A 57,671-nucleotide genomic window follows, 5' to 3' on the forward strand; every position below is an offset into this window, starting at 1 on the left:
TATAAAAGCTCCAACTCTCTTATAAAAGCTCCAACTCTCTTATAAAAGCTCCAACTCTCTTATAAAAGCTCTCAAAAAGTCAAACTCACTATCTAATCCCTTTATTCAGCTCGTCAGCCAATCGCTTTTGGAAAAAATAGATGCATAACCAGATGATCATATATATCGCGATGTAGATTGTGTACATAAGGAGCATGTTTTCAAGGGAATGAAACCAGCCTAAGGAGTATCCGAATATTCCATAGCCTGTTACAAAACCAAAGAATTGGATGCTTGTTTTCGTAAACACCGACAATCGCTCGCTTTCAAATACAAGGGAAACGATTCCGCAAAAGGCACCGTAGGCCATGCTGCCAATGACTTGGGTTCTCAATAACCCCATATCCATTTGGGTCCAGCCGTTAAAACCTGCAATTAAAATGAAGATGAGCAGGGAAAGATTTGCAATCCCAAATCCGATCAATATATTTCTGATTGCTTTAAAAACCAACATAATCATTCACTCCTTCAATAAAGCTTTTTTTAGTTCTTTGGCATATTTTCGGGAAACGATTTCTTTTTCACCATTTTTGAAGACGACGACCAAGCTCCCTCCGAAAGTAGCTTCAAAATATTCCATCCAGGATATGTTTGCCACGCAGTACTTAGAAATTCTCATGAAATTATGTCTAAACCGTTCTGCGAATTGCTTCAAAGTATCTTTATAACGGTATTTCTCCTTATCTCTAAACGCAAAGCATTTATTGTCTTCTGAAAAAACATGAGAAATTTCCTGGGGGTTCACTAGATACACCCGCTCCTCCCGTTGTAAGGGTATGACACCGTTCGCACCCTCTTCAGTTATGATGGACAAAATTTTTTCCACTTTTGTATTCATTTCTTTGATTGAGATTATAATTTCATCTTCTTTGATGTTGGGATCGATATTCACATTAACTTTCACTGCATCAACTCCTTTCACCATGAGTATAATTTCCTGTGATCTTGTTGAAAAGGAGATTTATGGCAAGTGGTCGAAATAGTATTGTAAGATGACAAAAAGGCATATAGAAAGGGGAAAAGGTTTTGAAAGAAAAGATATACATAACTCGTAAGCTTCCCGCTAGTGTCGTAAAGAAACTGGAGGGTGAATTTTATATTGAAATGTGGGGGCAAGAAGAGGAAGCAATTCCAAGGGAAGTGTTGCTTGAGAAAGTAAAGGATGCACAAGCAGTGCTTTGCATGTTGACCGAAACGATAGATGAAGAGGTGCTGGATGCTGCTCCTAATTTAAAAGTGATTAGCAACATGGCAGTTGGCTACAACAATATTGATGTGGAAGCTGCAACCAAGAGACAAATCATTGTTACGAATACGCCGGGGGTTTTAACGGAAACAACAGCAGATTTGACATTTGCCTTGATGATGGCGACAGCAAGGAGGCTAGTTGAAGCTTCCGATTATCTTCGCACAGGAAAATGGGGAACATGGTCACCCATGCAATTGACAGGAATGGATATTCATGGCGCGACATTGGGAATCATCGGTTTTGGCAGAATCGGGCAGGCGGTGGCCAAACGGGCGGCAGGATTCGGAATGAATATTCTATATTACAATCGGTCGCAGAAGCCTGAGGTCGAAAAGGAAACGGGGGCGAGATTCGCAGCGCTAAACGATGTTTTAAGGGAATCGGATTTTATAAGTATTCTGCTGCCATATAGTGAGGAGGTTCACCATCTGATTTCAGACAAAGAACTGCGCCTCATGAAAAAGACAGCTATTCTAATCAATACAGCGCGTGGAGGAATTGTGGATGAAGAAGCACTGTATGATGCACTGAAACATGAAATGATATGGGCTGCAGGACTGGATGTATTTGAGAAAGAACCTATTAATCCACGACACCCGTTGTTGACGCTACCGAATGTAGTAACCTTGCCGCATATCGGGAGTGCCAGTATAGCAACAAGAATGAAGATGGCTGAATTGGCCGTAGATAATGTATATAATGTACTTGTTAGTGCTGGTAGGGTAAAAAGGGTGAACTAGCTGATAAAAAATGTCATCGGCTGTTATTACAGCTAGTGAGCGTGATATAATACGTCAAGAAAGTAAAGTTGGAGGGAACAAAATGAAATACTTTGCTGTTTTTTTACCAATGAAAGATGAAGAAAAAAGCCAACAGCACCGCCCGGCTCACTTGGAATTTTTGGCAAGGATGAAAAAAGAAAAGAAAGTGGCTATGTTTGGCCGCTTCACGGATGGAGCAGGCGGCCTTGTCATTTATCAGGGAGAAAACCTTGAACAAGTTGAATCATGGGTTAAAGAAGATCCTTATGTAGTAAACGATGCAAGAACTTATGAAATCCATGAGTGGGACATGGTGTCCGACTCATAATACAAAAGATAAGCCGAAATTTCACATTGAAATTTCGGCTTTTTAAGGACTGCTTATCAGCCAAAAGGACATAAAGTCAGATAACGCGCATCCTCGTATGGATAAAGCGAATGCCCTGTCGCGGCTGGAGTACTGCAACAGGAAATCGGCTTCTCTGTCGTCTATGCATTTTGGCATAATGTGTTTATCTCTATATGGCCGCTTGTGTTTTTGTTATTTATCTGGCGTTAGGAAATACGCGTTGTACGGTCTGGGTGAATTCATCAAAGAAACCGCCGACTGGACGACCGTTGCGAATATCATTGCCATATCCTCTCATCCGATCGTAAAAGTCCGGGTTCTCTGAAATGTAAACATTGTCAAAGTTATGGTTAGTGTCCCGAACTTTATCTGCAATCTTCTTCTGTACATCTTTGGTCATCTCTTTATTTCCCTGGCCGCTGAGCTTCACTGCAACGTATGCGTTTCGATTAGTTACAAGGACACTTGCATCATCAACCTCTTTCAGGCCGACCACTTTATCCGCAACGTCATCTGCAAGGTCAATGTTACGGTCATCATTGTTGTTGACTGTATCATTGTTGTTGACTGTATCATTGTTGTTGACATTTGTTCCAAGCCCGTCCGTTCTGTTATCGTTGACCGTGCGGCCATCGTTCATGTTATTAGCCCCATCACGGTTATCCGTAGGGTTATAACGGACTCCAAGAGGACGATTATCATCGTTTGTAAAGCGGTCATTATTATTTGCAGTGCCGCAGCCTGCCAATACCACAGATATCAAACCTGTGTAAATAAGCGGTTTGATAAATTTCATTTAGGTAACCTCCTTTTTTTCTTAAATCTTTTTTAATGTTCCAAACGGATCAATTATTATTCGTTTTTTGTTATAATAAATGGATGACAGTTATTACCTTTAATGAAAGAAAGAGTGATTGAATATGCACTGGTGGAAAAAATTTCTTTCAAATTTTTTTTCAGATAAATCAATTGATGAACAAACTGAATGGCATATAGAAAATAACCATAAAAATGAACAGCATGAAATGCAGGAAATGAAAACCCGGATGATTTACCAATATCCCAAAGGAGAGTTTCGTTTTCCATTGATTAAGGATCAGCCTGGTAGTTCAATCCCGGATAAACAGAAGCAACCGATTAAAACGCAGCAAAAAGACGAAAGAAGAAACCATGAAAGAAGAAACCATGAAAAAAGACAAAACAGGCAAGCAGACAGGAGAGATACGGAACAAAGAAGAAGGAAGATTGAGCCAAAAAACAGTCAGCCGTTTGAGCCGACGCACATCCCTTCCCCGGTTTATGGATTTAATCGGCCGATAGAAAGAAAAGTAAATCCAAAATCACATATTCCTGAATTTGAATTAAACGACATCCAATCTAAATTAAGGTTTAAAAAGGTAAAACAGGAAACGGCAAATACTGAGAAGGTTATTGGAAAAGCTGTTTTGGAAGACCAGCCTGTAAAGTCGGAGACAGACAGAACAGTATTTGATTTGGATGAAAAAAATGAACCTGAATCACAAAATAGTGAGTTAGAAATAAAAACATGGAGACAACACCACGAGATAGAGCAAACGAGTGAGGAATCTGAAGGAAAAATACCAGAGATATTACAGACTGGTTCTCACGAAAAAGATGAAACTCCTGATGAGGACAACTTGATTGATCAAACACAGACGGAATTGGCTATAAAAGAATCGGAAGAACAGGTAGAGTCGGCAAAACCAGCTTCGACTGAGGAAATCCGTGAGAAGGAAGAGCAGCTCTCTTCCGAATTAAGAGAAGAACCAGAGGAACCGGCTTTTACCAAAGAATCCGAAAAACCGGAAGAACAGCTGGAAACGGCAAAACCAGCTTCGACTGAGGAAATCCGTGAGAAGGAAGACCAGCCCTCCTCCGAATTAAGAGAAGAACCAGAGGAACCGGCTTTTACCAAAGAATCCGAAAAACTGGAAGAACAGGTAGAGTCGGCAAAACCAGCTTCGACTGAGGAAATCCGTGAGAAGGAAGACCAGCCCTTCTACGAATTAAGAGAAGAACCAGAGGAACCGGCTTTTACCAAAGAATCCGAAAAACCGGAAGAACAGCTGGAAACGGCAAAACCAGCTTCGACTGAGGAAATCCGTGAGAAGGAAGACCAGCCCTCCTCCGAATTAAGAGAAGAACCAGAGGAACCGGCTTTTACCAAAGAATCCGAAAAACTGGAAGAACAGGTAGAGTCGGCAAAACCAGCTTCGACTGAGGAAATCCGTGAGAAGGAAGACCAGCCCTTCTACGAATTAAGAGAAGAACCAGAGGAACCGGCTTTTACCAAAGAATCCGAAAAACCGGAAGAACAGCTGGAAACGGCAAAACCAGCTTCGACTGAGGAAATCCGTGAGAAGGAAGACCAGCCCTCCTCCGAATTAAGAGAAGAACCAGAGGAACCGGCTTTTACCAAAGAATCCGAAAAACTGGAAGAACAGCTGGAAACGGCAAAACCAGCTTCGACTGAGGAAATCCGTGAGAATGAAGAGCAGCTCTCTTCCGAATTAAGAGAAGAACCAGAGGAACCGGCTTTTACCGAAGAATTCGATAAACCGGAAGAACAGGCGGAACCGGCAAAACTGGCTTCGACTGAGGAAATCCGTGAGAAGGAAGAGCAGCTCTCTTCCGAATTAAGAGAAGAACCAGAGGAACCGGCTTTTACCGAAGAATTCGATAAACCGGAAGAACAGGCGGAACCGGCAAAACTGGCTTCGACTGAGGAAATCCGTGAGAAGGAAGAGCAGCTCTCTTCCGAATTAAGAGAAGAACCAGAGGAACCAGCTTTTAACGAAGAATCCGAAAAACTGGAAGAACAGGCGGAACCGGCTTTTACCGAAGAATTCGATAAACCGGAAGAACAGGCGGAAACGGCAAAACCGGCTTCGACCGAGGAAATCCGTGAGAATGAAGAGCAGCTCTCCTCCGAATTAAGAGAAGAACCAGAGGAACCGGCTTTTACCGAAGAATTCGATAAACCGGAAGAACAGGCGGAAACGGCAAAACCGGCTTCGACCGAGGAAATCCGTGAGAATGAAGAGCAGCTCTCCTCCGAATTAAGAGAAGAACCAGAGGAACCGGCTTTTGCCGAAGAATCCGAAAAACCGGAAGAACAGCCGGAAAAGGCAAAACCGGTTTCAGCAGAGGAAGTTCGTGTGACGGAGGAACGGTCCTCATCCGAAGAACTAGAGGAAAAACTTGGAGAACCGGAAAAAGAGAGAATGGCTTTAAAACAATCTAATCTTAACATTGAGCCAGCCTTAATTGATGAAGCGTTAATGAATGCTGAGGGTAAAAAGATTGATGAGACAGTGGTGCGTGACGCTGATTCGTCTATCCCTGAGCTTGAGGCTTTTGAAGAGGCGGCGGCTGCAGCTGCAGTAGAAATGAGCTTGGATCAAGAAGCTGAAGTAGCGGAGCCATCAATGGAAGAACCTGCTAAGGAAAGCTCTGGTAGTAAGCCGAGGTCACACTTGCCATTTAATGTACTGATGCTTACGCAAGACAAGACAAATTGGAAAAAGCAAAATGATAAGGAAAAAATTAAGAGTGAAGCTGTTTCGGCTCCAGTTAAAGAAGTGCAAGAAGTCGAAACATCCGTCACGGAAACTGTGCATTATACATTTCCAGACCTGTCGCTTCTTAAGCCACCCGTTTTTAAAGAGGAAAACACAGAATGGTTAAATGAACAAGCGAGCCTTCTTGATGAAACAATGGAAAACTTTAATGTGAAAGCAAGGGTTGTCAGAGCAAGCCAGGGTCCTTCTGTCACAAGGTTTGAAGTGCAGCCGGATAAAGGTGTCAAAGTCAATAAAATCACCAATCTGAGCAACGATATCAAACTGAGTATGGCAGCGCGCGACATTCGAATGGAAGCTCCAATCCCTGGGACTCGTTCAATTGGAATCGAGCTGCCAAATAAGGAAAGTCGCCCGGTTCAAATAAGTGAAATTATTGGTGAATCAGCCTTTCAAAGTGCAGACTCTCCTTTGACTGCCGCCCTTGGGCTCGACATCTCAGGAGAGCCGGTTGTGACGGATTTGCGGAAAATGCCTCATGGTTTGATTGCAGGGGCTACCGGATCGGGTAAAAGTGTCTGCATCAACTCTATTCTTGTCAGCTTGCTCTATAAAGCAAGACCTGATGAGCTGAAGTTAATGCTCATTGACCCGAAAATGGTTGAACTTGCTCCGTACAATCATATTCCACACCTAGTCAGTCCGGTCATAACGGATGTAAAAGCGGCGACTGCCGCTTTAAAATGGGCAGTGGATGAAATGGAGCGGCGTTACGAACTTTTTGTTCATGCTGGTGTCCGTGATATTGGACGTTTCAATGAGTTAGCTGAAACAAAAGGGCAGAAAAGCGAACACCTACCCTATATCGTGATCATTATTGATGAACTTGCTGACTTGATGATGGTGGCACCTGCTGAAGTAGAGGAGTCCATTTGTAGGATTGCCCAAAAAGCAAGAGCATGCGGTATCCATTTACTCATTGCGACACAACGGCCTTCCGTTGATGTGATTACCGGGCTGATCAAAGCGAACGTACCGACACGAATCGCTTTTGCGGTTTCTTCTCAAGTGGACTCGAGGACAGTTATTGATGTAAGTGGTGCTGAAAAATTGCTCGGACGCGGGGATATGCTGTTTTTAAATAACGGGTCAGTCAAGCCTGTAAGGCTCCAAGGAACGTTCGTGTCAGATGAGGAAATTGATCGGGTCATCGATCATGTACGTGATCAAGGAAAGCCGAATTACATCTTCCAACAGGATGAGCTTTTGAAAAAGGCTGAAATCCAGGAAAACGAAGATGAACTTTTATTGGATGCATGCCAATTTGTAGTAAAACAAGGAAATGCTTCCACATCCTTATTACAGAGACAATTTAGAATTGGATATAACCGTGCTGCTAGATTGATGGAGATGATGGAAGACCAGGGAGTCATTTCCGGGGCAAAGGGAAGCAAACCCCGGGACGTGCTCATTAAAGAGGCGGAGCTTGATTTATTGAAAGATTCCCTAGTACATTAGATGATAAAATGTTATTCTATTTGTTAATGGGGAACAAAGGCTTCCCCTTTTTTATTGGAGATTAATGTAGCACAAGGAGTATCCGACATGAAGGAAATTGAACTGAAGCTTCAGGGCAAAATAAAGAGGTTAACTAATAAAACATTTAAATTCGATGAGCGTGTAAAAGACGGCTGGTTTTCAGCTGTATATTTTTTGAAAACAAGAGAAATCGCAAAGCGTTATAAAGAAGATAACATCGTGACCATGCAATTTTTTCAAAGGAAAGATGCTGTTCTATGCGGTACAGATGAGGCGATCGCCCTTTTGAAAAATTTTGCAAAAGATCCGGAAACACTGGAAATCTATTCCCTGAAAGATGGGGATAAAATTACCTCGTTTGAAACAGTTCTCACCGTTACAGGACCTTATCAGAACTTCGGATACCTTGAGGGAATCATTGATGGAATCCTCTCAAGGCGTACATCCGTAGCGACAAATGTCTATAATGTTTCGAAAGCGGCAGCGTTATCTGGAGAACAGAAGCCGGTGATTTTTATGGGAGACCGTGATGATCACTTTACACAACAGGCTGGTGACGGATATGCAGCATATATTGGAGGTTCTACAGCACAAGCAACACCTGCAATGAACGAATGGTGGGGAAAGAAAGGCATAGGCACGATGCCTCATGCGATGATTCAACTGTTCAATGGTGATATTGTGGAAGCGACTAAAGCCTACCATACGACTTTTCCAGAAGATGAACTGGTATCTCTGGTCGATTATAATAATGACGTGATCACCGATTCTTTGAAGCTGGCTCGCGAATTCGGTTCAGAATTGAAAGGGGTCCGGGTGGATACATCAAGAACTATGATTGATAAGTACTTTCTTAGAAATCAACATTTGCTCGGCACCTTTGATCCCCGCGGAGTAAACGCAAACCTCATTTTTGCCTTGAGGGAAGCTTTGGATCACGAAGATTTCCAACATGTCAAAATTGTTGTTTCAGGCGGATTTAATGTGGAAAGAATTACTGAATTTGAAAAAATGGGTGTCCCGGTAGATATGTATGGGATTGGAAGTAGCTTGCTGAAAATCAATATCGGTTTCACCGGGGATTGTGTACTATTGAACGGGGAACATTCTGCCAAAGCGGGGAGAAGATATCGTCCTAACCCGCGTCTTGAAAAGGTGGATTGAAGAATTGTTTTTTGTAAAAGGAAGAATGAATAGTAACTGTTTCAGTTCAATGATATAATGGCATAATAATAAAACTATCTGTAATGCTTACATATGGGCACAGCCGGCAGTTCATAATAAGAGGACTAAGGCTTATTGGCGTTTGAGCAAAATTCAATTTTTTTCATATAATACATACAGATAGACGATCGCTGGAGGTTCTGTTATGACTGTATACCATTTCGTCGGTATCAAAGGCACCGGAATGAGCGCTCTCGCGCAAATTCTTCATAATTCGGGGTATAAGGTGCAGGGGTCCGACGTGGAAAAATATTTCTTCACCCAAGAAGCGCTTGATGATTTGAAAATAAAAATTTTACCATTTAATCGTGAAAATATAAAACCTGGAATGACTATAATTGCCGGTAATGCTTTTTCGGATGCTCACGAAGAAATCGAAGAAGCATTAAAGCAGGGAATTGAAGTCATCCGCTACCACACATTTTTAGGGGAACACATGAAAAAATTTACAAGCATCGGAGTTACGGGGTCGCATGGAAAAACGTCGACAACCGGACTGCTTGCCCATGTTATGAAAGGGGCTAAGCCCACTTCATTCCTAATTGGTGATGGTACTGGAAAAGGTGAAAAGGATGCAGCTTATTTTGTATTTGAAGCATGCGAATACCGCAGACACTTTTTATCATATCACCCGGACTACGCTATTATGACAAATATTGACTTTGATCATCCTGACTACTTTGCCAATGTGGATGATGTGTTCCAAGCATTTCAGGAGATGGCACTCCAGGTCAATAAGGCGATCATCGCTTTTGGTGATGATGAACAGTTGCAAAAAATCCAGGCGGGCGTTCCAGTCCTTTTCTACGGATTTGGTGAAGGGAATGATTTCCAGGCCCGTAATATTGAAAAGTCAACATCTGGAACGAAATTTGATGTCTTTGTACGTAATCATTTTTACGCCTCTTTTGAAATTCCGACCTACGGAGATCATAATATTTTAAATGCGCTCTCCGTTATCGCCCTATGTCACTATGAAGAATTAGACACAAAGGTCCTGCAGCAGCAATTATTGACATTTAATGGTGTGAAGCGCCGGTTTACTGAGAAACGGCTAGGCAATCAAATCCTTATCGACGACTATGCTCATCATCCTGTTGAAATCAAAGCGACAATTAATGCAGCAAGGCAGAAATATCCAGATCGTCCAATTGTCGCTGTGTTCCAGCCCCATACTTTTACAAGGACTCGGACGTTTTTACAAGAATTTGGTGAAAGTTTAGGCGAGGCGAATAAAGTATACTTATGTGACATTTTTGGTTCGGCCCGTGAAAATCATGGGGAACTGACGATTGAGGATCTAAAAGACAAAATCGAGGGAGCCGAAATCCTGAAGGAAGAAGACACATCCCCTCTTTTGATGACCGACGATTCCGTCCTGATTTTCATGGGAGCGGGAGATATACAGAAATTTCAAATCGCTTACGAAAACCTGTTGCAGCAACAACTGAAAAAAGCGCAATAATAAACAGGAATTTGTCATTGGCGAAGAGAAAAAGAAGGTGTGTTTCCTGCATCTTCTTTTTTAAATCGAAAAAATGAAGATTTTGTGTTTTTTTAGGAAAAATAAAGGGAAAATAGAGTAGAGGAAAGAAGATGTTTACTGGCTGTTTAATTTATAATAAACAGGGTAGAGTTGTTGTATACAGGAGGTGTGGAACTGATGAAAATTATTCTTTACTTAAGTGTTGCTTTAATAGCAATTGCATTCCTGATTCTCGTAATCAGCTTGACAAAAACATTAAAAGCAGTGAAAGGGACATTGGAAAGTGTATCTGAAACGTTGGTTGGTCTTGAAGGTCAACTAAAAGGGGTTACAAGTGAAACAACGGAACTTCTACATAAAACCAATGCTCTTGCGGAAGATATCCAGAAAAAAGCAGAGAAGGTTGAAACAGTGGTTGATGGCATACAGGGTGTCGGACATGCCGTCCAAGGTGTAGGAAATACAGTTTCAGATTTAAATACTTCTTTACAAAAGGTAACAAGATCCGTGTCATCCGCCGTTGTCAATAATGAAGATAAAATCGTTCAAATTGTTCAATGGGGTACTGCTTTGAAAGAGCTGAAAGACAAATGGTCAGATAAGAAGAAAGCGAAGGACAAAAAGAAGGGCAGCCAATCAGAGGTTGTTATTCATACTCAACAGTTGGAAGGCGGAAGAGGTTAAGGCGAGTTTAATCTATTAAGGAGGATGAAAAAAGTATGAGCAATCAAGATAATGGTACTGGTAATTTTCTGACGGGAATATTAGTGGGAAGCATTGTAGGAGCCGCTACGGCTTTATTGGTCACTCCGAAATCCGGCAGGGAGCTGCGTAGTGATTTATGCGATCAGATCGATGTTCTTAGAGAGAAATCCGGTGAATGGAAAGAAACAGTCATGGACAAAGGTTCAGATTTTACATCCACCGCAATGGAAAAAACAAGCCAAATTCGCCAATCGGCAATGGAGAAGGGCAGCAGCTTGGCCGAAACAGTCAAAGATAAAGCTGATCAATTTCGCAATACGACTAAAACAGCAATTGATGAAGTAGCCGAGAATGTAAACAAAAGTGCAGATGATGTACAAGATACTATACAGAAGACGGTTGACTTGACTGCAGACCATACCAAATAGCTGATAAAGCCCAGTCAGAAACTTTGCAAGCAGATGAGGAAGCACCTCAAAAAGCGGAGTAAATGGCGGATCAAGTGAATAATCCAATGAATCCATAAAAAATGGGCGGCTAACTTCTAGGCCGCCCGTTTTTTATGAAATTTTCTTGACGAGAAGGACAATAGGTTTGCAAGAAAGTGGTACTCTGGCGTATGATTATGAGAGAATGGAAAATTATAATTAATATAGTGAAACTAAAATGACCATATGGGCGTAGTTGTATACAGGAGAGTGATGAGGATGAATATTACGATATATGATGTGGCGCGCGAAGCGAATGTATCTATGGCCACTGTATCGAGAGTGGTAAACGGTAATCCAAACGTAAAACCTGCCACTCGAAAAAAAGTGCTTGAAGTGATTGAAAGGCTGGAATATCGGCCAAATGCGGTTGCACGGGGTCTTGCCAGCAAAAAAACAACAACTGTAGGGGTAATCATACCTGATATTGCGAATATTTTCTATGCGGAGCTTGCCCGTGGGATCGAAGATATTGCTACGATGTATAAATACAATATCATCTTGAGCAACTCTGACCAAAATGTGAACAAAGAGCTTCACCTCTTGAACACGATGCTCGGCAAACAGGTAGACGGCCTCATCGTCATGAGCCAAAATATTACTGATGATTTTGTACAGGAACTGAAGCGTTCTCCTGTACCGATTGTTTTGGCAGGCTCAATGGAAGCTTCCGCTACCATTCCATCTGTCAATATCGATTATCGTCAGGCAACATTTGATGCGACGAATTATTTTATTGAAAATGGCCATAAAAAAATCGCTTTTGCGATGGGGCCGATGCGTGATTTAATCAACCACGGAGAAAAACTTGTCGGTTATAAGCAGGCACTGGAAGAAGCCGGCATAGAATTCCGGGAAGATTACGTCATTGAAGGTGAATATACGTACGAATCAGGTCTTGAAGGCTGGAAAAAATTAAAAGAACTTGATGATCGGCCGACAGCCATCGTATCAGGCGATGATGAAATGGCGCTTGGTGTTATGCATGGTGCTCAGGATGATGGATTATCAGTTCCGAATGACATTGAAGTCATCACATCAGACAACACGAAGCTGGCGCTTATGGTACGTCCTCAATTGAGTTCAATTGTTCAGCCGCTTTATGACATTGGAGCGGTTTCAATGAGGCTGTTAACTAAATATATGAACAAAGAAAAGGTTCAGGAGAACGTTGTCGTTCTTCCACATCGGATTGAGCTCAGAGGCTCAACCAAATAATTAAATTAGTCCGGACAGGCTCTTCAGCTGTCCGGATTTTTGATGATTAGCTTCGAAGAGCAAAAAAATAATACCTGCCGACGATTGATCTTTCAACGACGGAGAGATAAGAAGAGAAGAACTAGCGTTTATGGTTATGATATATCGCTTGTTCTTTTTTTATTTTTTAAAATTTAAAAAAACACTTGATTCTAACGTTACGTTAAGATGTAAAGTAAGAGTAGTAAATGGAACGGGGGTAATCAGATTGAAAAAGTATTATTCCATTGGTGAGTTTTCTAAGCTAACTGGAGCTACGCAAAGGGCGCTTAGATATTATGATGAAAAAAATTTATTAAAACCAAGTAGAGTTTCCGAAACTGGTAGACGGTATTATGAAGATAAAGATATGATACCTCTTCAACAGATTATTTCGTTAAAATATTTAGGGTTTACTCTTGAGGACATTGAACCTTTATTAAAGGATGAAAAAGGAAATTTGCAGGATTCATTAAAGTTCCAAAAAAAGCTTATGATTCAAAAACAAGAGCATCTGAACCAAGTCATCAAAGCATTGGATCATGCGATTGAAATTACCGAAGAAGGTGAAATGAGTTCGCCGGTTTTACATTATCTCATCCATAGTATTTTGAATGAAAGGGAACAATTTGATTGGCTGAGAGATTATTTACCAAATCAAATAGTCGATCATGTAATGGAAGTGTACGAAGAAAATGGGCTTGAAATCAACAAACGATCTACAATGGCCATTCAAAAGATCAAAAATTTAATTCATACTTGCGAGCTAGATGACCCAGAGCTGCAAGCGAATATCCACGAACTGGTTACTATTGTCTTTGATTTACTCGGAAAAGATTTTGATTACGAGAAACTTGAGTCAATTCCCGTCGAGGATTATTTACCCTTCTTCACATCACCATTTACCGAACAAGAAGAACGATACCTTCAAAAGGCCATGGAGATATATTTGGAGCAAAGGATGAATTAAATGGAGACAACGCATAAAAAATCAGGATCTAGCTTTATTCAACTCATAAAAATTGGTAAACCGGCGATTGGGGTACTTGGCTTTGCCATTCTATTAAGTCTTCTTGAAACGGGCGCCAGTTTAATTGTACCGTTATTCACCAAAAACTTAGTGGATCAGGTCGCTAAGTCTGGGATAGAAATGAGTTTAATTCTTCTCTTATTGGGTGCATTTATTATCCAAACGATTTCCGGGGGAGTTTCTTTTTATTTAATGTCCTATATCGGTGAACAGTTTGTTTCTAATATAAGAAAAAGACTTTGGGACCATATACTTGAACTGCCAATTCCGTATTTTGATAAACACCAATCAGGCGAAACAATGAGCCGTGTTACCCAGGATACGAACACAGTCAAAATGCTCATTACCAACCACCTTGTCTCATCAGTGTCAGGAATTGTCTCTATTATTGGGGCCTTAATCATTTTAATTATGATTGATTGGAAAATGACTTTGATCATGCTTTGCTCCATTCCTATATCTATGATTGTATTGTTTCCTTTAGGAAGGAAGGTTTACTCAATCTCGAAACAAACCCAGGATGAACTGGCTTCATTCAATGCACATCTTGGGCGTGTCCTTAGTGATATCAGATTAGTGAAATCTTATAATGGACAATTGCTGGAAAGAAAAAAAGGCTATAAAGGTATTCAGGAGTTATTCCGTTTTGGTTTAAAGGAAGCGAAAATTCAAGCGATTGTTTCCCCCTTCATGACGACCATCTTAATGGTTGTGCTGGTTATTTTGATTGGATATGGGGGAGCACGTGTGGCATCAGGAGATCTGACTGCGGGCTCTCTTGTTGCTATCATCATCTACATGTTTCAGATTGTTATTCCTTTTAGCCAGCTTGCCACGTTTTTTACAAACTATCAAAAAGCTATGGGAGCAACAGAGCGAATCCAAGACCTTTTAAATTTGTCTATTGAAAGAGACCATAATCAAGGGAAAACAAATCACGAAGAAACGATTATATTTGATCGTATAAGCTTCGGATATGAAAGTGGAAAAACAATATTGAAGGATCTGAGCTTTCAGATTGAGCCCGGGCAAACAGTTGCTTTCGTGGGGCCGAGCGGCTCAGGGAAAACAACGATCTTTTCCTTGATTGAGCGGTTCTATGAACCTCAACATGGAAGTATTAATATTGGGAATATGGATATACAAAAACTTCAGCTAACAAACTGGCGTGAGAAAATCGGTTATGTGTCACAAGAAAGTCCGATTATGTCGGGAACTATTAAAGATAATATTTGCTATGGTCTCCAAAAATCCGTTGATGAAGCGGAAATTCGTCAAGCGGCTGAGTTGGCTAATGCTGCAGGATTCATAGAAAATCTGCCAAATCAATATGATACAGAGGTTGGAGAACGCGGAATGAAGTTATCTGGCGGACAACGGCAAAGAATTGCGATTGCTCGTGCCTTGCTGCGCAATCCTAAAATTTTGCTGCTGGATGAAGCGACCTCCAATTTGGATAGTGAATCAGAAGGACTTGTTCAGAGTGCTTTACAGCATTTAATGGCTGGTCGAACAACACTTATTATTGCTCATCGCCTATCCACAATATTGGAGGCGGATCAAATCATTGTTATTGAAGATGGGACCGTATCTGGAGCCGGAACACATAGACAATTAATGGAGTCTCACACTTTGTACCAAAAGCTTGTCCAGCAACAAATGAAAACTCAAGCGGCAATGTAGGGGGACCTTGAAAAAATGCCCCCACGCCGAATCGCTGGTTTTATCCGAATATCAAAAGCGCTGATGACTTATCTTAAAAGTCTTCAGCGCTTTTTCGGAAAGATGAGGAGGAAGGGGATTTAATTCCCCTCATTTTCGTTGTTTTGTTTCTCTTGCTCTTTTTTCTTTTCCTCTTCCTGACGTTTCTTTTCTTCCTCAAGTCGTCTTTGTTCTTCTTCCTGTTTTTTCCTTTGTTCTTCCAATTGCTTCTGTTCTTCTTGCTTCTTCTTTTGTTCCTCCAGCCTCTTCTGTTTCTCTTCTTGTCGTTTCTTTTCTTCCTCTTGCTTTTTCCTCTGTTCTTCCTGTTTCTTTTTCTCTGCTGTGGCTTTCTCTTTCTCAGCGTTTATCTTTTCCTTTTCAGCCTGCTGTTTCTTTTCTTTTTCCTTTTTATCGGCAGTAGCGGATGTTTCCATCACTTCTTTATCTTTCTTCGTTTCTTTTTTTGCAACAGTATTATTTGAGTGAGCCGATTCCCGTCCGGCAATGTCTACCGCAACGACGTAGTACGATCCTTTTCCAACTTTTTTGGAGAGTGGTCCGTCTGATGTGACGGAAGCAATCTTCTTGCCGGATTGAGAATACACACGGTATCCGACTACATCGTAGCTTGGAGAAGGCGTCCATGAAATTGTGCCACCTGAAATGGAGACCTTTACGCCTGCAGGTGCTTTTCCGTCATCATGGAGAACAGCGCCGGCAGCAAGCAGGTTTTTCCAGCGTTCGTCATTCGGTGGGATCAGATAGGAAGGATCAATCGATCTTCCAAGTGAGATCCGCTTGATGAAGTTCGGACTGAGCATTCCGCCTGGTTTGGTAAACTCATCAGGCGTTTCCGGAAGAGCCATATATTTCCTGCCTCCTGCTGTAACGTAGCGTCCGTTGCCCAGACTGTCATCTACCGCTGTTGGTACATATTTTGCATTATAAATATCGGATTTTACAAGACCGAGATTCGAACATGCTTTTGATGGAAGCAGTCCCGATATTGCACAGTACGAACGGCTGACAATGCCTCCTGGCATTTTGAATCTGTTGTCCGTCTTAATTAGGTCAGGAGCCACATCATAGGCGCCGTTGATCAGTCTGGCCCAAATTCCGTAATTACGCATGCTCTCACTTCCGTCACTGGAAAGAGGTGACGGCTCATCATAACCAATCCATGTACCGAAGGTTACTTTAGGATTTGAGCCGATCAGCCAAGAATCATTCGGTCCGTTTGTCGTACCTGTTTTTCCTGCCCAGTCGGAAGAGAACTTCAGCATTCCTGGAACGGCAGACGCAGTTCCGTATCTGAACACGTCCCTCATCATATCGGTCATTAAATAAGCTGTCTGAGGGCTGAAGACATCTACTGGTTTCACTTTATGCTCATAAACGATTTTTCCGTCAGCATCCGTAATTTTGTCGATCATGTAAGCATCGACAAATTTACCACCGTTGGCGAATGTAGTATAAGCATTTGTGTTTTCTTCAACAGAGATCCCTTTCTGAACCCCACCAAGCGCGGCAGCATAGGTGGTTTTATCGGTATCTGTTAAAGTGGAGATGCCCATTTTCTCCACATATTTATAAGGTTTTTTATCGATTGTTTTTAAATACGTATAGATTGCTGACGCATTATGTGATTTGGCTAGAGCTTCCCTGGAGGAGACAAGTCCATAAAAGCGGCCGCTATAGTTTCTGAACGTTTTCCCGCCAGCGGAAATTGGGATATCCGCCACGACAGCACCTGGTGCACTTAAACCCATTTCCATCGCTGGTGCATAGACAAGCAGCGGCTTCATCGTTGAGCCATTTTGACGCTTAGCCTGGGTTGCATGGTTTTGTGCTTCCAATTTATAATCGCGGCCTCCAACAAAACTTAAAATCTTTCCGGTTTTATTTTCAATCAAAATGGCCCCGATTTGAACAGGTTCAATTTTTTCCTCCATTTTTCCTGTTTCTTTATTTTTTACTTGTGTAACCTTTGTATATCCGTAATTTTGATACTCGTCTTTTACTTTTTGAAATTTGTCGTATATCTCTTTATTGATGGTTGAGTGGATGTGATATCCACTTTGTCTGATATCCCGTCTTGCGAGCTTTTCATACTTTTCCTTAAGCCTTCCACCGTTTTTCTCAAGATCTTTTTTGCTGTGACCGTCCTTTTTGGCAAGAACTTCTGTCAAGACCTCAATACCACGTTCTTCAATCTCAGTTGTAAGGTATGGGTACTTTTCGAATATCCTTGGCTGCGGTTTGATAAAATCGGTCACAATATCATACTTTAAGGCCTTGTCATATTCCTCTTTCGTAATATAATCTTCGGTGTACATCCTATATAAGACCGTCTTCATCCGGTTCAGCCCTGGCTCAAGCTGACTTTCTTCTTTAATTCCGCCTCCTTGGGCAAACGGGGTGTACATGAAAGGGCTTTGCGGCAAGCCTGCTATAAAAGCGGCTTGAGGCAAGTTAAGATCTTTCGCATCAACTCCAAAAATGCCTCTGGCGGCAGCCTGGACTCCTCCGATGTTTTGACCCGATGAGTTACGCCCAAACGTTGTCACATTCAGATACGCTTCTAAAATTTCATCTTTTTCTAGAAGCTTTTCAAGCCTTAACGCAAGTAAAATTTCCTTTGCTTTACGGTCAAATGAAACTTCATTCGTTAAAATCTGATTTTTGATCAATTGCTGTGTCAGCGTGCTCCCGCCTGATTGGACAGCTGAGTTTGTCAATTCTTGATAAACAGCCCTCATCAAAGCTTTTGGGACAACACCGCCATGTTCATAAAAATACTCATCTTCTGTGGCAATTACAGCTTTTTTCACATAATCAGAAACATCCTTTATCTTGACTTCTTCTCTGTCAATGTCCGACTGGAGTTTTCCAAGGTACACATTATTGGCAAAATAAAGCTTGGATGTTTCCTCATATTGAAAAATATCGTCTTTCATGTTTGCAGCAGGGCGAACTTTTTCCTCTTTTACAAGGGAGGCAAAATATCCCGCGCCTACTCCTCCTGCAAAAACGCCTCCAAGGAAAAAGAGAATCACTGTTAGAAGAATAATGTTCCATACAACTCCATAAGTGATTCTAGCTTTTTTTCTAACATCTTTAGAGTCTAAAGTGTCTAACCCGTTAGAAAATTGCCTGGCACGCTCCCGCAGTTTACTGATAAAATTATGCATAATAAAAAATACCTCCTGGAAATCATCACTATTATAGCATAAGGAAGTTCTTTTTTCGGAGGAATTTGACAATCCCAATTAAAATGGTTACAATACCTTTTATCATTTCCCGACGGAGACTCCCACTTCAAGGAATGTGAAGGGCGTAGCCCATGAGTAAGCGGGAGATGAATATCGGTTGTCGATAGCCAAAATGTGTTGTATACTGGATGTAGAACGAATTCAAGCGTGGTTGCTTGTTGCATAAATAGAACTTGTCGGGTGGCTGTCGTTCGCCTATACCTTTCAAAAGTCGTAAAAAGGATAAACCATCAAACCTGTGGCACGAAAACCAAGTGTCAAATAGTAAACAAGACTGCAATGTCATACGAAACTCGTATCAACCGTAGGGACTACGGGGGTAGCCTTCTAAATAACTAGCGGTTACGCTGGTGTTCGTAGGAATCCCGCACTTCAAGCGTTAGCTAAGTGAGGGTGGTTCAAAATCTTAAATATAAGCAAAGAACGGGCTGAGTAGTCGAGCTGTCCCTGTATGTAAGAGAGCCGGTGGTTGGTGCAAACCGGTACAAACAGAATTCGGCGAATTACTTCCGGGAGCTTTTGTCGTGAAATATCAGTAGCGGCAAACGGTGTTGAACCGTTATTTTTCAGAGTGGGGAAAATATATTTTCCCAAGTTGGGTGGTAACGCGATAATCAAATCGTCCCTTCGTTTTTACGAAGGGGCGTTTTTTATTTTAAAACAGAAAGCAGGGAAATGTTTTGGGAACATTACTTCAAGAGCTGGAATGGCGAGGAATTATTTACCAGCAGACAGATGAAGCAGGAATCAAGAACGTATTGGAAAATGAAAAAATATCTTTATACTGTGGAGTGGATCCAACAGCGGACAGCATGCATATTGGACATTTGCTTCCATTTTTGACATTGCGCCGTTTTCAAAAACACGGCCATCGTCCGATTGTTCTGGTTGGTGGAGCGACCGGGCTGATCGGTGATCCAAGCGGAAAGAAGGAAGAAAGAAAGCTGCAGACACTTGAGCAAGTCGATAAAAATGTGCAAGGGATCAAAGCGCAGTTAATGAGGATCTTCGACTTTGAAGGTGAAAATGGCGCAGTAATGACAAATAACTTTGAATGGCAAGGCAAAATGGACTTGATCACATTTTTGCGCGATTATGGCAAACATATTGGCGTTAACTATATGCTGGCAAAAGAAACAGTGGCCACTCGACTAGAAAGCGGTATTTCTTTTACCGAGTTTGCGTACACACTTTTACAGGCAATCGACTTTCTTCACCTGTATGAAAACCACGATTGCAAAATGCAGATTGGTGGAAGCGACCAATGGGGCAATATCACTACCGGACTAGAGTTTATTCGGAAAATGGCAGGCGAAGATGCCAAGGCATACGGCCTGACAATTCCACTTGTTACAAAAGCAGATGGAACAAAATTCGGTAAAACCGAAGGCGGCGCCATTTGGCTTGATCCTGAAAAAACAACTCCGTATGAGTTTTACCAATTCTGGATCAATACAGCTGATGCAGATACTGTGAAATATCTCAAGTTTTTCACATTCCTTACAAAAGTGGAAATTGAAGAACTCGAAAAATCATTGCAGGAAGAACCTCATCTTCGAAAAGCGCAAAAAGCACTTGCTGAAGAAATGACCCGTTTGATTCATGGGGAAGATGCCCTTCAGCAGGCGATCCGGATTACAGAAGCTCTATTCAGCGGAAATGTTAAAGAATTGTCTGTTGAAGAAGTGGAGCAAGGCTTTAAAGATGTGCCTACGTATGTGCATGAAGGAGAAGACACTGGGCTTGTCAGTGTACTTGTAGAAGCAAAGATATCTCCATCTCGCCGCCAGGCTCGTGAAGATATCCAAAATGGAGCTGTCTCAATCAATGGAGAGCGTGTCACAGACATTGAATATATATTGAGCGAAGAAGACAAACTGGGTGGAGCCTTTACTATCATCCGCAGAGGTAAGAAGAAATATTATATGATCAGATATAATTAAGAAGAAGCCGGTTTCGTTCGTACGAGGCCGGCTTTAGCATTCTTCTATCGTCTGTAACCTGAACAAAACGAAGAGGCTTTGAGCCGCATAAAGATATACATGATCGTTGCAATTCTACCTTTTGGAGTGTTCGGATCACGCTTTGTAAACAGACATTGAATGAACCTCTCATCACAAATGCATGGATGGGTATATAATGCAGCAAACATCCACACCATTGATTCCTATGACCGCCAAAATCACCGCAGCTAATTCAATCTGGCAGCGATATAGATTGTGATGATAACCGAACCCGGATATTGGAGGATGGTTGCCGCTTTGCTGTGCGTGATCGCGGAAAAGTATGTATATTGGACGGCAAGCATTCCGGGTAAGCTGAATGCCACAATACTATGGGAATACCATTGATCCTTGAATAGGACAACGCCGAATCGTTCGAACCCATCTGCGTCCCTCGACTTTTTGTAATATTGTAGAAAATGATAATGCTTCATATCATATATATGAAGCTAAAACTTTAGAAAACTTTTTTAGCAGAAGCACATCCGACCATTAAAAAATTGGAAGCGGAGGATATTGCGAGGGACGTAGTTTACGTGGTTACGCAACTTGATTACGTGGATGTCATTAAAATGCTGTAAGGCCGGTTTAACTTCATTCGGCAGAAGTCTCCCACTTCTATAAGTGGTGAGATGAATGCCTATGGGCATTCCATTCAGTGGGGGTTCAAAACCCGGCTGAATAAAGTTAAAGCCTCCGGCGGATGTCTCAGATTTTCAGAGGAAATTTATCGAGCGAAGCTCGATAAAATCTGGGTGCAAATACGCCAAGGCACATTTGATAGCAGTTCCTGACCAGCTCATAAAAATTTTTGGGTGAAAAACCCTGGAAACGACAACCTATGCAGTTTCCAGGGTTTCTATTTCACAGTCAGAAACTCGATCATTTTGCCAAGTCATTAATCATTTTTTTGGAATGTTCAATGGCTGCCGTAATTTCTTTAGCCATGGTAGCTTGTTGCCTTGCAGATGCAGATACTTGTCCAGATGCGGCGGAAGACTCCTCCATAATCGCACTGATAGTCTCCAGCATTTCTTGTACTTGGAAGGCATTTGTATTGATTGAGACCAATACATTATTGAGAGCTTGGATATTGTTTTCGGTATGTGTAACCTGAGCGACAATGTTATCTAAAGACGCGCCTTCATCTTCAATGACTGAAACCTGTTGTTGGAAATTTTTCAGGTTGTTTTCCATTATTGAGATGACGTTGTTTGTTTCTTGCTGTGTTTCTTGAATTAATTGTGTAATTTGGCTCGTTGCCTCGGTTGTTTTTTCAGCGAGTTTCCTGACTTCGTCTGCAACGACGGAAAAGCCTCGGCCATGTTCGCCTGCTCTTGCAGCTTCAATGGCAGCATTTAAAGCCAATAAATTTGTTTGATCAGAAATTTCGTTAATCACATCAACAATCTCACCTATTTGATCTGAGTTTTCACCCAATGCCTGAACATTTTTTGTTGTGTCTTCAAGCGCTAATATCGTACCCTGTAAGGATCCAATACTTTCATCTATTCTTTCCTTTCCTTCCATTGCGGTAGCGGTGGAAGTTGTTGCCGCTTCAATTGTACTTTCAACTAGTTGGTTTCCTTCACTTACTTGATCGGTCGTATGATGAATGGAGTCAAGTATCTGGTTTACTTCCACAGATTGTTGCTCCACACCGATGGCAATTTCACTGATTGCCTCCGCAATTTGTGTAGCTGAATCAGAAGTTTGCTGTGAAATATTGTCAAACTCCACACTCGTTTTTTCTTGTATGCTTGCAAGTTTTCTTGATAAATTCCGTAAGAAACTTTGGCCGGCAAAAGCCGCCAGCACAAAGCCAATGATAAGAATGATCACTGTTCTAATGATGCCAGCATTCATTTTTTTATTTATGCCAATCAAATCTTGAGTAAGCACATTGATATTGTTTTCTAAATATAAGTCAATGTTTTCGTTGATATTATCCGAATACTTGTCGAACTCTCCCATATACTCATTACCTTTTTCCGTACCGGACTCAATATAATCATTAGCCATTTTAATGCCAACTTGATAATAATCTTCAAAAGAAGTTAAGAAACTATCAAGTTCTTCTTTTTCTTTATCAGTTCCGATTTCTTTTAAGTGATTCACAGTGTTCCGAAAATCAGCCGCATGCGCTTCAGCTAATTCAAAACCATCGTCAAGCCCTTCAGCGGCTCTTGTCACACTAATATCTGTCAACCATTGCTGTACTTGTACAACATCCAACTTTAATTTTTCTGCATTCAAAGCTTTATCTAGTGATTGATCTTGAATTTTTTGTAATGTTTTACTAGAATCATAAAGCTGAATAATTGAATAAATTTCAATCCCGCCTAAAGTAGTAAAAATAAGTAACAAAGTTAATAACAATTGCTTTTTGATAGTCATTTTTTCCTCCTGATCACGATTTCTCAGTCAATAACAATATCGAACTGATTGTACATTTATGTAACGAAAAAGTGGAAAATTTATATACTAATAATATCATCTTGTATTACTGTTAATTTATCATTTTGTGACTAAATAACTAGTTTTTTCATAACTTGGTAAAATAATTGTTTTTATAGATAAATGTTGATAACAACGCGTTTTTTTTAATTAAAGCTTTAATAATCGGGTAGAAACAATGGGTATTTATTCTTAGTGACCATCCTCCTTAGAGGAAAATATTAACCCAAATAGGAGACTTTCACAGAAAATCAGCTTTCACCGACTTTCTGGACAGTCTCTCTCAGCTTGAGGCTACAGGCGGCCTTTTATGGCCAAACGGGAGAATTCCTGTTTGAGCCATTTCACTTATTGAGGAAATCGGATTTTTTTAACTTGCTTTTTATAAAAAAATAAAATATATTTAATGTATAAAACCAAGTAAGTTTATAGGAAAAATTAACTTTGTAAAGCTGCCAAAACAAAAAGCAGGTGAAAAATATACAAGGACTGGAAGGAAGATAAAATGATCGATAAGCGAAACTTGAAGAGCCTTGTAGGAAATACCCCGTTATTTCAACTGAGATCGTATCAGTTCAACAACAATGTAAAGATTTTCGCTAAGCTAGAATCTTTTAATCCAGGCGGCAGTGTAAAGGATCGGCTTGGATTCCATCTTGTAGAAGAGGCTTTAAACAAGGGATTGATTCAAAAAGGGGATACAATCGTTGAGCCAACCGCCGGAAATACTGCCATTGGTTTGGCATTAGCAGCGATCCATTATGGTTTAAAAACGATTTTTGTTGTGCCTGAAAAGTTCAGTAAAGAAAAGCAAACCCTCATGAAAGCTCTCGGGGCTGAAGTTGTCCACACTCCAACTGAATTGGGGATGAAAGGAGCAATTGAAAAAGCCAAACAAATAGCTGAAACACGTGAAAGGGTGTATTATCCCAATCAATTTGCAAATGAATGGAATCCCGAAGCGTATTATCAAGGGCTTGGACCTGAAATTTATAAAGAATTGGCGGGGAATATTGATATATTTATTGCTGGGGCCGGGACAGGAGGTACTTTTACCGGTGTAGCCAAATATTTAAAGGAACAAAATCCTTTGATCAAAACGGTTGTCGTTGAACCGGAGGGCTCTATTATTAATGGTGGAAAGTCGGGTTCGCATGAAACAGAGGGAATTGGGATGGAGTTTTTCCCGTCGTTTTTTGACCATTCATTATATGATGATGTTTATACAATTTCGGATCAAAAGGCATTTACGAGGGTGAGGGAAATAGCACTTCGTGAAGGACTACTAGTTGGCAGTTCATCAGGAGCTGTTCTTGAGGCCTGTTTGTTGGAAGCTGAAAAAGCCACCACTCCAAAGAACATCGTAACGGTTTTTCCGGATAGCAGTGAACGGTATTTAAGCAAAAATATTTATGGAGGGATAGAGAAATGAGAAAGAAAACGAAATTAATTCATGGCGGTAAAACAGTGGATCAATCAACTGGTGCTGTTTCATTGCCTATTTTTCAAGCAACTACCTTTAAACAGGATGGTGTCGGAAACTTTACCTATGAGTATGGACGAACTGGAAATCCAACCCGGGAAGGAGTAGAAACATTCATCGCGGATCTAGAAGAGGGGAAAAGAGGATTCGCTTTTGCTTCGGGTATGGCGGCAATCACTGCGGTTACGCAGTTATTTTCTGCGGGTGACCATATTATTGTCACTGATGACGTATACGGAGGAACCTTTCGATTAATGAGCAAAATTGTATGCCGTTTTGGAATCGAAGCATCGTTCGTTGATACGACAAATCAGGATAAAATTCAAGCTGCCATCCGCCCGGAGACCAAAGCAGTCTTTATCGAAACACCAACAAATCCTTTGCTGAAAGTAACGGATATTGAAGCCATTGCTGCTTTGGTAAATAAAAATGGACTCACATTGGTTGTTGATAATACATTCAGCACTCCTTATTGGCAAAGGCCGCTAACATTGGGTGCAGATATAGTGGTGCATAGCGCGACAAAATATTTGGGCGGGCATAGTGATGTTGTTTCGGGATTAGTGGTTACAAATAACGACGAGTTGGCCGAAAAGCTCCATTTCATTCAAAACGGTGCCGGAGCTGTTTTAAGCCCCCATGACAGTTGGCTGCTGATCCGTGGAATGAAGACGTTGGGTGTGCGTATGGAAGAGATTGAACAGAATGCCAATAGCGTTGCTCAGTTTTTAAGAAACCATCCGGATGTTCATAAAGTGTATTATCCGGGCTTTTCCGATCACCCTGGTCACCACATTCATAAACAGCAGTCCGAAGGATTCGGGGGAATGATTTCATTTGCTGTAAGCACAGAAGAGCAGGCTTTGGAGATTTTAAAAAATGTGAAATATTTTACGCTAGCTGAAAGCCTTGGTGCGGTTGAAAGTTTAATCTCCCTTCCAGCCAAAATGACACATGCATCCATTCCGCGTGAACGCCGTTTGAAAATCGGCATTGAAGATGGGCTCATCCGTTTGTCAATCGGTCTTGAAGACAGCGAAGATTTAATAGAAGATTTAGCAGCGGCTTTTGAAAAAAGCAAACAATTGAGTCATTGATGTTAAGTCTAAAAAGTTGACAAAAAATATTATTTGTGCTATAATTTACATTTAAAAATTTAGAGTTTATAATGGGATTCTCCTGGCCAGGGGAATCCCATTTTTTATAAGTGAAGATAGTTTGGTCTAGCTCCAGGCGCCATCGGCGCAAGGATTAAGTCAATCGCTTTTGAAGGCAAACTACGCTTTTTCAGCGCTTGTCTTATGCTTTTCGACTAAGGCCGCGTGCCTTGCACTTTTCTTATCAAGGGGGAATTTCATGAATGAAAGCAAACCCAGTATAACTTCATTTATATCGGCATTTGGTAGAGCCTACCATAGTCAATTTGATACGCCTAAAATTTTTGATGACTTTATCGCCAAGGATTTAATCTCCCAAAAGGAATTTAGGGATATAAAAGAGAATATGGTTCAAGGTATACAGTTCTTTAACAAAGATGTTGCGGAAAAATTCAAAGGTAATCCGGAAGAAATTTTAAAGTGGGTTACACAGGTTCAGTTATCCCCAACGCCATTGGCACGAGCTGCGTATTGCGAAAAAGTGCTCCAAAATGAAATCAGGTTGGGAGTAGAGCAATATGTCGTACTTGGAGCCGGGCTAGACACATTTTGCTTTCGACATCCTGAATTTGAAAACAGTCTGGAAATATTTGAAATTGATCACACTGCTACACAACAATTTAAAAAGGCTAGATTGAACGAAATCAATTTTAATTTACCTAAAAACCTTCATTTTGTATCGATGGACTTCACCAAATCGTTTTCTTCTCAGGATTTATTCAATGAAGGTTTTGCTAACAAAAAGACATTCTTTAGCCTTTTAGGTGTTTCCTATTATTTAACAAAAGAGGAGCTTTCGAGCTTGATTGATCATTTATTTTCTATAGTTCCTGAAGGGAGCTCCATTGTCTTTGATTATGCGGATGGAAGATTGTTTGAGGAGAAAGGGATCTCAAACAGAGTGGCAAACATGGTCAAAATGGCGGCGGCAGGCGGGGAGCCTATGAAATCGTGTTACTCATATGCGGAGATTGAACATTTATTGGAGAAATCTGGTTTGTTGATATACGAGCACCTATCTCCCACTCAAATCAATAACGTTTATTTTGACAATCGAAATGATTATCTTTCGGCCTTCGAAACGATTCATTACCTCCATGCCGTAAAAAAGTAATCTAACTGTCTGGAAACAAAGGCCGTGGAGTTTTTCCATGGCCTTGTTCCCATGATTTATAATAGTCATCACGCATTAGGGGAGAAGGTCCGATATGGATGGACTGATGGCAGCAAAACAAAGGGAAGGAGATAGAAAGGAAAATATGAAGCAAATCTATTCTTGGAGCTGTTACTTGTTTTTGATAATCAGCGTACTTCTTTCCATTTCTATTTTTAGCTTTTTTGTTTTGGTGGGTACTTCCGAAATGATTATTGACACAATGATTAAATCTAGTTATTTACTTGTTCCTGCTTCCATCATTATGGCTGTTGTATCGTTAACTAAAAAAGAGCGAACAGAAATCTCTAAAATTTCTTTACTACTGACAATTGTTAACCTGATCGTTGTTAGAGCTTTTTTGTGTTTTGGTGCTAATTTTGCACCAAAAAATAATGGTAAAATTTAGGACTGTCTTGCTCGACTCTCTGCCAAAAAGCCTGCAACTACATGAAAAGCGTCCAATCCTATTAGGATTAGGCGCTTTTCTGTTGTTTAAGGAAAGATATTTACTTTGAGCTGGCTACACCTTGTTATACTTGCGGCTCACTCAAATGAAACTACCAGCTGATCCCGGTTCTCATTCTTAGCTGAATATAAGTGATTGTCTGCCTGATGGATCACGTCATACAATCGGGAACCATTTTCAAATTTAGCTAATCCTATTGATACTGTAACGTGGAGGGCGATACCATTGTTTGCATGAAAAGGAGTAGTGCGTATTTCATTTTGGATATGTTCAAGTATTCTCACAGCTTGCTTATCATAAATAGTTTTTAAATAAAAGATAAATTCCTCGCCGCCATATCTTGCTACCTTTAGATTGTCACTTTCATACTTATTAAATATAGATGAAATTTCCCTCAAAACACTATCGCCGGTTAAATGTCCATGCGTATCGTTCAATTGTTTAAAATGGTCAATATCCAAAAGGGCAATATAGTGATTTGTATGATTTTCTTTCACTTTCACCTCAACTATTTCTATAAATTTATTTCGGTTTAACAGGTTTGTGAGCGGGTCGTGAGAAGCCAGAAATTCCAAACTTTGCTTTAATCGTTCATTTTTATAAGCGACCAAAATGAAAATACAATAGATGAAAGCTACGGAAAGAAAGGATACGTAGCGTAATAAAAAACTATTTTTAAATATCTCCATTCCATTCGGAATAAATAATATGATAGGGAGATCCGAAATTAACCAACATACTGTAATGATAAAGAACAATTTTAAATTAATGCTAACCGGTATTTTCCGTTCATAAAATAACAAAGTAAAAATGGTTGGAAGGACAATACCGAAAATAACAAAGGGAAGTGCTCCATCGCCTCCCATGAAGAGACGCCAGATCGAAGCGATGAAAAGAACGGGGAGCGCAATCTTCCAGCCTCTAAATAGGGCCAAAAATATAAGAGGGATCGAGCTTAAGCTTAGCCGATAGTCTCCAAATGAGATAGGCAAGTAAAGCATTGTAATAATAACTGTCGAAAAAAGCGCAACAATGCAAAAATATAGTAAATGTTTAGAAAAACGCTCTTTATAACTTATTAATGTACTCATTAGCAAATGACCTAATAAAATAATTGCCAGATTGGATAAAATCGATTGAAACATTTTAAGCTCCTTGTTTCGTTATTTTCATTTGGAAATTTTAGAGTGGTCATTATCTGGTTAATTGAAATTTTTATGGTGTAATCAGTTTTTTAGTTCCTAAGAACTACTTAGTGTATTATTAACATTGTACCAAAAGTCCTGGGCGTTGTGCATGAGAAATCGTGGAAATATAAATATGTCAGGGAATGAATCATAAACGGAAAAGCTACAATTGTTTTAAGGTTTTTGTCAAAGGATCGTAAACCCCAAGGATTTATTGTATATTTGCTATATAAGAATTATATGGGAGTTTTGATTTTGTATTTTGAAGAAACACGAGGGTTCTGTGAGGTTCCAAAGTCGTTTATACTATCAGCAAAAAATTACCTACCCGACTAGAATGAGGCCCAATTTTTTATAGGAGTTCCAGTTGAATCCCCTCCTACTAAGATTCCGACACCAACAGGGACTAAAAGAAGCATAATAGATTTTTCCTTCCTTAATTTAGAGTATTTAACAAATTATCTACCAATTACTTTATTACAATGTTTCAGTCCTTCTTAAATGCTCATTTTAATCTATTGTAATTATCTAATATTCCAACGGAAAATCTAAGTCAACCATTTTTAGGCAGATATTTTAGCTCTTTTTTTGTGAATGTTCTCATATCTTTAGGCTCTCGGCCAGGTAGCAGCCACAAAATTTTATTTAAAAAATCATGGTTGCTTTTAAGAGAATAGTGAAATTCTATGATGCACATCGTTTTATGATCATTTTGGAGAGGTGAAAAATAGATTAGTGAATTCCCCGAGATCTGGTAGGCTATTTTACCTTGAATAGGATAATGAAGAGTGTCAGAAACATCTTTCGCTTCATTACTGATTGGCATCGAATTGCCAACTATATAGCCCTTTGCATCTGACAAAACAACCTCCATTCCACTAAGCATAGCAATATATATAGCAAGACGTTGCCCGCTTTGTTGCATAAAATTCGCTGGTGGAATTCTCTCATCCCCGGTTAAATAATTTTAATTTTGACTTATATATTGTTGGCCATTTTGCTTTGTTGTAAAAGGTTCTTCTCCAACCTTTGCACCTGGTATCTTTCAATTCCAAGTAACACAAACTGACTAAGTACTCCCACTGTTAACAGGAGGAGAACGGCCAGTGCTAAACTGATTTTTAGTTTAAGACTTACTCTTATTTTTCCACTCCGGATGAAGCCTTATACCCCACACCGTAAACTGTTTGAAGTACAATCTGTTCTAAATCGCCAATCTTTTTTCGAAGCTAATATATGAACAATTTACTGCTTTGCGATATAGTTTCCATATGGAAATTATAACAGAGGCGTAAAATATGTCTGATCTAGAACTAATTTTAACTTCATTTAGCAAAAGTCTCCCACTTCTGAAATTGGTGAGATGAATCATGTTGGCATTCCATTCAGTAGGGGTTCAAACCCCGGCTGAATAAAGTTAAAGCCTCCGGCGGATGCCACAGATTTTCAGAGGAAATTTATCGAGCAGAGCTCGATAAAATCTGGGTGCAAATATGCTAAGGCGCATTTGATTTCAATTACAATGTAAATTGGTTGCTGAAAGAAATTATGTTAATTCGAAAGAATGAAGTTGGTTACAATATGATATCTTAAAATTGTTACGAAGCAAAAAAATGCTACTCCATCAGAACTAAGTAATTATTTAAATATTGAACTTCGAAGTTTTCAGAAGCGGTGAAAAATTATATAGTTCAAGAAATAAATAATTAGACGGACGTGGGTTTAGAACGAACATTACAGAAGATGGTTAATTTTTTCTCCACTCAGTTGATGAAAGTCACAAATTCCTTTATCACGTGTCGAAAGTTTTTTTTCCGACACAGAGCAAGAGAATTTTGTTAATCTTGCAAGCAAATTAATTGATACTATAAGTGCAGAAAGGTTGAACAGATATGACTGATGATATTCTGATTGAAGGAGCAAAAAATAATAATTTAAAAAACGTCCATGTATCTCTTCCAAAAGGTAAGATCATTGTAGTAGCAGGATTATCTGGTTCAGGAAAATCAACCTTGGTCTTTGACACACTTGCTGCTGAGTCACAACGCCTGCTAAATGAAAATTATTCAAGCTATATTCAACAACTTTTACCACATTATGAAGCACCAAATGTCGATCGAATTATAAATCTTCCAGTTTCTATCATTATTGATCAAAAGAAAATAGGCGGTAATGTTCGGTCGACGGTAGGAACTATAACGGAAATTTATACTGGACTGCGCTTATTATTTTCTAGAATAGGTGAACCTTTTATTGGCTATTCAATGATCTACTCGTTTAACAATCCTCAAGGTATGTGTAAAAGATGCGAAGGAATAGGAGAAATAAACGAGTTTGATATTGATGCTTTAATTGATTTCGATAAATCCTTAAATGAGGGTGCAATTCAATTTCCTACTTTTCAACTAGGTGGTTGGAGGCTTACTAGATATACTGAATCTGGTTATTTTGATAACGATAAAAAAATTAAAGATTATTCCAATGATGAATTAAATAAATTACTTTATGACGAAGGAAGTAAACCTAAAAATGCTTCTGCAAAATTTCCTAAAACAGCAACATATGTAGGTGTAATCGATCGAATAAGAAAAACAATTTTAGAAAAAGGTTCAAAAAATTATCGGTTAGATTTAGAAAGAGTAATTCATACTATTGAGTGTCCAAGTTGTAAAGGTACAAGAGTAAATGAAATAGTGCGTTCTTCAAAAATAAATGGAAAATCAATCGCAGATTGCGTTCAAATGCCTATTGAGGAATTAATTGATTTTTTGAAAGGAATTCAAAATTCTAATGTTAAAATTGTTTTATCAGATTTATTGAATAGATTAGAAAGTATGCTTTCTGTTGGATTAGGGTATTTGAATATTGGAAGAAAAACATCAACTTTATCTGGGGGAGAATCACAAAGAATAAAAATGACCAAGCATCTTAATAGTGCCTTGTCTGATGTTTTATATATTTTTGATGAGCCAAGTGTGGGACTTCATCCAGAAGATCTTAAGGGTATTGGTGATATATTCAAAAGGATAAGAGACAAAGGAAATACTGTAGTGTTGGTTGATCATGATCCGGATATTATTAAAATGGCTGACCATATTATTGAAATAGGACCATTTGCTGGTTCTAAAGGTGGGGATATAGTGTTTGAAGGAAATTATAAAGACCTTCTGAAGTCGAATACATTAACAGCAAAAGCACTAATGCGTCCTTATACTATCAATAAAGCCAAACAACAGTTTCAGGAATATTATAGACTGGAAAATGTTAGTGCATTTAATGTTAAACATCAGTCAGTAAAAATCCCTAAAAATGCACTAACTGTCGTCAGTGGAGTTGCTGGTTCTGGAAAGAGTACGTTGATAAGAAATCTTTTCGTTAAACATCATCCAGAGTCAGTTGTATTTGATCAATCTCCTATTCACAAAAGTAATCGTTCAAATCTTTTAACTTACCTTGGTGTTTTTGATAAAGTTCGACAGAAATATTCTAATATTTCGGATGAAGATGTTTCTTTATTTAGTTTTAATGGCAAAGGTGCATGTCCCGAATGTAAGGGAAAAGGATATATAAAGTATGATCTTGCGTATATGGGAGACGTTACACAAGAATGTGAAATATGTCATGGAAAAAGATATAACGATGAAGCCCTCTCTATTTATTGGAAGGGCCGAAACATCTTTGAGCTATTGCAATTAACTGTAGTTGAGGGTTTAAAATTCATTGATATACCAGACGTTCAAGTAGCTCTAAATTCATTAATTGATGCAAATTTAGGCTATATCAAACTAGGGCAGAGTTTGGATACATTGTCAGGCGGAGAGACACAAAGGTTAAAAATAGCAACAAAACTATTGGATGTCCATTTAGAAAACGCTGAAATATTTATTTTAGATGAACCAAGTACAGGTCTTCATGAGGCTGACATCAAATATTTACTCTCACTGTTAAACAAATTGAAGAAAATAGGGAAAACCTTAATAGTTTTAGAACACAATTTAACGATTATTAGTCAAGCTGATTGGATAATAGATATGGGTCCAAAAGGTGGGAACTATGGAGGGAAAGTTTTATTTGAAGGTTACCCTAGTGATTTGATAAAACAAAATAATTCGTTTACTGGCACACACTTAAGAAAATATTTAGATGAATAGGTTACCGAGTATTTACAAAATCCTCTCGATAAGATTTATTTCGAGGGGATTATTTTGTTATTTATATCTCAAAAAAATGCCGATTAAATACAAAAGTAACAACACTCTAATTTGATTAGTGGCCGATATATCGACAGCTATTAGTGATATAATAAAAAACATGCACAAAAAAATTAGTGATTACTATGGATTTTTAAGATATAGCTTGAAAGCTAATAATAGGAGTGGAAATTCCTCCTATTCTTTAGATTGCAATATAATTGCCTCTAATTTAACTTCATTCAGCAGAAGTCTTCCACTTCTGTAAGTGGTGAGATAAATGCGTATTGGTATTCCACTCAGTGGGGATTCAAACCCCGGCTGAATAAAGTTAAAGCCTCCGGCGGATGCCACAGATTTTCAGAGGAAATTTATCGAGTGGAGCTCGATAAAATCTGGGCGCAAATACGCTAAGGCGCATTTGATAAGGATAAAGGCAGTATTTTGGGGGGAGTTAGTTTAATGAACATAAAAACAAAAAGGTTATTGATACGAGAATTTGAATCCAAGGATTGGCAAGCTGTATATGAGTATACATCAAATATTAATGTTATGAAGTATATACCGGAAGGGGTTTTTACTGAAGAAGATGCAAAAGAATTTGTAAATAAAAACAAAGGGGATAAGGCTGAAAAATTTCCTGTAGTACTAATAGATGGGGATATTCTTATAGGGCACATTGTTTTTTATAAGTATTTTGGTGATCATACTTATGAGATTGGATGGGTGTTTAATCCCAAATATCAAAATAGAGGGTATGCATCTGAAGCAGCACAAGCTATTTTAGAGTATGGTTTTAAAGAAATGAACTTACATAGGATTATAGCAACGTGTCAACCTGAGAATATTCCATCAGACCGAGTTATGGAGAAGATTGGAATGAGAAGAGAAGGTTTTTTTAAAAAATGTATTCCAAAAGATAATGAATGGTGGGATGAATATTATTACGCTATTTTAGAGGAAGAGTGGACATGCTGCAATTAGTGACGCGGAAAATTACATTGCAAGGTTTTATGATTTCTTTAATCAACAGAAATGCAGACCCACACATTTGTCCTTATTTAGACTACCTACAAGGGGCATAAAAATTTTATCAAGAAATATGGATTAGTGGATATAGATAATTTAACTGTTAACGTTGGTACCTCTCCATCAGCTAATCATAAAAAGTTAGATGATGGTACTGCTTTTAAAAAGGATGAAATTTATGAAGTTAGCGTTCTTCATAACGAAGCTATAAATGAAGTTCATATAAATTATAGCTATCTTGGGATTTCATTCAATGACCTAGTGATATTCAACGAAACCAGCCAATAGTTGTCAATACTTTTCAATAAAAACTTAAAATGTTTCATGTTATATGCCAAATAATGCGTTTGGAGAGCTTTAGTTTATCTAGTAATTTTGTTAAATCAAGCTAAATCTTGTAATGTTTTTTAAAAGTGCACAGATCCAATGCAAGAGTTTATTAGCACACGCAATTAGGGCTACTTTATATGGGTTTCCTTCCTCGCGTTTCTTATCATAGAAGGCACGTAATCGCTTGTTGCGTGGGATGATTTCGTCCGTCGTTTTTTGTTTACGACAGTCACGAATGGTACATTTAACGGCAATATATATAGTTTGCCTTAGCCTACTTGATCCTTTTTTGGTAATTCGATTTTGAGTACCTTTGATTGTTCCAAATTCAAAGACAGTCGGATCAATGCCTGCAAAGGCAACTATCTTCTTAGGGTGATAATATCTCTCAATCTCCCAATTTCGGCAATAATTGTGGCGGCGATTTTTTCACCTACGCGGGGAGTGAACGGAAAATCTCATATTCTTGAATATTTTTTCTAAAGCATTTATCTCATCCTTAAGCATGGATAGATGTTTTTTGTATTGAAGAAGCATTTGAATATACATATCTAGGCTTAGTATTAGATTGGAATATGAATTCTTCTGAAATGGGTTTTGTTCTGCGGCAGCTAATAATTTTTCGGCCTGTTTATTTGGAAGGAGACTTAAAAAGGAAAGCTGTGGATTAAAATGAAATTAGAGATCACGTGAAGAAATGAAAACAAGCGTGCAAGTGCATTACAAATTATCTAGTGACGATAATAAGAGTATGCACAACTGCTTTATTGAGAGAGAAAACAGAACAAGTGATATTGCCGAGCTTAAGCAGATTGTAAAAGAAACATTAGCGGAACAAATTACTCAAATTGAAGCCGAGTAGGGCTTTTTATAAAGGAGAAAGGGGGACGAGGGACGTCACAGTCATCCCTCTGGCCGTTATTTCAAACGGTTGTAGAAATATTATCACAAGTTTTGGTAATGGGAAATAGGAATATTTCCCTGTATGGGAGCCGAGAAAGGCTTTTTTATTTTGTTTAAAAAAGGAGACGAAAACATGCAATATAATATGAAATACATTATGGAATACATTTTGGAGCGATACTTTTATGAGCGCCGATTAATTATTAGGTGGGGTGGATCACTTTGTAATAGGGTTAATCATTGTAAGGCAACGATTATTTAACTTCATTCAGCAGAAGTCTCCCACTTCTGTAAGTAATGATTATTCCATTCAGTGGGGGTTCAAACCCCGGCTGAATAAAGTTAAATCCTCCGGCGGATGCCACAGATTTTCAGAGGAAATTTATCGAGCGGAGCTCGACAAAATCTGGGCGCAAATACGCCAAGGTGCATTTGATTGGGATGGTCGGTAGCAATATTTTTCAAGAAGAATGCAGCATCAAAGAAGGCTTTAAAAGGGCTATTGAAAAAAGCGGCCATGCTTTTAGTTGTAGTGGTGGCGAATCAATTAGACGTAGTGGCTCGCAGTGGTGGACATTTCATGAGAAACGCAATGATTTTCTTTCTTATTGGTATGGAAGGAATCTCTTTTATTGAAAATCTTGGGCACATGGGCGTTCGAGTGCCAAAACAAATCTAAAATCAGTTGGGCAAGATTCTTCTTTCTAAAACCAAGCAAAACTAGCTGCAATCCATTGTTGATTATCTCAAATCGATTAACGTAGATTCTTCTTTCGCCAATCGGAAGAAGTTGGCGGCCAAACAAGGTATTAAAGACTATACTGGTACGGCCTTACAAAATACGCAGTTGCTTAAAAAGTTGAGAGGATAAATAAGAAAGGCCCTTCTAAATAAGAGGGGCTTTGACTTATTCATCTACTTCACCGTTTTCTTAAAAAAGCTAACAATTAAAATTAAAAATAACAATACTGGAATTAGAACAAGCCAAAAGCTAAAAGCACTTGAACTTGTTGCAAATAGCCCATATAAATAAATAACTATCAAAGAAACGGAAACCAAAAGAATAGTTTCTTCTATAAACTTCACAAACTTATCCTCCTTATCTAAAACATAAATATTCTTTTTCTACAAATGATTACCATTTCCTTTCTTAATTAGTAAATATTAATCACAAAGCGAAAATAACCCGGCGTTGACCGGGCTTTGCTTTTATTGGTATACATTATATTAAAAATCCACTTACTTCACTAGCCAGCTAATTTGGTAAACAAAAAGAGCGTTAAGCCTTTAGGTTAAGCTCTAAATCGATTTAAAAATACATTAATAGCTAATTCGTGAACCTATTTTACTAGGCTAAGCGCAAATTTCAATATCAATCTTCGTCTTCTTCCTGTTCAAATATATCATGTTCACCAATATAGATAAGTCCGAGTGCATGATCAATTCTGATTGGCCATTCATACGGAATGGATGAACGGCTGGATACACCTCTCCAAAAATTAGTCGAATCGGTTTCGAAATCTTGAAACTCTTTTAATAGTGCTTTATAAGACGCACCGTCTAATTGTATATACATTTCTTGCAACCTCATGAAGGCTGTATGTCTAATTTCAAGCTCTGCTGCTTTTTCCATTTCTTCTTCAGTTGCCTCTCCGATAATGGTTCCTGGCGGTGGTAAGGTAGCGTATATATTATCTACTTCTTCTCCCGTTTCGTGTGTGGGAATCAATTTACCACGGATCCGATTAAACATAGAATCAACCCCTAATGATTTTCATCTATTATATATCAGCCTACCAAGTTGCGTAAACTAAATATTCTTTATCTTCAACTTAAGCATCTAAAACCGAAAAACACTTGTATTGATTTTTACTTTAAAAACAAGTCCGACGCTGACCGGGGTTAGTTTTTATGGCGCATATCATATCGGCGATCTTAGTCATAACTGTTGACATACTACATAAAAAAATATACCTGTATAGATTTAGAAAAGCGACGACAGAGCTATTTATTTTTCTAGATTCCTCCTCAATCTCCGGTACTTATGGAGTCTACAATAAAACATTATGAAAAAAGAAACCTTTGGACTTTGTGATTCCGCAGGTTTCTTTTTTGTTATTCTACTTTTTTTCCCGGATCACTAACAAAACACCACTTAAAATCAAAATCGAACCTATCCAAAATGTTACACCTATACTTTCTCCCAACAAAAGCCATCCAAGTAATGTTCCAACAACGGGTTGAAAGAAGAAATATATCCCTCCACTTGAAGCGTTGAGCATTAGTAACCCACGATTCCAAAGTAGAAATGCAATTGCTGTAGAGACTATACCTAAATATAAGAGCCCTCCCCAAATGGTTGGGTGAGTTAGTTGAGAGATATTAATTATGTGTAACCTTGGCAGAACAAAAGGAGTTAACACGATCAATGCTACCAAGGTGGAATAGGTGGTTACCACAATTTGTGAATAATCATTTGGCAAACGCTTTACAAGAACAGACATAAGTGCCCATGTTAAAGCTGCAATAAGAAGCGAGATACCACCGAGTGTACCAGACATATTCAAATCATCAATTCCAACAATGGTAATTACTCCAATTGTCGCTAGGCAAACAGATATTCCCTTTTTTAACGTCAACCGTTCTTTAAGTATTAACCATGCAAAAACTACCATAAACGCTGGTGTTGAAGAAGTTATAATAGCTCCCATTTGTGCTGTTGAAAGCATTGTACCAGTTTCCTGAGTAACAATTGAAATGGCGTAACCAATAATACCAATGGCTATGATTATTAAAAAATAACGTTTTTCGAGTCGCCATTTTTGTTTTGTTATGAATCCGATAATAAGAAGTGTGACAATAGCCACTAAATATCGCAACCATACAAGTTCCAATGGGGGTATGACCGATACTAAAACTTTAACAACAACGTACATGCCACCCCAAATACTAGAAGCTAAAATTAAATATAAAGAACCTAATAAGGTGTTTTTCATTTTTTTTACCCTCCGTTTTTGTTTAGGTCGAATGCCCCTAACGGAGAGATGTAGTCACCTTCCCTCTATTAAGAGCAGAAAAGTGCTACAGGTACATCGTTTTCAAATAATGGGGTCCATAGCATGTTCATTCACCTCCATGACAATGTAAGTTTTTATTAGTATAAAAAATATAATTATAGTAGTAAAGTTAAAGGCACGGCGCTGACCGGGCTTTATAACTACAAAATGGTATGCGCATTCTTTTTTTCTAATAAACTAATCGTAATGGCTAAGGCAGCACCTACTTCATTCCAAGGATCCTTGCTATCTTAAAATATGTTTTATTTTTTTGCACAACAAGAGGTCGCTCTCAACACCCAATGTATAGCTGATTCAAATTAAGAGCAGTGTCCGATTCATACATTTATTCATTTTTAAACAATTATAATTTTACGAATCAGGAGGATTTGAAATGAGCAATTTATTTTCAAAAAGAGAATGAAGAATATAATTTCATTACTTTGCGCTTTTCTTTTAGTTTTTTTGGATTGATATCACCTTCTCTTACTAGCACTGTTAGCGCAGAAACAAATAAGCTTTCAATCAAGGATTAATTTAATTCTGTCCTAAGGAAAGAAGAAAACATTGTTTAATTCAGAAGTTATCAAAGATTGAAGATGAAATTGATGATTTTCTTGATAAAATTCCTTATACCGAGGAAGAATTTGAATCAATATTATGATGGTGAGTATTTATTTTATGATATGGATGCTGAAAAAGGAAGATTTGTATGAAGTTAAACCCAGAAACACGAGGAAATTCAATGCTTACTGTTACAAAAATGATGAATTGCTAGATTTCTTTAACTTCATTCAGCAGAAGTCTCCCACTTCTGTAAGTAATGATTATTCCATTCAGTTGGGGGTCAAACCCCGGCTGAATAAAGTTAAAGCCTCCGGCGGATGCCACAGATTTTTAGAGGAAATTTATCGAGCGGAGCTCGATAAAATCTGGGCGCAAATACGCCAAGGCGCATTTGATTGTTAATAAAGTAGCTGATATTACTTCGATATTGGTTTTGGTATGAGACCTGATCTAACTGGAAGAGGTAAGGGCCATTTTAAATGTAGTTTATTTATATAAAAACTATGATTAAGAAGTATTGTTATTTAAAAGGGGTGGTAGGATGAGTAAGAACTTTATTATATTTGGAGCAAGCCAAGGGCTAGGAGATGCATTTGTAAAAGGTTTGCCAACCAAGGGGGATACAGTGTGGGTGGTTTCACGCACGCGGCCAAGTAATTTAGATATAAATGATGGCGTGAATCGTAAATGGCTTACAATTGATTTATCTAGTCAACAACAAATTCCGTCTTTAATAGAAACTTTAAAAGACATTGCTATTCATATCTTAATTTATAATGTCGGAGTATGGGAAAAGCGTGGTTTTGAAGATGACTATACGTTTGATAAGGATGAAGTTGGAGATATTTCGAACTTAATTAACATTAATTTAACTTCCACTATTACTTATATTCAGGCGCTTTTACCTAATTTAAGACAGGCGAAAAACGGAAAGATTGTTTTAATTGGTTCAACAGCGGGTTTAGATCATACGAATAATGCACAAGTTTCGTTTGTTACATCTAAATTTGGCTTACGTGGTATTACAAATGCTTTACGCGAGCATGTGAGAAAAGATAGGATCTCTGTAACGTGTATTAATCCAGGAGAGCTTGCTGCTGAAGTACCTTATGAAGAAGGTGCAGAAAAGGCAATTAAGTTGTATGAAGGTACACGTATTCCTGTACAAGACATTGTAGCCATTGTCCAATGCATTATGAATCTATCGCCTGTTTCTTGTGTAAAGGAAATTAATATTCCTGCCATAACAGACTTAAATGCATGATTGTATAACATATGAATGCGCTTTTCAGTATATTAAGAAACATTCCGTACTAAATACAGCTCGCATTTTGATCAATCTTTTTTCAAAATGCGAGCTGTTTATAGAATCAATCTTTATTGTAAAGTTGCATCTGTAAATGGAAGTGCTTTGCATGAATAATACCTAGTAGAGGCAGTAACATGTTATGGGAATCAAGCCGTATGATGTTACAGGAGCATGTCCGGTCATTAAATGATTCAAGTGTTGATTCGGTACGTGTCAAAGAGCCGCAGCTGGATGAACAGGAACGGGAGCAGATCAATGAGACTATACATATTGCAATGAAGTTTAACCAATTATTAATTTTTACCATCTGGATTGATGGATTTTTTGAAGAAGTTACATGTGCAGTCCACTACATAAATCAAATTAATAAGCAAATGCACGTTGTTGTATAGCCCACGGAATAGATTTCGGTGCTATTACCAGTGTTGAATTTGCAGAATAGCCCTTCATACAAAGAGGGGCTTTAGAAATAAAACAAGCCCGGTTCTCTGACCGAGCTTTATCTTTTATAAACTAGCATCTACCCACGTATTATTTTTAAGCCCCAATTCATCCCAAAAAACATTCTTTTTAATGCATCATTAAATAAAGGAAAAAGCCTTTAAACCTTGATTTAACAAGGTTTAAAGGCTTTTAATACTAAACTTCTCAGTGGATTGAATTAACGTGAGTAAAACTCAACGATGAATGCTTCGTTAATTTCAGCAGGAAGCTCTGAACGCTCAGGAAGGCGTGACAAAGATCCTTCAAGCTTGTCTGCATCAAAAGAAACGTATTCAGGAACAAAGTTTGTAGCTTCAACTGATTCTTTGATGATGGCAAGATTTTTTGATTTTTCACGTACGCTTACTGTTTGGCCAGGGACTACTTTGTAAGATGGAATATCTACGCGGCGTCCATCCACAAGGATATGTCCATGGTTGACAAGCTGGCGTGCTTGACGGCGAGTACGTGCCAAGCCAAGACGGTAAACGATGTTGTCAAGGCGTTGTTCAAGAAGAATCATGAAGTTAACACCGTGTTTACCTTGCATTTTGCCTGCTTTAACGAATGTGTTTTTGAATTGGCGCTCAGTCATACCATACATATGACGGAGTTTTTGTTTTTCTTGTAACTGAAGACCATATTCAGAATGTTTTTTACGTTGGTTTGGACCATGTTGTCCTGGCGCATAAGGGCGCTTTTCTAATTCTTTACCAGTTCCGCTCAGTGAGATTCCGAGACGGCGGGAAAGTTTCCAGCTTGGGCCGGTATAACGAGCCATAGAAGACTCCTCCTTAGGTTTTATTTTGTTGTAAAATAAAAACCGTTGCGAGAATACAATGCTGGGTATTTTGTTTTCATGTACCATCGCCCTAGCAGCAGCGGGTTACGCGATACACCTCATAGCTTGAGGAACAAAATACGGTCAACAGGATATTCATCAAGGCTGCATTTATTTTACACACAAAGAACATTATAGGGTTCGCTCCCAAAAAAGTCAAGGATGTCTTGGAAATTCAATTTTTACAGAGCTTTTAGCAAAATAGGCAAAAATCTGTCGAGTTATTTTCGCAGGAAATCAATCAATTGAAGCCGAATTTAGTAAGTAAAGTTGAGTCCGTGTGCCTATTTGCGAAATTGTTCATTAAAGGATTGGACAATGTTTCAAAAGGGAGGTCCTGCAATGTCCGGTCAAGCAGGAATAGCAAAACAGTCGATTATCGAAGCGGCTATTGAATTGTTCACAACCAAAGGTTTCAAGGGGACGACGATCCGCGATATCGCAGGTCGGGCGAGATTGAACTCGGCGAACATTTCATATTATTTTCAGGGGAAGCAAGGGCTACTGGAGGCATGCCTTGTCAGTTTTTTTGAACCATATTTAACCTTATTGGAAAAGGAAAACAAGAAGGTCGCATGGGAAGATCCGGAGATCTGCTTTCACAGGGCTATCAGGAAAATCCTTGTTTTTCAAAGTGATCATCATCTGCTTACCCGGTTTGTCTGGAGGGAAATCACGATTGACTCACAGATTTCACGAGAAATAATATCTTCTTATTTGATGAAAGAAAGGTATTATTTCAAAGAGCTAACATCCGCTGTGATAGGGGAACATCATTCTGCGCTACCTGTCAGTATGATAATTATCCAGTTAAAAGGAATGCTTTCTACACCTTTTTTAAATAGCCATTACATCAGTGAGGTTTGGGGAATGCATCCGAAGGAGCCATATTTTATAGAAAAATATTATGAATCGATCATTGACTGGCTGCAAGAAGCTTTGAAGGTTCAAAAAAGTGATATGCATGCGGATCGGCCTCCTGCACCAGCTATCAAGACTGTCTGAAAAGTTGCCGTCTCAAATTTTTGAGGGGCAATTTCTTTTTTGTGTGTAGGAAGTAATAAAATACCTAAGTCACTAAAATGATGCTTGAGCAGCCGACGTACAGGAAGTACTAGTGCAAGCGAAGCGGCAGGATGTTGCGTTCCGTGCCTGCGGAGTATCGGCGCAAGGATTAAACAATTGCAGTTGAAGGCAAGCTACGCCTTTCAGCACTCGTCTAGCTACAACGCTCAATGACTAGCAGACTTCCTCTTCTTACCTACAATTAAGCCAACATTGATTCGCCATTTGCTCCTCGTGTTGTCCGGCTGCGATTGCCATCAGCGCAAGGATTAAGCCAAACGCTGTTGACGGCAAACTACGCCTTTCAGCGTTCGTCTAGCTTTGCGCCGATAAACAGGCACTCTCCGCTTTTCTTTTTCCTTTATCTTGTCAGGACTCGCCCTCTGTACGTCGCTAAACGAGCGTTTTCGCTTTTCTTTTGTCTAGCCCTTGAGGTTATAAAACTGCCCGAGAAATGCCTCCTCAGCAATGTTCTTATGTCTGTCGGGATTAAGCAAGGCGTTCTCGTATTTTCAACTCAGTCTATACGTCGATAAACAGGTACTTACGCTTTTGTTCTTTAGATTAAGTTATATTTTTTGTATAAATGCAAAAAAACGAAGAAAAATTGCATTTATGCGTCAAAAAATGTCGCTGTCATGGTATCATAGAAAGACATAACTGACTATTAATTTGTTTGATATACATAGTTCTTGCTGAATGATGGAAGGAGCAGGGGACAGATAATGAAATATGGTGTTGAACTCGTCATCAGTGCAATCATTTTTATCATAATAATTTTCATTATTGGATATACAATTAGGAAAAAATATTATAAAGAAATCGACAAGCTGGAAGCAAAAAAAATGGAAACGATGAACCAGCCTGTGGTTGAGAAATTGGCTAAGGTCAAACAACTGAATATGACGGGGAAAACGGAAGAAATGTTCGAAGAATGGCGCAAAACATGGGACGATATTATTACCGTCCAGTTTCCTCATATAGATGAACTTCTTTTTGATGCTGAGGAGTATACTGATAAGTTTAACTTCAAAAAAGTGAAAGAGGCTCGCGATCAAATTGAAGGTGAACTGGTACAAATCAATCTGCAGATGCAGAAGATCCTCGATGAATTAAAAGAGTTGACCGACAGCGAGGAAAAGAGCCGGACGGATATCGAGAGTCTGAAAGAAACATATGGGGCGGTCAAAAAGAGTCTGCTTACAGAATCTCATACTTTTGGTGAAGCAAGAAAGAAGCTTGAAGAACAGTTAGAATCTGCCGCTAAAAAAATCTCAAAATATGAGACGTTAGTTGAAGGCGGAGATTATATTGAAGCGCGCAAAGAGGTTGTTTCACTGTCGGAGGAGCTTGAAATTCTTGTTTACAGGGTGGACAAAATACCAGATTTGCTCACAGACTGCCAAACCATCATACCTTCGCAAAAAGATGAGCTTCTTTTAGGTTATAAAGAAATGCAGAAACAGGGATATGTTCTCGATCATATTCAAATGGAATCTTTGATGGAGAAAATGGAAGAGGAATTGAAGACATACAAGGACTTCCTGATCCAGACGGAAGTTGATGAAGTGGCTGATGGATTGGATGAAATAAAGGAACAGATTGAAGTGCTTTATGATCTTCTGGAAAAAGAGGTTTACGCAAGACATTATGTCCTTCAGAAGAACGAAGAGACCGGAGCCTATTTGAACAAACTTAAAGAAGCAAACGAACAGCTTAAATCTGAAACAGAACTGGTCCAGGAGAGTTATCAACTTTTCGATAATGATCTTGATGTGCCCCAGAATCTCGAAAAAAGTTTGGGCCAGCTTATGAGGCGGTATGAACTGCTAGAAGGGAAAATCCAGGAGGACCAATTAGCTTTTACTTCGTTAAGCGAGGAGTTAAATGAAATTGAAAGCGGGTTGGAACAATTGGAAACAAAACAGCATTTGTTTGCGGAACGTCTCCAAAGTTTGCGTAAGGATGAATTGGAGGCCAAGGAAAAAATCGCTCTTTTGAAACGAAAAGTCAGTGATATCGTCAGGCTTGTCAAAAAAAGCAGGATGCCTGGTCTTCCAAGTGATATTGAATCCCTGTACGAGCAGGCTTCTGAACAAATCGAGGATGTTTTCAGAAGTCTTTTGGAAAAGCCGCTGAATATGAAATCAGTCCAAAGCCACTTGTATGAGGCAACCGACACTGTCGATCATTTGTACAGCCGGACGGAGGAGCATATTGAAAACGCCCGCCTTGCCGAACAGGTTATCCAATATGGGAACCGATACAGAAGTCAATCTCCTCAATTAAGAGAGGATCTTGAGAAGGCTGAAAAGGCATTTCGAAATTACGAATACCGTTCATCTCTCGAACAGGCTGCTGCCGCGGTTGAAAAATTGGAGCCCGGCGCTTTGAAAAAAATCGAAGAAATGTTCAACGAAGAAATCCACGTTTAATATTTTGGAAAAAGAGCGTTTCGAATGAGGCGCTCTTTTTCCTGTTTTTCTTGGGGGCTTTCTTGGGGTCAGACCCCCATCGCATTAAAGTAGTAACGAATTAACGCAGTGGGGGTCAGACCCCTTTATTAGACCCCTTTATTCATCTGATATTTAAATTACGGCTTTCATGTGTTATTATGTATGATTGATTATATTAATGAAACAGGTTAGTGGGTGCCTTATTATGATATATTTTGACAACAGTGCAACAACGAAGCCATATGAGGAGGTTCTCCAAGCGTTTGAGCAGGTGAACCGGGATTTCTTCGGCAATCCTTCTTCGCTTCATGTTCTTGGGGGGAGAGCCGAGCAGTTGCTGACAACGGCACGGGAGCAAATTGCTCAATTGGCTGGTGTTCACGCTAATGAAATTTATTTTACATCAGGCGGTTCGGAAAGCAATAATTTAGCGATAAAGGGCACAGCGCTCATGCATCGCGGCAGGGGAAACCATATTATCACGACCAGTGTTGAACATCCGTCTGTACGGGAGGCATGTGAACAGCTTCGCATGCTTGGATTTGAGATTACTTATATCGATGTTGATCAAAACGGCCGTGTCTCAGCGGATGACGTAATTGGTGCAATAACAGACAAAACGATTCTGGTGTCGATGATCCATGTTAGTAACGAAGTGGGAACAATCCAGCCTGTTAAGGAAGTTGGCCAACGTTTAAAGGATTTTCCAAAGGTGTTTTTTCATGTCGACAATGTTCAAGGAGCATGCAAGGTTGCTCTTGATATATACGGTTCCAATATAGATTTTTGCACTTTTTCTGCACATAAATTTCATGGGTTGAAGGGTAGCGGTTTTCTGTTTATCAAAAAGGGGATAAAAATCGCCCCTCTGATTTCAGGTGGACATCAAGAGCAGAACGTAAGAAGTGGTACGGAGAATACTGGCGGTATCGTAGCGATGGCGAAAGCTTTTCGTATGTCGGAGGATAAAAGGAAATCCAATTCGGAAAGCCTGTTAGAAATCCGCAATTTTATCATGAATCAGCTTGAAGAAGTTCCAAACCTTGTTATCCACACGCCCAAAGACAATGCAGCACCGCACATTGTGAATGTTTCTGCCGTTGGTTTGAAAGGCGAAGTCATTGTCCATGCGCTTGCTGAACAAGGGATTTTTATATCAACAACAAGCGCTTGTTCATCGAAGGACAAAACTCCGAGTGGCACTCTGAAGGCGATGGGAGTGTCAGACGAAGAGGCAACCGGAGCCATCAGAATCAGTCTTTCCCATAACAGTACAATGGAGGAAGCCAAGGAGATGGTTCAATCACTGAAGCAGGTTTTGGATCGATTAATAAAAGTAATGAGGCGAAATAAATGAAATATGACAGAATTTTAATTAGATATGGGGAATTGACATTAAAAGGAAGGAACCGGAAGTTTTTTGTCAGAAAGCTTAAAAGCAGCATTCGGGTGCTCCTACGCGAGTTTCCGCAGACAAAAATTGAAACATTGCATGATAGAATGTATGTTCTTTTAAATGGGGAGCCGTATGACCAAGTGAAGGAGAAGCTGGCCAAAGTATTCGGCATCCAATCCTTCAGCCCTGCGATCAGGACAGAGAAAGATCTCGATCAGATCAAAGCCGCAGCTCTTCTTGTTGTAAAAAAATCCCACAGTCCGGGAAAAACTTTTAAAATATCTGCCCGCAGATCAGATAAATCATTTGAATATGATACACAACAACTGAATTATGAACTTGGCTCACATATTTTAATCAATGTTGAAGATATTACAGTTGATGTAAAAAAACCTGATATAAATGTGATTGTCGAAGTCAGAGGTGAAGGAGTTTTTGTTTCGGGAGAAGTTGTCCAAGGCCAGGGCGGCTTTCCTGCAAAATCATCAGGCAAAGGAGTACTGATGCTGTCTGGGGGAATCGACAGTCCTGTAGCAGGGTACCTGGCAATGAAGCGGGGAGTGGACATTGAAGCCGTACATTTTCACAGCCCGCCATATACAAGTGAACGAGCAAAGCAGAAAGTGCTTGATATTGCCGCGAAGCTTGCTGAATTTTCAGGCCGGATCAAAGTTCACATTGTTCCTTTTACAGAAATACAGGAAAAAATCCATGAGAAAATTCCAGAAGGCTATACCATGACATCTACCCGCAGAATGATGCTTCGGATTGCGGAAGAAATTAGGCAAAAAAATGACGCACTTGCCATTTTTAATGGCGAAAGCCTTGGACAAGTCGCGAGCCAAACGATGGAAAGTATGCTTGCAATCAATGAGGTAACAAACACTCCAATTCTACGTCCTTTGATTGCTATGGACAAAGTGGAGATTATCAAGGTTGCCACCGAAATCGATACATTGGACATTTCCAACAGGCCTTATGAAGACTGTTGTACAATTTTCACACCGCCGGCTCCAAAGACTCGACCAAAAACTGATAAAATCGTTGCTTTTGAAAGCAAGTTTGATTGGGCTCCGCTGTTAGAAAAAGCCGTGGAAAAAACAGAAACAATCGTTATAAAAAGTGGTGGAAACGAGCCTGTAAATGACAATAATATCAACCTTTTTTAAAAAAAATAGATAGCTTCCAAAAATTAGGAAGAATTACCAACTTTTTATTGTATGATGCCATGTGTTTTCGCACAATATAGGCTTACAAGGAGGTGAAAACACATGGCAAACAACAACAGCAACCAAATCCTTGTTCCTGGAGCAGAGCAAGCGATCGACCAAATGAAAGTTGAAATTGCACAAGAGTTTGGAGTAAACCTTGGAGCAGATACTACTTCACGCGCTAACGGATCTGTAGGTGGTGAAATCACCAAGCGCCTTGTAGCAATGGCTCAACAACAAATGGGTGGACATTCAAGATAACAAATTTAATATGAATGGCATGGAAGCGGGGCTTTCTCCCCGCTTCTTCTATATTTATATAGGAAATTTTGATAAAATACCCTAAGGCGTGAATAGCTTAATTTTCACAAAAGGCAGCGCCTAGCTTCGATGCACAGGGATGTGCTAGTGCAAGTGAAGTGACAGGACGTCGTGTATTGAGCCCGCCGACGCACAGGGATGTGCTAGTGCAAGCGAGGCGATAGGATGCCCTGCCGACGTACAAGACGTACTAGTGTAGGCGAAGCGAAAAGGACGTCGCGTTCTGAGCCTGCCTACGGATAGGAAGTCCCAGTGCCACCGAAGCCACAGGATTAGGCACTTGAAGCGGCCGACGTCGCTGCGTTTCCTTTATATCGTCAGAGGAACTATTGTCTCGATAGACAGGAGCTTTTGCTTAAAAATTTTTTTAGCTATAACATATAAAATTTTCTTATAATTTTGTATAATAGATGATACAGTTTCACAGGGGGAGGAAGAAAAAATGAAAAGGGAAGATTTGATCGCACCAGATGACTATAATATCATCGACGAATTTGAGAAATATACGGTTGATTCTGATCGGTCGGCGGTTATCTGGGAAGGCAAAAATGGAGAAACGAAAGAGATTACATATGAAGGGTTATCAAAACAAGCAAATAAAATCGGAAATGTATTTCATGATTTCGGCTTGGAAAAAGGAGATACGGTTCTTGTCATGATTCCAAGGCTGATCGAAGCCTACGCGGTTTATATCGCTGCTTTGAAATCAGGAATTATTGTCATCCCAAGCTCCGAAATGCTTAAGACAAAAGATTTGGAGTACCGAATTAGTCATGGTGATGTTAAGGCAGTTATTACCTATTATCCTTATGTCGAACAGGTAGATCAGGCCAAAAATGCAGAAGGGCTTATCAAGTTATCAGTCGGTGGAGAGGCAGAGGGATGGGGGCATTTGGAAAAATTGATGGAAGATGCCGATGATACTTTGAAAACAGCCGAAACGAAAAGCACTGATACGGCCTTTTTATCCTATACATCCGGAACAACAGGCAATCCGAAAGGGGTTGTTCATACACATGGCTGGGGGTATGCTCACCTTAGGACGGCCGCTGCGAAATGGCTCTGCATCGAAGAGAATGATATCGTTTGGGCAACGGCAGGACCAGGCTGGCAAAAGTGGATTTGGAGCCCGTTTCTTTCCGTACTTGGAATGGGAGCAACTGGTTTTGTCTACAACGGGAAGTTCGATGCTCAAAAATATCTTTCGCTAATGGATAAGTACAAAGTGAATGTGCTTTGTTGTACACCGACTGAATACAGGCTAATGGCCAAAGTGAATAATTTGAATGAATTCAAACTGGATCACTTGCATAGTGCCGTATCGGCAGGAGAACCGTTAAATAGGGAAGTCATTGACGTTTTTCAACAACATTTCGGCGTCAATGTACGAGATGGATATGGGCAGACAGAAAATACACTGCTTGTCGGAATTACAAAAAATATGGAATTGAGGCCAGGGTCCATGGGAAAACCGACACCCGGAAATACGGTTGAAATTGTTAACGAACAAGGGGAAATTTGTGGTGTCGGAGAAGTTGGTGATATCGCTGTCCACAAAAGTACTCCTTCCCTTTTTAAAAAATATTACAAAGACCCTGAAAGGACATTAACACAATTCAGGGGAGATTATTACATTACTGGGGATAAAGCAAAGAAAGATGAAGAGGGTTATTTCTGGTTCGAGGGGCGTCGGGATGATATTATCATCAGTTCTGGATATACAATCGGACCCTTTGAAGTTGAAGACGCCCTTGTTAAACATCCCGCGATCCAAGAATGTGCTGTTGTCGCGGCTCCCGACGAAATTAGAGGTAATATTGTAAAAGCCTTTGTCGTACTGAAGGAAAGTAAACTGGATGATGAGGAAGCATTCAAGACAGAACTGCAGGATTATGTCAAGCAAATGACGGCCCCTTATAAATATCCGCGGGAAATCGAGTTTGTATCTGAACTTCCGAAGACGGCTTCGGGTAAAATACGGCGTGTGGAACTAAGACAATTGGAACAGGAAAAAAAGTTGGGACTTAATAAATAATCATTGAAAACTTCCCTAAATTTGATTTTTGGGGAAGTTTTCATTTGAGTGTAAAAAAAGTACAACTTGTTATGAAAAATGTTATTCAAAGGAAGCTTTTTCTTTGTCCAGCTACGACGTACAGGAAGTACTAGTGCAAGCGAAGCGACAGGACGTCGCGTTTTGAGCCTGCCGACGTACAGGAAGTACTAGTGCAAGCGAAGCGACAGGACGTCGCGTTTTGAGCCTGCCGACGTACAGGAAGTACTAGTGCAAGCGAAGCGACAGGACGTCGCGTTTTGAGCCTGCCGACGTACAGGAAGTACTAGTGCAAGCGAAGCGACAGGACGTCGCGTTTTGAGCCTGCCGACGTACAGGAAGTACTAGTGCAAGCGAAGCGACAGGACGTCGCGTTTTGAGCCTGCCGACGTACAGGAAGTACTAGTGCAAGCGAAGCGACAGGACGTCGCGTTTTGAGCCTGCCGACGTACAGGAAGTACTAGTGCAAGCGAAGCGACAGGACGTCGCGTTTTGAGCCTGCCGACGTACAGGAAGTACTAGTGCAAGCGAAGCGACAGGACGTCGCGTTTTGAGCCTGCCGACGTACAGGAAGTACTAGTGCAAGCGAAGCGACAGGACGTCGCGTTTTGAGCCTGCCGACGTACAGGAAGTACTAGTGCAAGCGAAGCGACAGGACGTCGCGTTTTGAGCCTGCCGACGTACAGGAAGTACTAGTGCAAGCAAAGCGACAGGACGTCGCGTTCTGATCCTACCCGACCTAGACCCGCAAGGATCAAGCAGCTTCCGTTTTTATTATCTCATTCGATTTCCGTTTTTAAGGTAGTAACTTTCATTATAGTCTTATATAATGAAAGTATTTCGGGAATCTAAATAGTTGGGAGACATTTGCGATGAAAAAGAAATATGAAGGGGTTATGAATGGTGCTGGTGCTTATTTGCTATGGGGATTTTTGCCCATTTATTGGAAAGCCATTGATCATGTGCCACCTGGTGAAGTATTAGCGCATCGGATATTTTGGTCATTCTGGTTCATGCTGATCCTATTATTTATTGGAAAAAAATTAGGCTCTTTCAAAAGCAGTATCAGGCAAATGAAAGAAGATCCCAAGGCAAGGTTTGCCCTTATCGCAGTTTCCATTCTAATCAGCGTGAATTGGCTTACTTTTATCTGGGCTGTTCATGCGGGAAAAATAGTGGAGACGAGTCTGGGCTATTATATCAATCCTTTAATCAGTATTGTCCTCGGTGTGTTTGTTCTTAAAGAAAAGCTACTGCGAAGCCATGCCATTGCTTTTTTTCTCGCTTTGGCGGGAGTAATTTTTCTTACGGTCTCCTATGGACAATTTCCATGGATTTCATTTGCTCTTGCTTTTTCATTCGGAATATACGGGCTGATTAAAAAGCTGCTTCCATTCGATTCATCCATTGGCTTGACCTTGGAGACAATGGTTGTCACGCCAATCGCTCTCATTTATATCGTGGTGATTATGATAAAGGGAACCCATGTTACTTTTTCTGGAGACATTAAAACCGATGTGTTAGTGATTGCTTCAGGAGTGGCAACTGCCATACCTTTGCTATTATTTGCCAAAGGCGTTCAAAAGGTGCCGCTCTATTTAATGGGATTTTTGCAATATATTGCGCCGACTATTATGCTGGTGCTCGGAATATTTATATACCACGAGCCATTTGGAGCCACAAAACTCATTGCTTTCACCTTCATTTGGGCTGCTTTGTTGATCGTTTCTCTTTCTAGTATCAACTGGTCTGGATTACACGCTAAACGACGAGATAGGATTGCATGAGAAGAAGCGGGGACAAAAACTGGTCGAAACCTTAAAAAGCGCGAGAAATCAATTTTATAAACGTTGATTCTCGCGCTTTTCTGATGTAATAGTTTAAATTTTGCTTAAAAAATATACTTAGTCTCAGCCCTTTTTAAAGAGTTAAGAAAGCATAAAATTAGATGAAATATTTTGTTCGCATTAAGATTTAACTTCATTCAGCAGAAGTCTCCCACTTCTGTAAGTGGAGAGATGAATGCATATTGGATTCCATTCAGCGGGGGTTCAAACCCCGGCTGAATAAAGTTAAAGCCTCCGGCGGATGCCACAGATTTTCAGAGAAAATTTATTGAGCTTAAGCTCGATAAAATCTGGGCGCAAATACGCCAAGGCGCATTTGATTATGTCTAGCTACGACGTACAGGAAGTACTAGTGCAAGCGAAGCGACAGGATGTTGCGCACTGAGCCTGCCGACGTACAGGAAGTACTAGTGCAAGCGAAGCGACAGGATGTTGCGCACTGAGCCTGCCGACGTACAGGAAGTACTAGTGCAAGCGAAGCGACAGGATGTCGCGCACTGAGCCTGCCGACGTACAGGAAGTACTAGTGCCACCGAACCACAGGATGTGGCAGCTTGAGGAGGCCAGGAGCCATCGGCGCAAGGATCAAGTCGGCTGAGGAACTCCCTCATCAAAATTCGTCTTGTGCTTGTCGCCTAAGGCTAGGCGCCTTTCGCTTTTCTTATTAAAGAAATGTTCTTTTCACTTTTTCCCAAAAGGAATTATTTTTAAGCTTGAGGGTTTTGATGACTTTATCACTCAGCTTAACCTTCACTTCTTTGACATGCTGGATGCTCATGGCTTCATTGTCCATCCCCATTGTGGGAAAAACATTTCCTTCTTGGGCAACCTTTAGTGTAAGAGTCCGCTCTTTGCTTAATAGAAATGGAGCCCCGAGAGTGCGGTAGCGGTTGCTGTTCAAGGAGGCCATTTCGCTTACTTGAAGACATGGGAGCTGCGGATCGACCACTGCACCACGGACAGACTTGTTATAAGCTGTACTGCCAGTCGGTGTGGCAATCACCATGCCGTCTCCGCGAAACGTTTCAAAATGGAGGTCGTCGACGAATACGTCTAGGACCAATGTTTTGATGATAGCGGAGCGCATTGTAAATTCATTCAGGCAATAGAAGGAAGCATCATGGTCTATATCAATTTGAATGGTGGGATATTTTCTTACTTCCACTTGCTCCATTTTCATAGCCTCGATCATTTCTGGCAAATTATCGATCTGGAAGTCGCAATATAGACCACGGAATTGATCATCGTCTATACCTAAGTAAATAACATCCTGTCGAAATCCTGTCCTGCGAACCGCTTGAAGAAACGTTCCGTCCCCTCCAATGCTTGCAATGATATTTGCATCTTCTGGCTGCGTAACGATTGTAAAACCGTTATTTTTGGCGGCTTCATGCAAAGCTGTTACTTTTTCTGCCAGCTTTTTGTCATTTTGATAAAAAATATGTTTATAGAAAAAGTAAATGTTTTTTCTGAAATCACTCATCTTTATCAGACCTCCCGTAAAGAAAACGGTCATGCTTCCTTAGCTTTCCTTTTTTTGTTACAATGTTGACTATGTTTTTCAAGTGTACCATTAATATGAAACTCTTTGAAAGGTCATCCGTATGAGATGAAGAAGGGAGGAATTTTTAGTGAATGGAAAAAGATGGGCAGCACTCGGTATAGCTGCAGGTGTATTTTTCTTTTCAATCATCGTTAATATGGCGAGTGCGTTCATTTTTGAGGATTTCTCAAAAATGTTCAAAGAAAATATGTTCACCGACGAAGCTTTTAGCGAAGAAGTGATCGATTCAGGAAACCCTTTAAAAAGGATTGCCGTTCTTGAGGTGGACGGAGTGATCCAAGATACGGGAGATGCACGATCTTATCTTTCATCACCTGGATATTCTCACAGGGATTTCATGGAGCAGTTGAATCAAGTGAAAGAGGACAGCAGTATCAAAGGAATTGTTTTGCGTGTTAATTCTCCAGGAGGCGGGACAAATGAATCAGCTGAAATCCGTCATAAAATCGTAGAAATCCAAAAGGAAACGAAAAAGCCGGTATATGTATCCATGGGCTCCATGGCGGCTTCAGGCGGCTATTATATATCCGCACCTGCAGATAAAATTTTTGCAAGCACGGAAACTTTGACAGGGTCACTGGGTGTAATCATGCAGGGAGTTAATTATAGCGGGTTGACCGATAAGATCGGAATTGACTTTATGACGATCAAAAGTGGAAAGTACAAAGATATTATGAGCGGTCATCGCAAAATGACGGCGGAAGAAGTGGATATTCTCGAAAGCATGCTGACGAATTCCTATAACGAATTTGTCAGGATTATTGCTGAAGGGCGCGATATGAAGGAAGATCAGGTTCGCAAAATTGCTGACGGACGGGTATATGACGGGCGCCAGGCTAAGGAATTGGATTTAATTGATGATTTCGGCTATACGGAAGACGTTATTGAGGCGATGAAAAAAGATTTCAAGATAAAGGATGCTGAGGTGTTTAAATATTCCTCAACACCTGGTCTGGGATCGCTATTTTCCATGACAGCTCAAAAATTCTCGGGTGGGTCCGAAATGGGCGAGCTAGTGAACATGTTATCACAGCCGAATTCGCCTAGAATGATGTATTTATATGCCCAATGATGGAGGTGTCAATGAATGGATGAAATGCAAACGAACGAAATCCGTAAAACAGTTCCGCGGCCTGCTTTTCAATACGGAGGCTTTTGGATGAGATTCTGGGCTTATTTGCTTGATCTCGTCGTTGTAGCGGCTGTGAGCGGAATTATTGTAAAGCCGGTGTTTCGGGCATTGGACTTTCAGCTTTCAGCTTCTGGGATTTTTACACCTATCAACATCGCGAGTGCGCTGATTCTCTACCTGTACTTTGTCCTGATGACAAAATTCTTTGGTCAGACACTTGGAAAAATGGTCTTCGGCTTAAAGGTCATTCCGCTGAATGATGAAAAGCTAAGCTGGAGTGCAGTGATTTTCAGAGAATGGATAGGACGTTACATTTCTGCTACCATCTGGATTTTATATGTTATCGCTGCATTTACACCAAAGAAACAGGCATTGCATGATATGTTTGCTGACACTGTCGTTATTCATGAACGCAAGGAGACGGCTGAACCCGCTTATTCTTAAGCGGGTTTATTTTTTTACCGCTTCGGTGAAACTGCTAACCGGAGGCGTGAAATGATTTGGAACATTTTTATATTCTCTTCGACTGTTTTCATTTTGCTCATTGCTGTTATACTCGTATCCAGAATTAAAGTGAACATTTCTTTCAAAATGAAAAATTTATCTGAATGTACGTTGGTTATCTATTTATCAGCAGCCTATGGCCTGGTCCGGATAAAAAGATCTTTGGATATTAAAGAGCTGATGAACAATTTTGTTAATGATGAGGAAAAATCTGCTGATACCGTGAATAAATGGCAAAGGAAGCTTGGAAATAAAACGAATGATGATGTGATTAAAAATTTAAAGGATCCCATTTTAGAAGCTCTTAAAAATTGGACTATTCACCATTTTATCTGGAAAACCGGAGCAGGAACCGGGGATGCGGCCTCAACGGGCAGGCTGGCAGGCGCTGTATGGTCCATAAAAGGGATCATTGAGGCATGGTTAAAACGGTATATCCGAATGGAAAAACCTCCTGAGCTTTCTTTTTTACCTTTCTTTCAAGCGGTTGGATTTGAATCCCAATTTTTCTGTATGGTATCGATGCGGACGGGAAAAGCTATATTAACGACACTTGGACTGTATAAGAAATGGAAGAGGCTGAATAACAGGAGGATCGAAATTAATGGAACATCCAATCAAGGGTTTAATGACGACAGCGATGGAAAATTTGAAAGAAATGATCGACGTGAATACGATCGTTGGAGATCCGGTTGAAACTCCGGACGGCGGGGTGATTTTAACTGTATCCAAGGTTGGTTTCGGTTTTGCTATGGGAGGAAGTGAATTTTCGGCGGGAGGAGACTCCTCCTCAATGGATACTTCAGATGATGAAACTGCGGGCTTTCCCTTTGGGGGTGGAAGCGGCGGAGGAGTTTCCATAACCCCTATTGCTTTTTTAGTAGTGAACTCCAAAGGAGTGAACATGCTGCGCTTGGAAGAAAATACTCATTTATTTGAAAAAATGGTCGACATGGCTCCGGTTGCCTTTGATAAAATCCAAATGATGATGAAAAACACTCAGCCAAGGCGGAATTCTGAAGAGAAACAGCAGTTGGATTATGATATTTAACTTTATTCTGCAGAAGTCTCCCACATCTGTAAGTGGTGAGATGAATGCATATTGGTATTCCATTCAGTGGGGTTCAAACCCCGGCTGAATAAAGTTAAAGCCTCCGGCGTATGCCACAGATTTTCAGAGGGAATTTATAGAGCGGAGCTCGATAAAATCTGGGCGGAAATACTCCAAGGCGCATTTGATTGAAGTTTCTGCCAGCTTTTTCCTTGCTATTTCAAGCTTATTCCAGCATGATAAAAGAGAAAATGGACAAGGAGGAATGATAGATGCCAGCTGTAACGTTTATAGGAAATCCAGTCACATTGGAAGGGAATACAGTAAAACCGGGTGATAAAGCGCCAGATTTTACTGTATTAAATGAAGAGCTTTCAGAAGTGAAATTAAGCGATTTCACCGGTGTACGGGTAATCAGTGTCGTTCCGTCGGTTGATACGGGGGTCTGTGCTGCGCAAACTAAGCGATTCAATGAAGAAGCAGCCCTTGAAAATGCGACAATATTGACTATATCTGTAGACCTACCGTTTGCTCAAAAGCGCTGGGCGGCAGAAAATGGATTAAGTCAAGCAAAGATTTTTTCAGATTACAGGGATCTTTCCTTCGGTGAGGCATATGGTGTCATCATGAAAGAATTCAGGCTCCTTGCACGAAGTGTTTTTGTCATCGACAGTAATGACCAAGTCACTTATGTAGAATATGTAAGTGAAGGAACGAACCATCCCAATTATGAAGCAGCTATTGAAGCTGCTAAAAAAGCTCAATAAAGAATACTTCCCCGGTTATTCCGGGGTTTTTTCTTGTTTAAGATAGAGGACATCGCTAAAATAAAGAAAGAAGTTTGTTGACGGGGTGGAATTTCATTGAAAAAAATGCCGATAGAAAAGTTATTTTCGCTGTTTAATGAAACAGCGGAAATATTGCAGGAAGAGTTGCAGTGTACATATTTGGAAGCTCTCGCGGAGACGGGAGAGAATATTTTTCAACAGCAAATCGTACAACCAGAGATAAGTGAAATCACTAAAAAGAGGCTGGAAAAGAAATATTCAGAAATACAGCTGCCAGCCTATAAGAGTGATGACATTCGACGGGCCTATCAATTTGCCATTTTAAAAGGAATGAAAGACAGCGTTCAGGCCAATCATCAAATGACACCTGATACAATTGGTTATTTTATCAGCTATTTAATCGGAAAGTTCACGAATGATCAAAAGGATATTTCGATTCTTGACCCTGCTGTCGGAACAGGCAATCTGTTATTTGCTATTTTAAATAAGAAAGAACAGGGAAGGCGGATGGAAGCTTACGGTGTGGATGTTGACGATTTGCTTTTAAGACTTGGCTATATCGGAGCTAATTTGCAGATGCAGTCAGTGGAATTTTTTAATCAGGATGCACTGAAGCCCCTTTTTATTGATCCAGTTGATGTAATTGTCTGCGATCTGCCGGTTGGATATTACCCTGATGCTGCTAACGCGGCTAATTTTTCGCTGAAAAGAGAGCAAGGCCATTCATACGCGCATCATTTGTTTATTGAACAAAGCATCAAGCACACCAAACCGGGTGGTTATTTATTTTTTCTTATACCCAATGACCTGTTTGAATCGGAAGAAGCTCCAAAGCTGCATGAATACTTGAAAGAGACGGCTTATATACAGGCAGTATTACAGCTTCCGCCTTCCATGTTTGCAAGCGGCCAGGCAGCCAAAAGCATTTTGGTTCTCCAAAAGAAAAAAACGGGGCTAAAACCGCCGGGAGAAGTTCTATTGGCTGCCATTCCGAAGCTGTCCAACAAAGAGGCGATGGATCGGATGCTCATGAAAATGGAGAATT

50 protein-coding genes, 2 pseudogenes and 1 other annotated feature (1 of these 53 running past the window's edge) are annotated in these 57,671 nt (G+C 39.9%); of the genes and pseudogenes, 39 read left to right on the forward strand and 13 right to left on the reverse strand.

Annotated features, from left to right (window positions below):
• Window positions 1-88 precede the first annotated feature (88 nt).
• A complete protein-coding gene (locus D5F11_RS06060; protein WP_185830527.1) occupies window positions 89-493 on the reverse strand; it encodes a DUF3021 domain-containing protein in 405 nt (134 codons plus the stop codon).
• 6 nt (window positions 494-499) lie between these two features.
• Complete coding sequence (locus D5F11_RS06065) at window positions 500-964, reverse strand: LytTR family DNA-binding domain-containing protein (RefSeq protein ID WP_120119591.1); 465 nt, start codon at window positions 962-964, stop codon at window positions 500-502.
• Window positions 965-1,065: 101 nt separating this feature from the next.
• On the opposite strand from D5F11_RS06065, the gene D5F11_RS06070 reads away from it, so the two are divergent.
• Window positions 1,066-2,028 carry a 2-hydroxyacid dehydrogenase gene (locus D5F11_RS06070; RefSeq protein WP_120119592.1) on the forward strand — a complete coding sequence of 321 codons (963 nt, stop codon included), beginning with the start codon at window positions 1,066-1,068 and terminating at the stop codon, window positions 2,026-2,028.
• An 82-nt stretch (window positions 2,029-2,110) separates the two neighbouring features.
• Window positions 2,111-2,377, forward strand: a complete 267-nt coding sequence (locus D5F11_RS06075; RefSeq protein WP_120119593.1) for a YciI family protein — start codon at window positions 2,111-2,113, stop codon at window positions 2,375-2,377.
• Window positions 2,378-2,594: 217 nt separating this feature from the next.
• On the opposite strand, the gene D5F11_RS06080 is transcribed toward D5F11_RS06075, so the two are convergent.
• Window positions 2,595-3,194, reverse strand: coding sequence for a YhcN/YlaJ family sporulation lipoprotein (locus D5F11_RS06080; RefSeq protein ID WP_120119594.1), 600 nt, complete (start codon window positions 3,192-3,194; stop codon window positions 2,595-2,597).
• 124 nt (window positions 3,195-3,318) lie between these two features.
• Here D5F11_RS06080 and D5F11_RS06085 point away from each other — a divergent pair, with 124 nt between their 5' ends.
• From D5F11_RS06085 to D5F11_RS06120, 8 genes are all read left to right on the forward strand, one after another.
• Window positions 3,319-7,458, forward strand: coding sequence for a DNA translocase FtsK (locus tag D5F11_RS06085; RefSeq protein ID WP_126646510.1), 4,140 nt, complete (start codon window positions 3,319-3,321; stop codon window positions 7,456-7,458).
• A gap of 87 nt (window positions 7,459-7,545) precedes the next feature.
• The gene (locus D5F11_RS06090) at window positions 7,546-8,643 is read left to right on the forward strand and encodes a nicotinate phosphoribosyltransferase (RefSeq protein ID WP_120115508.1); all 1,098 of its coding nucleotides are present in this window, start codon (window positions 7,546-7,548) and stop codon (window positions 8,641-8,643) included.
• Window positions 8,644-8,848: 205 nt separating this feature from the next.
• Window positions 8,849-10,168, forward strand: a complete 1,320-nt coding sequence (gene murC, locus D5F11_RS06095) for a UDP-N-acetylmuramate--L-alanine ligase (protein ID WP_120115507.1) — start codon at window positions 8,849-8,851, stop codon at window positions 10,166-10,168.
• A gap of 198 nt (window positions 10,169-10,366) precedes the next feature.
• On the forward strand, window positions 10,367-10,873 hold the full coding sequence (locus D5F11_RS06100; RefSeq protein WP_120115506.1) for a DUF948 domain-containing protein: 507 nt from the start codon (window positions 10,367-10,369) through the stop codon (window positions 10,871-10,873).
• A gap of 35 nt (window positions 10,874-10,908) precedes the next feature.
• The gene (locus D5F11_RS06105) at window positions 10,909-11,322 is read left to right on the forward strand and encodes a YtxH domain-containing protein (RefSeq protein ID WP_120115505.1); all 414 of its coding nucleotides are present in this window, start codon (window positions 10,909-10,911) and stop codon (window positions 11,320-11,322) included.
• A 279-nt stretch (window positions 11,323-11,601) separates the two neighbouring features.
• Entirely contained in the window at window positions 11,602-12,600 is a 999-nt protein-coding gene (ccpA, locus tag D5F11_RS06110) for a catabolite control protein A (protein WP_120115504.1), read from the forward strand.
• Between the two features lie 247 nt (window positions 12,601-12,847).
• A complete protein-coding gene (locus D5F11_RS06115; protein ID WP_185830528.1) occupies window positions 12,848-13,588 on the forward strand; it encodes a MerR family transcriptional regulator in 741 nt (246 codons plus the stop codon).
• Window positions 13,589-15,331 carry an ABC transporter ATP-binding protein gene (locus D5F11_RS06120; protein ID WP_120115502.1) on the forward strand — a complete coding sequence of 581 codons (1,743 nt, stop codon included), beginning with the start codon at window positions 13,589-13,591 and terminating at the stop codon, window positions 15,329-15,331.
• A gap of 119 nt (window positions 15,332-15,450) precedes the next feature.
• Here the strand turns inward: D5F11_RS06120 and D5F11_RS06125 are convergent, their stop codons facing one another.
• Window positions 15,451-18,540: a transglycosylase domain-containing protein gene (locus D5F11_RS06125; protein ID WP_120115501.1), complete on the reverse strand. Its 3,090-nt coding sequence runs from the start codon at window positions 18,538-18,540 to the stop codon at window positions 15,451-15,453.
• 491 nt (window positions 18,541-19,031) lie between these two features.
• Window positions 19,032-19,251: a binding site (T-box leader), on the forward strand.
• A 50-nt stretch (window positions 19,252-19,301) separates the two neighbouring features.
• Between D5F11_RS06125 and tyrS the strand changes: the two genes are divergently transcribed.
• Window positions 19,302-20,564 carry a tyrosine--tRNA ligase gene (tyrS, locus tag D5F11_RS06130; protein WP_120115500.1) on the forward strand — a complete coding sequence of 421 codons (1,263 nt, stop codon included), beginning with the start codon at window positions 19,302-19,304 and terminating at the stop codon, window positions 20,562-20,564.
• Between the two features lie 692 nt (window positions 20,565-21,256).
• Entirely contained in the window at window positions 21,257-21,418 is a 162-nt protein-coding gene (locus D5F11_RS26025; RefSeq protein ID WP_185830529.1) for a hypothetical protein, read from the forward strand.
• 88 nt (window positions 21,419-21,506) lie between these two features.
• Here D5F11_RS26025 and D5F11_RS06140 read toward each other — a convergent pair whose 3' ends face one another.
• Window positions 21,507-23,021, reverse strand: a complete 1,515-nt coding sequence (locus tag D5F11_RS06140; RefSeq protein WP_120115499.1) for a methyl-accepting chemotaxis protein — start codon at window positions 23,019-23,021, stop codon at window positions 21,507-21,509.
• 565 nt (window positions 23,022-23,586) lie between these two features.
• On the opposite strand from D5F11_RS06140, the gene D5F11_RS06145 reads away from it, so the two are divergent.
• From D5F11_RS06145 to D5F11_RS06160, 4 genes are all read left to right on the forward strand, one after another.
• Entirely contained in the window at window positions 23,587-24,513 is a 927-nt protein-coding gene (locus D5F11_RS06145; RefSeq protein ID WP_120115498.1) for a PLP-dependent cysteine synthase family protein, read from the forward strand.
• On the forward strand, window positions 24,510-25,661 hold the full coding sequence (locus tag D5F11_RS06150; RefSeq protein WP_120115497.1) for a bifunctional cystathionine gamma-lyase/homocysteine desulfhydrase: 1,152 nt from the start codon (window positions 24,510-24,512) through the stop codon (window positions 25,659-25,661). Before D5F11_RS06145 ends, D5F11_RS06150 begins: the two co-directional genes overlap by 4 nt.
• A 259-nt stretch (window positions 25,662-25,920) precedes the next feature.
• A complete protein-coding gene (locus tag D5F11_RS06155) occupies window positions 25,921-26,835 on the forward strand; it encodes a class I SAM-dependent methyltransferase (RefSeq protein WP_120115496.1) in 915 nt (304 codons plus the stop codon).
• Window positions 26,836-26,929: 94 nt separating this feature from the next.
• Window positions 26,930-27,283 carry a hypothetical protein gene (locus D5F11_RS06160; protein ID WP_120115495.1) on the forward strand — a complete coding sequence of 118 codons (354 nt, stop codon included), beginning with the start codon at window positions 26,930-26,932 and terminating at the stop codon, window positions 27,281-27,283.
• 137 nt (window positions 27,284-27,420) lie between these two features.
• Here D5F11_RS06160 and D5F11_RS06165 read toward each other — a convergent pair whose 3' ends face one another.
• Window positions 27,421-28,488, reverse strand: coding sequence for a GGDEF domain-containing protein (locus tag D5F11_RS06165; RefSeq protein ID WP_120115494.1), 1,068 nt, complete (start codon window positions 28,486-28,488; stop codon window positions 27,421-27,423).
• A gap of 595 nt (window positions 28,489-29,083) precedes the next feature.
• Complete coding sequence (locus tag D5F11_RS06170; protein ID WP_126646511.1) at window positions 29,084-29,392, reverse strand: hypothetical protein; 309 nt, start codon at window positions 29,390-29,392, stop codon at window positions 29,084-29,086.
• Window positions 29,393-30,422: 1,030 nt separating this feature from the next.
• On the opposite strand from D5F11_RS06170, the gene D5F11_RS06175 reads away from it, so the two are divergent.
• The 3 genes from D5F11_RS06175 to D5F11_RS06190 all read left to right on the forward strand — a co-directional run bounded on the left by D5F11_RS06175 (window position 30,423) and on the right by D5F11_RS06190 (window position 34,037).
• A complete protein-coding gene (locus D5F11_RS06175; protein ID WP_120115492.1) occupies window positions 30,423-32,681 on the forward strand; it encodes an ATP-binding cassette domain-containing protein in 2,259 nt (752 codons plus the stop codon).
• 501 nt (window positions 32,682-33,182) lie between these two features.
• Window positions 33,183-33,704 carry a GNAT family N-acetyltransferase gene (locus D5F11_RS06180; protein ID WP_120115491.1) on the forward strand — a complete coding sequence of 174 codons (522 nt, stop codon included), beginning with the start codon at window positions 33,183-33,185 and terminating at the stop codon, window positions 33,702-33,704.
• 126 nt (window positions 33,705-33,830) lie between these two features.
• Window positions 33,831-34,037 (forward strand): hypothetical protein, encoded by a 207-nt coding sequence (locus D5F11_RS06190; RefSeq protein ID WP_120115490.1) that lies wholly within the window; start codon window positions 33,831-33,833, stop codon window positions 34,035-34,037.
• A gap of 90 nt (window positions 34,038-34,127) precedes the next feature.
• On the opposite strand, the pseudogene D5F11_RS27280 reads toward D5F11_RS06190, so the two are convergent.
• Window positions 34,128-34,697 (reverse strand): annotated as a pseudogene (locus D5F11_RS27280) (transposase); the annotation flags it as partial.
• Between the two features lie 497 nt (window positions 34,698-35,194).
• Here D5F11_RS27280 and D5F11_RS06200 point away from each other — a divergent pair.
• The 3 genes and pseudogenes from D5F11_RS06200 to D5F11_RS06210 all read left to right on the forward strand — a co-directional run.
• Window positions 35,195-35,434: a hypothetical protein gene (locus tag D5F11_RS06200; RefSeq protein ID WP_126646512.1), complete on the forward strand. Its 240-nt coding sequence runs from the start codon at window positions 35,195-35,197 to the stop codon at window positions 35,432-35,434.
• Window positions 35,419-35,661 (forward strand): phage holin family protein, encoded by a 243-nt coding sequence (locus tag D5F11_RS06205; protein WP_120115488.1) that lies wholly within the window; start codon window positions 35,419-35,421, stop codon window positions 35,659-35,661. Before D5F11_RS06200 ends, D5F11_RS06205 begins: the two co-directional genes overlap by 16 nt.
• Before the next feature lie 54 nt (window positions 35,662-35,715).
• Window positions 35,716-35,853 (forward strand): annotated as a pseudogene (locus tag D5F11_RS06210) (DUF3597 family protein); the annotation flags it as partial.
• 44 nt (window positions 35,854-35,897) lie between these two features.
• Here the strand turns inward: D5F11_RS06210 and D5F11_RS26030 are convergent.
• From D5F11_RS26030 to D5F11_RS06220, 3 genes are all read right to left on the reverse strand, one after another.
• Window positions 35,898-36,068 carry a hypothetical protein gene (locus tag D5F11_RS26030; RefSeq protein ID WP_185830530.1) on the reverse strand — a complete coding sequence of 57 codons (171 nt, stop codon included), beginning with the start codon at window positions 36,066-36,068 and terminating at the stop codon, window positions 35,898-35,900.
• 286 nt (window positions 36,069-36,354) lie between these two features.
• Window positions 36,355-36,735 carry a hypothetical protein gene (locus D5F11_RS06215; RefSeq protein ID WP_120115487.1) on the reverse strand — a complete coding sequence of 127 codons (381 nt, stop codon included), beginning with the start codon at window positions 36,733-36,735 and terminating at the stop codon, window positions 36,355-36,357.
• A gap of 367 nt (window positions 36,736-37,102) precedes the next feature.
• A complete protein-coding gene (locus D5F11_RS06220; RefSeq protein WP_120115486.1) occupies window positions 37,103-37,978 on the reverse strand; it encodes a DMT family transporter in 876 nt (291 codons plus the stop codon).
• 741 nt (window positions 37,979-38,719) lie between these two features.
• Here D5F11_RS06220 and D5F11_RS06225 point away from each other — a divergent pair.
• The 3 genes from D5F11_RS06225 (at window position 38,720) to D5F11_RS06235 (ending at window position 40,306) form a co-directional block, all read left to right on the forward strand.
• A complete protein-coding gene (locus tag D5F11_RS06225) occupies window positions 38,720-39,007 on the forward strand; it encodes a hypothetical protein (RefSeq protein ID WP_126646513.1) in 288 nt (95 codons plus the stop codon).
• 139 nt (window positions 39,008-39,146) lie between these two features.
• Complete coding sequence (locus D5F11_RS06230) at window positions 39,147-39,869, forward strand: SDR family NAD(P)-dependent oxidoreductase (protein ID WP_120115484.1); 723 nt, start codon at window positions 39,147-39,149, stop codon at window positions 39,867-39,869.
• 179 nt (window positions 39,870-40,048) lie between these two features.
• A complete protein-coding gene (locus D5F11_RS06235) occupies window positions 40,049-40,306 on the forward strand; it encodes a YolD-like family protein (RefSeq protein WP_120115483.1) in 258 nt (85 codons plus the stop codon).
• Between the two features lie 269 nt (window positions 40,307-40,575).
• Here D5F11_RS06235 and rpsD read toward each other — a convergent pair whose 3' ends face one another.
• Window positions 40,576-41,178, reverse strand: a complete 603-nt coding sequence (gene rpsD / locus D5F11_RS06240; RefSeq protein ID WP_120115482.1) for a 30S ribosomal protein S4 — start codon at window positions 41,176-41,178, stop codon at window positions 40,576-40,578.
• 402 nt (window positions 41,179-41,580) lie between these two features.
• Here rpsD and refZ point away from each other — a divergent pair, with 402 nt between their 5' ends.
• From refZ to rarD, 7 genes are all read left to right on the forward strand, one after another.
• Window positions 41,581-42,243: a forespore capture DNA-binding protein RefZ gene (gene refZ, locus D5F11_RS06245; RefSeq protein ID WP_120115481.1), complete on the forward strand. Its 663-nt coding sequence runs from the start codon at window positions 41,581-41,583 to the stop codon at window positions 42,241-42,243.
• Window positions 42,244-43,028: 785 nt separating this feature from the next.
• On the forward strand, window positions 43,029-44,738 hold the full coding sequence (gene ezrA, locus D5F11_RS06250; protein ID WP_120115480.1) for a septation ring formation regulator EzrA: 1,710 nt from the start codon (window positions 43,029-43,031) through the stop codon (window positions 44,736-44,738).
• A gap of 226 nt (window positions 44,739-44,964) precedes the next feature.
• Complete coding sequence (locus tag D5F11_RS06255) at window positions 44,965-46,116, forward strand: cysteine desulfurase family protein (RefSeq protein WP_120115479.1); 1,152 nt, start codon at window positions 44,965-44,967, stop codon at window positions 46,114-46,116.
• Window positions 46,113-47,324 (forward strand): tRNA uracil 4-sulfurtransferase ThiI, encoded by a 1,212-nt coding sequence (thiI, locus tag D5F11_RS06260; protein ID WP_120115478.1) that lies wholly within the window; start codon window positions 46,113-46,115, stop codon window positions 47,322-47,324. The genes D5F11_RS06255 and thiI overlap by 4 nt, the downstream gene beginning before the upstream one ends.
• A gap of 102 nt (window positions 47,325-47,426) precedes the next feature.
• Window positions 47,427-47,627, forward strand: coding sequence for an alpha/beta-type small acid-soluble spore protein (locus D5F11_RS06265; RefSeq protein WP_120115477.1), 201 nt, complete (start codon window positions 47,427-47,429; stop codon window positions 47,625-47,627).
• 502 nt (window positions 47,628-48,129) lie between these two features.
• Window positions 48,130-49,722 (forward strand): acyl-CoA synthetase MbcS, encoded by a 1,593-nt coding sequence (gene mbcS / locus D5F11_RS06270; protein ID WP_120115476.1) that lies wholly within the window; start codon window positions 48,130-48,132, stop codon window positions 49,720-49,722.
• A gap of 890 nt (window positions 49,723-50,612) precedes the next feature.
• Window positions 50,613-51,527 (forward strand): EamA family transporter RarD, encoded by a 915-nt coding sequence (gene rarD / locus D5F11_RS06275; RefSeq protein ID WP_120115475.1) that lies wholly within the window; start codon window positions 50,613-50,615, stop codon window positions 51,525-51,527.
• 724 nt (window positions 51,528-52,251) lie between these two features.
• Here rarD and D5F11_RS06280 read toward each other — a convergent pair.
• On the reverse strand, window positions 52,252-53,070 hold the full coding sequence (locus D5F11_RS06280; RefSeq protein ID WP_120115474.1) for an NAD kinase: 819 nt from the start codon (window positions 53,068-53,070) through the stop codon (window positions 52,252-52,254).
• A 148-nt stretch (window positions 53,071-53,218) separates the two neighbouring features.
• Between D5F11_RS06280 and sppA the strand changes: the two genes are divergently transcribed.
• From sppA to D5F11_RS06310, 7 genes are all read left to right on the forward strand, one after another.
• On the forward strand, window positions 53,219-54,223 hold the full coding sequence (gene sppA / locus D5F11_RS06285; protein ID WP_120115473.1) for a signal peptide peptidase SppA: 1,005 nt from the start codon (window positions 53,219-53,221) through the stop codon (window positions 54,221-54,223).
• Between the two features lie 15 nt (window positions 54,224-54,238).
• Entirely contained in the window at window positions 54,239-54,727 is a 489-nt protein-coding gene (locus D5F11_RS06290; protein ID WP_425470756.1) for an RDD family protein, read from the forward strand.
• A 51-nt stretch (window positions 54,728-54,778) separates the two neighbouring features.
• Complete coding sequence (locus D5F11_RS06295) at window positions 54,779-55,483, forward strand: DUF2953 domain-containing protein (protein WP_120115472.1); 705 nt, start codon at window positions 54,779-54,781, stop codon at window positions 55,481-55,483.
• Window positions 55,392-55,838 (forward strand): GerW family sporulation protein, encoded by a 447-nt coding sequence (ytfJ, locus tag D5F11_RS06300; protein WP_120115471.1) that lies wholly within the window; start codon window positions 55,392-55,394, stop codon window positions 55,836-55,838. Before D5F11_RS06295 ends, ytfJ begins: the two co-directional genes overlap by 92 nt.
• Before the next feature lie 51 nt (window positions 55,839-55,889).
• Window positions 55,890-56,030 carry a hypothetical protein gene (locus tag D5F11_RS26035; RefSeq protein ID WP_185830531.1) on the forward strand — a complete coding sequence of 47 codons (141 nt, stop codon included), beginning with the start codon at window positions 55,890-55,892 and terminating at the stop codon, window positions 56,028-56,030.
• An 80-nt stretch (window positions 56,031-56,110) separates the two neighbouring features.
• On the forward strand, window positions 56,111-56,605 hold the full coding sequence (gene tpx, locus D5F11_RS06305; protein ID WP_120115470.1) for a thiol peroxidase: 495 nt from the start codon (window positions 56,111-56,113) through the stop codon (window positions 56,603-56,605).
• Between the two features lie 96 nt (window positions 56,606-56,701).
• Window positions 56,702-57,671 carry the 5' portion of a class I SAM-dependent methyltransferase gene (locus D5F11_RS06310; RefSeq protein ID WP_185830532.1) on the forward strand. Its footprint extends 26 nt past the window's final position, so only the first 970 of its 996 coding nucleotides appear in the window; it begins with the start codon at window positions 56,702-56,704; the stop codon falls past the right edge of the window.

Source organism: Siminovitchia terrae, assembly GCF_003605405.2.
In the GTDB taxonomy this organism is placed as follows: domain Bacteria; phylum Bacillota; class Bacilli; order Bacillales; family Bacillaceae_C; genus Siminovitchia; species Siminovitchia terrae.

Bases quoted from the DNA above. Each gene is read 5' to 3' on its own strand.
- D5F11_RS06060 (WP_185830527.1), bottom strand. From the start codon at position 493: ATGTTGGTTTTTAAAGCAATCAGAAATATATTGATCGGATTTGGGATT.
- D5F11_RS06065 (WP_120119591.1), bottom strand. From the start codon at position 964: ATGGTGAAAGGAGTTGATGCAGTGAAAGTTAATGTGAATATCGATCCC.
- D5F11_RS06075 (WP_120119593.1), top strand. From the start codon at position 2,111: ATGAAATACTTTGCTGTTTTTTTACCAATGAAAGATGAAGAAAAAAGC.
- D5F11_RS06080 (WP_120119594.1), bottom strand. From the start codon at position 3,194: ATGAAATTTATCAAACCGCTTATTTACACAGGTTTGATATCTGTGGTA.
- D5F11_RS06085 (WP_126646510.1), top strand. From the start codon at position 3,319: ATGCACTGGTGGAAAAAATTTCTTTCAAATTTTTTTTCAGATAAATCA.
- D5F11_RS06090 (WP_120115508.1), top strand. From the start codon at position 7,546: ATGAAGGAAATTGAACTGAAGCTTCAGGGCAAAATAAAGAGGTTAACT.
- murC (WP_120115507.1), top strand. From the start codon at position 8,849: ATGACTGTATACCATTTCGTCGGTATCAAAGGCACCGGAATGAGCGCT.
- D5F11_RS06100 (WP_120115506.1), top strand. From the start codon at position 10,367: ATGAAAATTATTCTTTACTTAAGTGTTGCTTTAATAGCAATTGCATTC.
- D5F11_RS06105 (WP_120115505.1), top strand. From the start codon at position 10,909: ATGAGCAATCAAGATAATGGTACTGGTAATTTTCTGACGGGAATATTA.
- ccpA (WP_120115504.1), top strand. From the start codon at position 11,602: ATGAATATTACGATATATGATGTGGCGCGCGAAGCGAATGTATCTATG.
- D5F11_RS06120 (WP_120115502.1), top strand. From the start codon at position 13,589: ATGGAGACAACGCATAAAAAATCAGGATCTAGCTTTATTCAACTCATA.
- D5F11_RS06125 (WP_120115501.1), bottom strand. From the start codon at position 18,540: ATGCATAATTTTATCAGTAAACTGCGGGAGCGTGCCAGGCAATTTTCT.
- D5F11_RS26025 (WP_185830529.1), top strand. From the start codon at position 21,257: ATGAATGCCTATGGGCATTCCATTCAGTGGGGGTTCAAAACCCGGCTG.
- D5F11_RS06140 (WP_120115499.1), bottom strand. From the start codon at position 23,021: ATGACTATCAAAAAGCAATTGTTATTAACTTTGTTACTTATTTTTACT.
- D5F11_RS06145 (WP_120115498.1), top strand. From the start codon at position 23,587: ATGATCGATAAGCGAAACTTGAAGAGCCTTGTAGGAAATACCCCGTTA.
- D5F11_RS06150 (WP_120115497.1), top strand. From the start codon at position 24,510: ATGAGAAAGAAAACGAAATTAATTCATGGCGGTAAAACAGTGGATCAA.
- D5F11_RS06155 (WP_120115496.1), top strand. From the start codon at position 25,921: ATGAATGAAAGCAAACCCAGTATAACTTCATTTATATCGGCATTTGGT.
- D5F11_RS06160 (WP_120115495.1), top strand. From the start codon at position 26,930: ATGGATGGACTGATGGCAGCAAAACAAAGGGAAGGAGATAGAAAGGAA.
- D5F11_RS06165 (WP_120115494.1), bottom strand. From the start codon at position 28,488: ATGTTTCAATCGATTTTATCCAATCTGGCAATTATTTTATTAGGTCAT.
- D5F11_RS06175 (WP_120115492.1), top strand. From the start codon at position 30,423: ATGACTGATGATATTCTGATTGAAGGAGCAAAAAATAATAATTTAAAA.
- D5F11_RS06180 (WP_120115491.1), top strand. From the start codon at position 33,183: ATGAACATAAAAACAAAAAGGTTATTGATACGAGAATTTGAATCCAAG.
- D5F11_RS06215 (WP_120115487.1), bottom strand. From the start codon at position 36,735: ATGTTTAATCGGATCCGTGGTAAATTGATTCCCACACACGAAACGGGA.
- D5F11_RS06220 (WP_120115486.1), bottom strand. From the start codon at position 37,978: ATGAAAAACACCTTATTAGGTTCTTTATATTTAATTTTAGCTTCTAGT.
- D5F11_RS06225 (WP_126646513.1), top strand. From the start codon at position 38,720: ATGATATGGATGCTGAAAAAGGAAGATTTGTATGAAGTTAAACCCAGA.
- D5F11_RS06230 (WP_120115484.1), top strand. From the start codon at position 39,147: ATGAGTAAGAACTTTATTATATTTGGAGCAAGCCAAGGGCTAGGAGAT.
- D5F11_RS06235 (WP_120115483.1), top strand. From the start codon at position 40,049: ATGTTATGGGAATCAAGCCGTATGATGTTACAGGAGCATGTCCGGTCA.
- rpsD (WP_120115482.1), bottom strand. From the start codon at position 41,178: ATGGCTCGTTATACCGGCCCAAGCTGGAAACTTTCCCGCCGTCTCGGA.
- refZ (WP_120115481.1), top strand. From the start codon at position 41,581: ATGTCCGGTCAAGCAGGAATAGCAAAACAGTCGATTATCGAAGCGGCT.
- ezrA (WP_120115480.1), top strand. From the start codon at position 43,029: ATGAAATATGGTGTTGAACTCGTCATCAGTGCAATCATTTTTATCATA.
- D5F11_RS06255 (WP_120115479.1), top strand. From the start codon at position 44,965: ATGATATATTTTGACAACAGTGCAACAACGAAGCCATATGAGGAGGTT.
- thiI (WP_120115478.1), top strand. From the start codon at position 46,113: ATGAAATATGACAGAATTTTAATTAGATATGGGGAATTGACATTAAAA.
- D5F11_RS06265 (WP_120115477.1), top strand. From the start codon at position 47,427: ATGGCAAACAACAACAGCAACCAAATCCTTGTTCCTGGAGCAGAGCAA.
- mbcS (WP_120115476.1), top strand. From the start codon at position 48,130: ATGAAAAGGGAAGATTTGATCGCACCAGATGACTATAATATCATCGAC.
- rarD (WP_120115475.1), top strand. From the start codon at position 50,613: ATGAAAAAGAAATATGAAGGGGTTATGAATGGTGCTGGTGCTTATTTG.
- D5F11_RS06280 (WP_120115474.1), bottom strand. From the start codon at position 53,070: ATGAGTGATTTCAGAAAAAACATTTACTTTTTCTATAAACATATTTTT.
- D5F11_RS06290 (WP_425470756.1), top strand. From the start codon at position 54,239: ATGGATGAAATGCAAACGAACGAAATCCGTAAAACAGTTCCGCGGCCT.
- D5F11_RS06295 (WP_120115472.1), top strand. From the start codon at position 54,779: ATGATTTGGAACATTTTTATATTCTCTTCGACTGTTTTCATTTTGCTC.
- ytfJ (WP_120115471.1), top strand. From the start codon at position 55,392: ATGGAACATCCAATCAAGGGTTTAATGACGACAGCGATGGAAAATTTG.
- tpx (WP_120115470.1), top strand. From the start codon at position 56,111: ATGCCAGCTGTAACGTTTATAGGAAATCCAGTCACATTGGAAGGGAAT.